The 57,671-nt window shown below is 46.0% G+C and carries 37 protein-coding genes and 1 tRNA gene (1 of these 38 running past the window's edge); 13 read left to right on the top strand and 25 right to left on the bottom strand.

The window, feature by feature from the left end; all coding sequences use genetic code 11:
- The 6 genes from C7475_RS29000 to C7475_RS28975 all read right to left on the bottom strand — a co-directional run.
- Positions 1 to 2: a 2-nt sliver of a TonB-dependent receptor gene (locus C7475_RS29000; protein ID WP_110056934.1), read on the bottom strand. The gene continues 3,223 nt to the left of window position 1, outside the view; just 2 of its 3,225 coding nucleotides fall inside the window; only part of the start codon is in view: it crosses the left edge, with 2 bases visible at positions 1 to 2; its stop codon lies off the left edge, out of view.
- An 821-nt stretch (positions 3 to 823) separates the two neighbouring features.
- Positions 824 to 2,842, bottom strand: coding sequence for a glycoside hydrolase family 127 protein (locus C7475_RS28995; protein ID WP_110056933.1), 2,019 nt, complete (start codon positions 2,840 to 2,842; stop codon positions 824 to 826).
- A gap of 85 nt (positions 2,843 to 2,927) precedes the next feature.
- Entirely contained in the window at positions 2,928 to 5,108 is a 2,181-nt protein-coding gene (locus C7475_RS28990; protein WP_110056932.1) for an alpha-L-rhamnosidase C-terminal domain-containing protein, read from the bottom strand.
- Positions 5,105 to 6,982 (bottom strand): right-handed parallel beta-helix repeat-containing protein, encoded by a 1,878-nt coding sequence (locus tag C7475_RS28985; RefSeq protein WP_233260001.1) that lies wholly within the window; start codon positions 6,980 to 6,982, stop codon positions 5,105 to 5,107. Before C7475_RS28985 ends, C7475_RS28990 begins: the two co-directional genes overlap by 4 nt.
- 14 nt (positions 6,983 to 6,996) lie before the next feature.
- Complete coding sequence (locus C7475_RS28980) at positions 6,997 to 8,391, bottom strand: S9 family peptidase (RefSeq protein ID WP_110056930.1); 1,395 nt, start codon at positions 8,389 to 8,391, stop codon at positions 6,997 to 6,999.
- A gap of 61 nt (positions 8,392 to 8,452) precedes the next feature.
- The gene (locus C7475_RS28975) at positions 8,453 to 11,224 is read right to left on the bottom strand and encodes a glycoside hydrolase family 2 TIM barrel-domain containing protein (RefSeq protein ID WP_110057014.1); all 2,772 of its coding nucleotides are present in this window, start codon (positions 11,222 to 11,224) and stop codon (positions 8,453 to 8,455) included.
- A 182-nt stretch (positions 11,225 to 11,406) separates the two neighbouring features.
- Between C7475_RS28975 and C7475_RS28970 the strand changes: the two genes are divergently transcribed.
- From C7475_RS28970 to C7475_RS28960, 3 genes are read left to right on the top strand one after another with little or no spacing between them, the layout of a single operon-like run.
- On the top strand, positions 11,407 to 11,784 hold the full coding sequence (locus tag C7475_RS28970; RefSeq protein WP_146217689.1) for a hypothetical protein: 378 nt from the start codon (positions 11,407 to 11,409) through the stop codon (positions 11,782 to 11,784).
- A gap of 39 nt (positions 11,785 to 11,823) precedes the next feature.
- A complete protein-coding gene (locus C7475_RS28965; protein WP_233260000.1) occupies positions 11,824 to 16,242 on the top strand; it encodes a CusA/CzcA family heavy metal efflux RND transporter in 4,419 nt (1,472 codons plus the stop codon).
- A 12-nt stretch (positions 16,243 to 16,254) separates the two neighbouring features.
- A complete protein-coding gene (locus C7475_RS28960; protein ID WP_110056927.1) occupies positions 16,255 to 17,382 on the top strand; it encodes an efflux RND transporter periplasmic adaptor subunit in 1,128 nt (375 codons plus the stop codon).
- 70 nt (positions 17,383 to 17,452) lie between these two features.
- Here the strand turns inward: C7475_RS28960 and C7475_RS28955 are convergent, their stop codons facing one another.
- Positions 17,453 to 20,950 carry a T9SS type A sorting domain-containing protein gene (locus C7475_RS28955; protein WP_110056926.1) on the bottom strand — a complete coding sequence of 1,166 codons (3,498 nt, stop codon included), beginning with the start codon at positions 20,948 to 20,950 and terminating at the stop codon, positions 17,453 to 17,455.
- Positions 20,951 to 21,047: 97 nt separating this feature from the next.
- Positions 21,048 to 21,719, bottom strand: coding sequence for a uracil-DNA glycosylase (gene ung / locus C7475_RS28950; RefSeq protein ID WP_110056925.1), 672 nt, complete (start codon positions 21,717 to 21,719; stop codon positions 21,048 to 21,050).
- 98 nt (positions 21,720 to 21,817) lie between these two features.
- Between ung and C7475_RS28945 the strand changes: the two genes are divergently transcribed.
- Positions 21,818 to 21,891 (top strand) — tRNA-Arg (locus C7475_RS28945).
- A 71-nt stretch (positions 21,892 to 21,962) separates the two neighbouring features.
- On the opposite strand, the gene C7475_RS28940 is transcribed toward C7475_RS28945, so the two are convergent.
- From C7475_RS28940 to C7475_RS28910, 7 genes are all read right to left on the bottom strand, one after another.
- Positions 21,963 to 23,228, bottom strand: a complete 1,266-nt coding sequence (locus tag C7475_RS28940) for a type II toxin-antitoxin system HipA family toxin (RefSeq protein ID WP_110056924.1) — start codon at positions 23,226 to 23,228, stop codon at positions 21,963 to 21,965.
- The gene (locus tag C7475_RS28935; RefSeq protein ID WP_110056923.1) at positions 23,218 to 23,556 is read right to left on the bottom strand and encodes a helix-turn-helix domain-containing protein; all 339 of its coding nucleotides are present in this window, start codon (positions 23,554 to 23,556) and stop codon (positions 23,218 to 23,220) included. The genes C7475_RS28940 and C7475_RS28935 overlap by 11 nt, the downstream gene beginning before the upstream one ends.
- 407 nt (positions 23,557 to 23,963) lie before the next feature.
- Positions 23,964 to 25,085 (bottom strand): lipopolysaccharide assembly protein LapB, encoded by a 1,122-nt coding sequence (locus C7475_RS28930; protein WP_110056922.1) that lies wholly within the window; start codon positions 25,083 to 25,085, stop codon positions 23,964 to 23,966.
- 63 nt (positions 25,086 to 25,148) lie between these two features.
- Positions 25,149 to 26,585 carry a family 43 glycosylhydrolase gene (locus tag C7475_RS28925; RefSeq protein WP_199236310.1) on the bottom strand — a complete coding sequence of 479 codons (1,437 nt, stop codon included), beginning with the start codon at positions 26,583 to 26,585 and terminating at the stop codon, positions 25,149 to 25,151.
- 370 nt (positions 26,586 to 26,955) lie between these two features.
- Complete coding sequence (locus C7475_RS28920) at positions 26,956 to 27,390, bottom strand: hypothetical protein (protein WP_110056921.1); 435 nt, start codon at positions 27,388 to 27,390, stop codon at positions 26,956 to 26,958.
- 119 nt (positions 27,391 to 27,509) lie between these two features.
- Entirely contained in the window at positions 27,510 to 28,259 is a 750-nt protein-coding gene (locus C7475_RS28915) for an SDR family NAD(P)-dependent oxidoreductase (protein ID WP_110056920.1), read from the bottom strand.
- 94 nt (positions 28,260 to 28,353) lie between these two features.
- On the bottom strand, positions 28,354 to 29,391 hold the full coding sequence (locus C7475_RS28910; RefSeq protein ID WP_233259999.1) for an NADP-dependent oxidoreductase: 1,038 nt from the start codon (positions 29,389 to 29,391) through the stop codon (positions 28,354 to 28,356).
- A 92-nt stretch (positions 29,392 to 29,483) separates the two neighbouring features.
- Between C7475_RS28910 and C7475_RS28905 the strand changes: the two genes are divergently transcribed.
- The 3 genes from C7475_RS28905 to C7475_RS28895 all read left to right on the top strand — a co-directional run bounded on the left by C7475_RS28905 (position 29,484) and on the right by C7475_RS28895 (position 30,771).
- On the top strand, positions 29,484 to 29,834 hold the full coding sequence (locus tag C7475_RS28905) for a helix-turn-helix domain-containing protein (protein WP_110056919.1): 351 nt from the start codon (positions 29,484 to 29,486) through the stop codon (positions 29,832 to 29,834).
- Positions 29,835 to 29,895: 61 nt separating this feature from the next.
- Entirely contained in the window at positions 29,896 to 30,426 is a 531-nt protein-coding gene (locus C7475_RS28900; protein WP_110056918.1) for an NAD(P)H-dependent oxidoreductase, read from the top strand.
- Between the two features lie 108 nt (positions 30,427 to 30,534).
- Entirely contained in the window at positions 30,535 to 30,771 is a 237-nt protein-coding gene (locus C7475_RS28895) for a hypothetical protein (protein WP_110056917.1), read from the top strand.
- A 181-nt stretch (positions 30,772 to 30,952) separates the two neighbouring features.
- Here the strand turns inward: C7475_RS28895 and C7475_RS28890 are convergent, their stop codons facing one another.
- Together C7475_RS28890 and C7475_RS28885 are read right to left on the bottom strand one after the other, a co-directional pair.
- Positions 30,953 to 31,405, bottom strand: coding sequence for a hypothetical protein (locus tag C7475_RS28890; protein ID WP_110056916.1), 453 nt, complete (start codon positions 31,403 to 31,405; stop codon positions 30,953 to 30,955).
- A gap of 2 nt (positions 31,406 to 31,407) precedes the next feature.
- The gene (locus C7475_RS28885; protein WP_110056915.1) at positions 31,408 to 33,933 is read right to left on the bottom strand and encodes a DUF4157 domain-containing protein; all 2,526 of its coding nucleotides are present in this window, start codon (positions 33,931 to 33,933) and stop codon (positions 31,408 to 31,410) included.
- 237 nt (positions 33,934 to 34,170) lie between these two features.
- On the opposite strand from C7475_RS28885, the gene C7475_RS33360 reads away from it, so the two are divergent.
- The 5 genes from C7475_RS33360 to C7475_RS28860 all read left to right on the top strand — a co-directional run bounded on the left by C7475_RS33360 (position 34,171) and on the right by C7475_RS28860 (position 37,674).
- Positions 34,171 to 34,536 (top strand): hypothetical protein, encoded by a 366-nt coding sequence (locus C7475_RS33360; protein ID WP_110056914.1) that lies wholly within the window; start codon positions 34,171 to 34,173, stop codon positions 34,534 to 34,536.
- 107 nt (positions 34,537 to 34,643) lie between these two features.
- The gene (locus C7475_RS28875; protein WP_110056913.1) at positions 34,644 to 35,291 is read left to right on the top strand and encodes an SEC-C domain-containing protein; all 648 of its coding nucleotides are present in this window, start codon (positions 34,644 to 34,646) and stop codon (positions 35,289 to 35,291) included.
- Between the two features lie 206 nt (positions 35,292 to 35,497).
- On the top strand, positions 35,498 to 35,896 hold the full coding sequence (locus C7475_RS28870; RefSeq protein ID WP_110056912.1) for a hypothetical protein: 399 nt from the start codon (positions 35,498 to 35,500) through the stop codon (positions 35,894 to 35,896).
- A gap of 192 nt (positions 35,897 to 36,088) precedes the next feature.
- Complete coding sequence (locus C7475_RS28865) at positions 36,089 to 37,336, top strand: M57 family metalloprotease (RefSeq protein ID WP_110056911.1); 1,248 nt, start codon at positions 36,089 to 36,091, stop codon at positions 37,334 to 37,336.
- A 35-nt stretch (positions 37,337 to 37,371) separates the two neighbouring features.
- Positions 37,372 to 37,674 (top strand): hypothetical protein, encoded by a 303-nt coding sequence (locus C7475_RS28860; RefSeq protein WP_110056910.1) that lies wholly within the window; start codon positions 37,372 to 37,374, stop codon positions 37,672 to 37,674.
- A 92-nt stretch (positions 37,675 to 37,766) separates the two neighbouring features.
- Here the strand turns inward: C7475_RS28860 and C7475_RS28855 are convergent, their stop codons facing one another.
- From C7475_RS28855 to C7475_RS28845, 3 genes are all read right to left on the bottom strand, one after another.
- Entirely contained in the window at positions 37,767 to 38,522 is a 756-nt protein-coding gene (locus C7475_RS28855) for a hypothetical protein (RefSeq protein ID WP_110056909.1), read from the bottom strand.
- A 199-nt stretch (positions 38,523 to 38,721) separates the two neighbouring features.
- The gene (locus tag C7475_RS28850; protein WP_110056908.1) at positions 38,722 to 39,315 is read right to left on the bottom strand and encodes a Crp/Fnr family transcriptional regulator; all 594 of its coding nucleotides are present in this window, start codon (positions 39,313 to 39,315) and stop codon (positions 38,722 to 38,724) included.
- A gap of 85 nt (positions 39,316 to 39,400) precedes the next feature.
- The gene (locus C7475_RS28845; protein ID WP_110056907.1) at positions 39,401 to 40,168 is read right to left on the bottom strand and encodes an SDR family NAD(P)-dependent oxidoreductase; all 768 of its coding nucleotides are present in this window, start codon (positions 40,166 to 40,168) and stop codon (positions 39,401 to 39,403) included.
- A gap of 158 nt (positions 40,169 to 40,326) precedes the next feature.
- On the opposite strand from C7475_RS28845, the gene C7475_RS28840 reads away from it, so the two are divergent.
- The gene (locus C7475_RS28840; protein WP_110056906.1) at positions 40,327 to 41,286 is read left to right on the top strand and encodes a glycoside hydrolase family 43 protein; all 960 of its coding nucleotides are present in this window, start codon (positions 40,327 to 40,329) and stop codon (positions 41,284 to 41,286) included.
- Here C7475_RS28840 and C7475_RS28835 read toward each other — a convergent pair whose 3' ends face one another.
- The 5 genes from C7475_RS28835 to C7475_RS28810 are packed head-to-tail and all read right to left on the bottom strand — an operon-like array spanning position 41,287 to position 57,658.
- Positions 41,287 to 41,607 carry a hypothetical protein gene (locus C7475_RS28835; protein ID WP_110056905.1) on the bottom strand — a complete coding sequence of 107 codons (321 nt, stop codon included), beginning with the start codon at positions 41,605 to 41,607 and terminating at the stop codon, positions 41,287 to 41,289.
- A 16-nt stretch (positions 41,608 to 41,623) separates the two neighbouring features.
- Positions 41,624 to 42,550, bottom strand: coding sequence for a hypothetical protein (locus C7475_RS28830; RefSeq protein ID WP_158286646.1), 927 nt, complete (start codon positions 42,548 to 42,550; stop codon positions 41,624 to 41,626).
- Positions 42,551 to 42,569: 19 nt separating this feature from the next.
- Positions 42,570 to 44,171 carry an MBL fold metallo-hydrolase gene (locus tag C7475_RS28820; protein ID WP_110056902.1) on the bottom strand — a complete coding sequence of 534 codons (1,602 nt, stop codon included), beginning with the start codon at positions 44,169 to 44,171 and terminating at the stop codon, positions 42,570 to 42,572.
- A 6-nt stretch (positions 44,172 to 44,177) separates the two neighbouring features.
- Positions 44,178 to 45,800, bottom strand: coding sequence for a cyclic peptide export ABC transporter (locus C7475_RS28815; RefSeq protein WP_110056901.1), 1,623 nt, complete (start codon positions 45,798 to 45,800; stop codon positions 44,178 to 44,180).
- Positions 45,797 to 57,658, bottom strand: a complete 11,862-nt coding sequence (locus tag C7475_RS28810) for a non-ribosomal peptide synthetase (protein WP_110056900.1) — start codon at positions 57,656 to 57,658, stop codon at positions 45,797 to 45,799. Before C7475_RS28810 ends, C7475_RS28815 begins: the two co-directional genes overlap by 4 nt.
- Between the last annotated feature and the right edge of the window lie 13 nt (positions 57,659 to 57,671).

The following is a 57,671-nucleotide window of genomic DNA, read 5'->3' as shown; positions in this document are numbered from 1 at the left end:
ATCTTTTATAAATTGGGTAAGTAATTGCTACAATCTCTGAATGCTTTTAATCCCCAACAACACCATACAATTTACTCAAAATTCTGCGTATTTCATGGGGTTATGCTGCAGAAATTTTACTGGAGTTCATGTGAAAATAACATATATGGGGATTTGTAACGTGTAACTTTAAGTGGGATTGGCGGAAAGGGTGTTTGGGCTACCCTGAGGTTATATTGCGGGTGGATTGGTGTGTTTTTTCGCGGATGGGGGCTTACAGTGATTCGAGCATTGACCTTCTAGCTCGCAGTTCGGATGGAATCACTGGCTGCAGTTCTTTGAAGTTCCTTGCTATTGAGCGTTTTTAGGCGGATGGGCTTTAGGTAGGCTATTAAACCCCTGTGCATCTCGTCAGCCCACTTCAAATAACTGAAGGCCAGTGATTTCCATCCGAATGCTCGCCGCGGCCGGTCGCCCAAATAATATTCAGGTCCCTTTGCGATTGTTATGCGTTAAAAGAGCTTAATTTCACCCAAAAAGGCAAATTAGTCTTCTACTTCTTGTGAATCATTTGAGCGCCTTAATGAGGCTTAAAATGCCGCTTTCTGAGATTGCGGGTTGCTACCTTAACCCATGGTTACTCTTTTTTGTATTGATATTTAATTAAAACAGGACTATACAAGGTTTATACAAGCTTTATCTTACGTTCATCCTACGTCTTTGAACGTAAGATGAACGTAAGATAAAGCTTGTATAAAGCTTGTCTCGTCCTGTTTTAGTCCTGTTTTGGTCCTGTTTTAGTCCTGTTTTAGTAACTGTTTTAGTCACTGTTTTGGTTGACAGCTTAACGGCTTACGGGAAGCCATACGCTCATGTCGCTGGGGCCACGGTTGGCCCAGGCGTAATAAGGTATAAGTTTGATCGTAACAGGCTTTGAGGTGGTGTTCAGGGGTTTATATAATGTATTGTTCCAGTTGTTATGTTGCAGGAGCCGGGCCTCTCCTTCCAGGGCTGTTATCTTGCCGTTCTCCACTTGCATGGCTTTGGGTTGCAGATGAATAGATGCCGGTATGATGATGTCGGATAATGACTGGCCTTCCTTTAGGTCGGTCGATTCGATGCAGTATGCTATTGGGCCACGTTTTACGGCTACCTGGTTACGGGTTTCCTCGACCAGGGGATTGGATTCTACCAATGTGGCCGGCATGTCAAGTTTCAGCGAGAGCTGATCTCCTGCTTTCCAACGGCGCTTTATTTTCAGGTAGGTACCACTTTGAGGGGTTTCCTGTATCGGCTTGCCGTTTATTGTTACTGTTGCTTCTCGACACCAGCCCGGGATGCGCAGGAATAAGGCCATTTCTTTTGATGGTGCTTCCTTTAATGTGATAGCTATATTTCCATCCCAGGGATAGTCTGTTTGTTGTTCCAGTCTGATGGTGCCGTCATCCTTTAGTTTTGTGTGGAGGGTATTGCCTCCGTACATGTCTACGTATATTCCTTCGTCGTTTAAACTGTACATGTAATTGCTGACTTCTGCTATGGTGCGTACCGTATTGGGAGGGCAACAATTGGATAATGCGATATACGGCTGCCGTCCTCCCATCCAGCGTAACTGATAAGGGTAATCCTTTGATGCGGCCAGTGGGTTGGTGTAAAAGAATTTGCTGCCATCCATGCTTACGCCGCTCAAAATGCTGTTGTATAATGCCAGTTCAACAATGTCTGCATAACGTGCGTCGCCGGTGAGCTCCAGCATTCTGCGGTTCCAAAGTACGTTGCCGATATTTGCACAGGTTTCATTGTGCGCTGACAGATTGGGTAGCTGGTAATTCCTGCCGTATGCCTGATGTACCTTCTGGACAGTGTCAGGATTGTATGAAATTCCATCTACTGATACGCCGTCGTACAAGGAGCCGCATCCGCCGGTGATGTACATCTTTTTATTGATCACGTCATCCCACATTATGTTGAGGGTGTGAAGCAAACTTTCGTCACCCGTTTCAGCGTATACGTCTGCTACACCGGCAAACAGGTAGTTCGCTCTTACTGCATGGCCTACTACACGTTTCATATCTCTGAATGGTACGCGGTCAGAGTTATCGTCTGTGCCTTCTGTCATTCCCCTGATGTCGATCAGCTTCTTCGCGAGCGCCAGGTATTTCTTGTCGTTGGTTGTCCTGTATAGTTCGATTATGCCCATGTAATGTGAAGGACAAATGGCATTACGCGCCTGTTCAGGAGTGGCGTTATTGTAAAATGTTATCAGGAAGTCCGTTGCCTTCTTTGCAACGTTCAGTAAGGTCGTTTTACCTGTTGCCCTGTAATGGATGCAGGCGGCCGTCATCAGGTGGCCAAAGTTGTAGGCTTCGAAACTGAGCTTGTCGTCAAAGACGTTCTGCTTGCCTGTCTGCTTTTGTTCGATGATGGATTTGGTGTATACATAGCCGTCTTTACGTTGTGCTTTGGCTATTACACGGATAGCATCGTCCATCATACGGTCCAGGGCTGTATCTTTTGTTACAGCGTACATGCCGGCTACTGCTTCCAATGTCTTATAGAAATCACCGTCATGGAAAGACGGTCCGATGAAAGATCCCGTGTCAAGTCCGGCGGCTATTTCGAAGTTTTTAAACGAATGACATAGGTGCTCATCGTGGTAGGTGTTCCAGAGCTGCGGCACCATTGTATTTTTACATACTTCGAAACGCTCCGCCCAGAAACCTTTTGTCCACTGTACGCTTCCCATGTCCACACTTTGCAAACGGGCGTACGGACTGGCGTTCGTGTTGACTAATCCCTTCTGAGCGAATGCCAGCGCATTTGACAATACAAGGATCAACAGTATTATTCTAACTCTTTGCATCTTTTAATCTTTTTCCTGCAGATAACTTATTGAACTTACTGGTTCGGTTTACTGTTTTAACCTACTGTTTTAACTTAGCGTCAACCTATTTCACCTGCTGATAACTGACAACATAGTTTTTTCCAGGTTGCATAGTCATCTCGTACCAATCGCCTTCCTTGCTTTCAATACTTGCTGTTTTACATACCGGCTTTGTCTGACTGCGGAACCTTAGTGTACCTACGCCTTCCGCTGTTGTGATCTTCATCTCCTTTAAACTGCATCGCACTGCTATATCTCCTTTAGGTGTCGGCACACGTCCTTCCATCCATTCCAGTCCGCCCAATACCGGTTGTACCATGTAAGTGGCATAACCGGGTGACGTAGGTTTTACACCCAGGTAATATTTCCCTAAGAGATATATTGGACTGGCACCCCAGGCATGACAAAGGCTCTTTCCGAATTCTCTTCCATACATGGCGTAGTGCTCTGCTCCTTTCTTTGAAGGATTGTACTCTTCCCAGAAACTCGTCGCTCCCAGTTTTAACATGCCACCCCAATAGTCTTTCATTTCCTTCAGTACATATGGCTGTTCTCCCAGCGCACATAATGCTTCCAGTTCATAGAAGCGCATATATGGTGTGGTGATCTGCTGGATGTTGTTATTCAGTAGTACGGACTTCTTAACTGCTTCCTTTTGTTGTTGGTTGAAGTAGTCGTAGAAGATGGCGAACATATTTGCGTAACGGGTAACATTTGTTGTTTGCTTCCCTTCTACCCTGCTGTGCACAAGCGCCTGTTTCTCCTGGTTCCAGTAAAGGCCGAAGAGTTTCTTTTTTAGTTCAGTTGCGTATTGTTTGTATTTAGTGGCGTCCTTCTTTTCATTTGCGATATCCGCGCAGAGCGCCATTGTTTCCAGGCTACGGCAAAGTAATAACTGTTCAAAGCTTACCTCTCCTTTTTTACTCAATCCATCTGCCCAGTCGATGAATATCCAGTCGCCCGGCATTCCTTCCATCAAACCGTCTTTATTTCTACGGCCCAGACAGTATTCCATCATCGTTTGCATACGTGGATAGAACTGTTTGATGAATGTCTGATCGCCGGTATACAGGTAATAGTCATAAATACCCAGGAACCAGTAGAAAGTATAGTCCATGATGGTATTGATATGACTTGTTACCGGGTCCTTCCCTCTCAATGCCAGCATTGTTCTTGATACCGTATTGTTATCGAAGTACAGGTAATAGTTCATCAGATAACTCTGATAAGCATCTCCACTCCATACCCAGCGGTCACGTTTGATACCGTCAATGAAGAACTCTCTTGTATTCAGTTCAAAGGTATATTTTGCGATATCATAGATCCTGTTGATCTCCTCATCTGAACAACGGAAGCTACCTTTCTCCTTTACATCTGCATGTTCGTATAACATAGAGACTGAATCTACCTGTATGTTTCCATCCGTTACCATGTTGACATAGCGGAATGCTTTTGACAGCGGCATGATAGAATCTCTCTTTGCAGATAACTGAAAAGAGAGCCTGTCTAATGTGATGGCGCCTTTTTCACTTAGCGCTTCTTCTTTACTTTCACCATAGTATAGTGCGATGTTGCCATTACCTTTTATGCCATGCAGGTGAATAAAGCCGAACGTTTCCTTACCAAAATCCACCAGGGTAGCGGTGTTGCTTTTTGCTACACTGGCAGGACTTTTCGGTGTTACCGGCAGTTTACATTCAGAGGGCCGGGTGTTGATGTTGTTAAAATTCCAGCTACCTGCGTTGAGCCATTTTGTGGCAGAGATATCGGAGGTTTTACCTGTTTCGTCTATCCATTCTTTATCCTCGAAGGTTACGAGCCAGCTGGCATCAGAAGCGATCGTCCTACCGGCTACATAGATAGCGGGTACACTTGCCTGATTGAACACTTTTATATTGATCCGGTGTTTACCAGCGGGTACGGTTATCTTAGCCGGCATACCTTCCAGTGGCTGTCCGTCGAGCTTTACGTTATAGATCCCTTCTGTATAAATGCTCACTTCTTCAGGTGTTGTCAGTGAAAAGTCTTTATGAAAATCGATCAGCGGATAATGACTATCGAACTTCCAGAATACGGGAAAGAAGGTACCTCTGTCAGTACGGCGGTTCTGCATCTGGTTACTCAACCATATTTCAAAATCGCCGGGATACCAGATCCAGGAGGGTTTTGATTGCGCCAGTGCATACTGACACAGAGAGAGTAAAGTGAAAAATAACAGGCTGACTTTTATAACAATGTTTTTCATGATCCGTGTCCGTTGGTGATATATTGATTGATAGGTTGTGTATGATGTGCAGGTGCTTTCTCTTTTAACAGCTGCTTGTATGGCGCTTCCAATCCGGCGGACTGTTTGATACTGTCCGTTACCTGCGGACCGTTATTCTGCCATATATTATTTGGCCCGTTGGCATTTTGCAGGAACTTCTCTGCAGGGCACCAGTTATCTTTTACGGTATAATAGGCAGTTCCTTCATCTGTATACAGATAGAACCAGTGTGTTGGAATGTGGGCATAGGGAGCTTTATAGATACTGTCTATATAATTCCCGATGATCTCAGAACCCGGTTGTGCAGATAACGTATAGATACCGGCTACGTCGTACATATGGCGTGCATAGTGATGTATCTTATTGCTGATGATCCGGTTATTGCTCATCACGTTGATGGTCTTGGTCCAACCCCAACCTACACTGATGCCTGTATAGGACACTTCATTTATTTCGTTGTGCGCTATTGTGACATCTTTCACGTAACCTGCGCTGATACCGAGTGTGCCCCAGTCTTCGTTGGTAACATCTGTGATGAGATTATTTGAGACGAGGATATTACTGCATACAGGCCGTGTATCCACAGGATGATAAGGCAGGTGTGTTTCGGTAGCTTCGTCTGAATATAAGCCAAGTTGAATACCGGTGCCGCCGATGTCTTTGAACAGGTTGCCGTTGATAGTATCGTAGCGGTTACCTGTTTCATAGTCTAAGCCGGTAGAAGCCAGGTGCTCAAAACGGCAGGCAGTGAAAGTGGTATGTTGTGCATAAGATACTTCCACGGCGGCTGGCGGACGGCCTATCCATGCCTGGTTTTCCAATCCCTTTTTATCGGGCGTGCCGGGTATTTCCAGTTTATAGGCATCCAGCATATACAACCCTGCCTGCAAGGGTACATGTCCCATTTTAGAAGGACGCAGCCAGGTGGTATGTTGAAAGCCGATGTCTTTGAAATGTATGTAAGATACGGGATGATCAATAGTCCCTGTGATGGTTACCAATGATTCCAGTACCGGAGCGATGACGGTGGCTGTTGACAGGTTTTCGTTGTTACGCGGCCAGTAGTATACTTTTCGTGCTTTTACATCGAGGTACCACTCGCCTGGTCCATCGAGTAAGGGCAATGCGTTGGTGAGCCAGAAGGCGGAATTGCCGGACTCTTTGGAGATCCAGGGAGCAGGCCAGGGATGTTCTGACTGGATCTTACTTTCCGGTTGATGAAATGTTAGCCGGGTACTGTCGCCATGAACATCCATTGTCTTAATACGCAGATTGGCGATAGCCCACCATTGATGGATGAACATTTCAAGTCCTGTTGTGTTTTCAAGTCCGCGGATAACGGGTGTGGGAATCCAACAGCTACCGGCTTTGTGATCCCATGAGAGGATGCGGCGCATGCTGTCTCCGTTCGTATCTTTAGCGCGGATAGCTTTTACATTATTTACCCAGAGCTGTCTGAAGTTCAGGGGTTCGGCAATCATATCCGGCACTTCTGCCACCCATATATTTCCCTTGAACCGTCTCCATTGCTTTAGCTGGATACCTCCGCTGAAAACAGGTCTTTCGCCGGGCGCCGCTTCAATGATGGTAGGATTTCCGGCAGTGCCTGCATCTTCAGGACGGATGAAGATGGGTTCATAGAGAAAATAAGTACCTCCTTTGATGATGATGTGAATGCCACCTTTGATAGCGGGATCATTTAAGCGTCTCCATTCTCTTGCCTGTCTTAATGCAGCGGCCAGTGTAGCTTTCGGCTGAAGGGCAGTACCGGCTTGCAGATCATCCCCCGAAACAGCTACGTAAATGTCTGCAGCATTAGCATACTGCATACACAGGAAAAGGCATGTTATCATACACCACACTTTCCTCATTCTGCTGCGTTTATAGCTGTTTTCCATACCTGTTCCAGTTGTGCGAAACCATGAATAGCACCGGAAGGCAGACGTTCGCCTTTGTCGCCGAACACATAAAGAGCAGGTGCTTCTTCGATGGTTATTTTTGATTCGTCGGCAGCATTGATATTCAGTCCGAGATTTTTAGCCATAAAATCATAGATGGCCTTCCGTTTATTGATACCGAAGTCGTGTCCTTCTGTTGGCAGATGCACGTTGGTGACGTTATCTTTTTTATTGTAGTAGTTATATATCTTCTGCAGGTATGGGAAGTCGTGCTCGGGCATTTTATCTGTCCAGTCGCCTCCATCACTGATCAGGAGTTGTGGATGAGGAGCTGCCATAGCAGCTATTTCCACATTATCTGTTCTGTTGCCACAAGCATGAACAGGCATACCACTTTCACAAGGGCAACCACCATAGAAATAAGAACTGATGGCTACTACGGGAGCACTGGCTCTAATACGATCATCTAGCGCTGCCATCAGTACGGTATGACTACCACCGCCGGAACCGCCTGTAATAGCGACTCTGGCAGTATCTGCATCTTTAAGCGCCAGCAGGTAATCGAGGATGCGGATAGCACCGAGGGCCTGGATGGTCATGGCCAGACTCCGGCGATGATCGGCATCTTCAAACTGTAAGAGCGATTCTCCCCAGGCGAAGAGATCATAGCTGAAAGCCATGGCGCCCATGCGGGCCAGCGCAGCGCAACGGTACTGGCAATCGGGCCTGTAACGTTGCTGCTGCCAGTGCCCATCCGGGTTGAGGATAACAGGTATTTTTCCTTTATATTTTGCTGGTTTATATAATGAGCCGTTGATGTATAATCCAGGTAATATTTCTATAGCGATGTTCCGGACAGTATAACCATCAAACTTTCTTTCTGCCGTGATGATAGCCTGGGAAGCAGGAGCAGCCGGCAAATGCGTCAGTTGCAAAGCTTCACGGATGCAGGGTTTCAGCTCTGCCTTACGTTGTTCCCATTCAGATTGATTGGTATACTGTGCAGCGATACGGTCCAGTTCAGCCCAGCCTTCTGGTACGGACCAGCGGTAGTATTCGTATTCACCCAGTTTATAGGTGTCTTTATCTTTTTTTATTTTCAGGTCGAGGGGCGTCAGGATATTATCCAACGTAGCTTCCAGGGTAGGCCTGTAACGCCAGTCTGCATAAGGAACGAATTTGCCTGCAACCTGTTTGTCGGTATATTTTATGCGGATGTTAAACCGTTTTTCAATGTCAGTCAATACGGCTTTCAGCGGCCGCTTATATGCGCTGTCTGATGTTTGCTGTGCATACAACTGTGGGCCGTTCAACAATAGCAGGTACCCTAATAAGGGAACGAGGAATCGGATCGTTCTTTTCATAACATGGCATTAAACGAATGGGAATCTAAAACAAAATCACAGGGTGATCATCCTATGCTGTCTACTTCCCTGAAAAATCAAAATAAAGCACTATTTGCAGGGCCCTTTCAGGCTCCTTTTCATAGTCGTAAAAGATATTCTTCATGCCCATCGGGCCGGTAGTTTCATTCCTTTGTGTCTTCGTGCCGATACTGCTGATACCTTGCATGAAGGACAAATCTCCTGTCGGGAAGATGGGCTCATAATTATGCCACTGGTCAGTTTTCCAGGCGGGCGTAAACAAGCGCAGGAAGAGGCTTTCATTCTCTGTGTATACTGTGAATGGTTGTGAAGCAGTGATAAACTTACACCAGTACATGTTGGCATGGTAGCCTTTAAACTCAGGATACTTCCAGCTCTCCCCTGTTTCAGTGTCGTTGTATTCTTTCTTCCAGATGCCGAAGGTGGTACCCTTTAAGCGGTTCTTCCATACGCGGTAAGGGCCGCTACCCATGTATTCTATTGCACGCATTTCTTTTTCAGGGAATGAAAAGTTCACGCCGGCCAGGGAAGTGAAATAAGCGGCGGGGAAATATTGTACAGACATCTTAACTACACCTGATGGATAGATCGTCCACTGCAGTGTATTATAACTGTTCTTTCTATCGAAGGAGGAAGTGATGATAAGATTACTTCCCTGGTAGTGATGTGAAAAATCTGCAAAGTTATTTTCTCCTTCCTGGAGTATGGGGCCGTGGTTAAAAGGGATGACGGTATTCCCATGTTTTACTTCCTGTAACAGGCCGTTCTTTTTATTGAATGCAATATGTATATCAGCGGCTGATACCAGCCATAACGAATCATGTTCACGGATGCTTACTTTGCCTGTACCGATAGTGTCAATCTTCTTTGCTGTTAATGCTACCGGACTTGTAATAGGAAAGCTCCAGGTAAACAGTTCCTTTCCGTGGGGATCTTTAGCTGACAAGTACAGCACATCGTATGTGTTCCAGTTGGGAGGAAGAGTCAGTTGCAAGATACCTTTTTCCAAAGGCTTCAGATGGGGAGCAGGAGCTGTGCCATTGTATACTGCCGATGTTTCGAGTTGCTTTAACTGCCAGGTAAAATGGCACTGGTCAATATTTGTGAAAGCGTAGCGGTTCTCTATGTTCAGTGTACCATCGAAGGCAGGTGTTATTTCCCGGCGTTCAATGAATACCGGGCTCCATACTTCTTTGATGGTAAAGAAGCTGCCTTCTTTTTCGTGATGCGGGCCTACGATACCATCTGCACCTCTGTGGTGATCGGTATCAAGTGAATCGTGTTTATCTTTCCTTACAACGCCCTGGTCGGAGAAGTCCCAGAGGAAGCCGCCTGCGCTTAATGGATTCTGCCACATATGTGCCCAATAGTCTTCCAGTCCGGCGCCATGGCCTCCATCGAACTGACCGTGCAGGAATTCGGTCGGCATGACGATCTCTTTTCCATTATCGTAGTTACCGATGCCATAGTTATACTCGCGGTAATGCTGTGTTTCAATACCGTTGAATAATTGCCAGGGATGTACAACGGGGCGTTGTTGCGGATCAAGTTCCGGGAAGAGGTGGTCCAGTTCTTTATTATGCCCGCCTTCATTACCATTGGCCCAGAGTACAATAGATGGGTGGTTTACATCATGTTCCAGCATTTCCTTTACGAGACGGGTGCCTGTTTCTGTGTTGTAATGACCATGCCATCCGGCTAATTCATCCATTACATATAATCCAAGTGAATCGCAGACATCGAGGAAGTGTGCATCGGGCGGATAGTGTGACATGCGCACGGCGTTCATGTTCATGTCTTTGATCAATTGTACATCTTCTATGCTGATCGTTTTACTTGTGGTTCTGCCTGTTTCCGGGCGAAAAGAATGGCGGTTCACACCTTTGAATTTCATCTTAACACCGTTGACGTAAATACCGTCGCGCTGTTTCAATTCGACAGTCCGGAAACCGATCCGCTGATGGAGGATATGGAGTACTTTCCCTTTATCGAGCAGAGATATTTCGGCATCATAGAGATTGGGAAATTCAGCTGACCAGGGGCGTATACCGGCATAGACTGTATCGATATGAATTTCAGATGTATTGAGTGTCTTTATAATTTGTCCGCCTACTTTCTGATGATCTTTGTCATACAGTTGCAGCGACAGCTGTTTCCCTTGCTGGGCATTTACTTTTACCACGGCGTGCAAAGCACCATTTGCATTTGCATTCACTGCGAGGGCGGCAATATGTTGAGCAGGAAGGGCTTCCAGGAATACCGGGCGGAAGATGCCGCCGAAGATCCAGAAGTCAGCTTTACGTTCAGCATCATTCACAGAAGCATTCGCGGAATGTTTAGCGACGGTGACCTCCAACAGGTTGGCTGTGCCATATTTTAATAATCCGGAGATATCATATTTAAAAGCATAAAAGGCGCCCTGGTGTATGGGGCCGGCAGATTTTCCATTGATCTTTACGGTAGCGTCGGTCATAACACCCTCGAAAACAATGTTCACCTTTTTGCCTTTCCAGTGGGCAGGCGCCTGGAAGGTATATTTATACAGGCCACTTTCCTTACCCCGGAGACTGTCTTTCGCGAACCCGTAGTCATATTTACCGAAGCCCTGCAGTTCCCAGCAGGAAGGAACGGGAATAGACGTCCATTTACCGGCATTGCTGCCAGCGGTGCAATAGAACTGCCAGTTTACGGTGTGATCGCTACCGGTACCGGAGAGATAACTGATTTCAGTAGACTGTGCAACAGCGTTATGTATGCAGGCTATTAAAACCAGCAATGTGGTAAGAGATCTTAGTGGAATTCGTTTCATCATCACGGGCGCACTTTTGGATGCCAAGCGGGGGTAAGTTAGTAAATGTATCCTGATATTTAAAACTCTTTTCTTTACCATAAAGGAAATCAGACACAATAAATGTTTACCAGACACATATCTATCGGTTATATTTTTTTATAAGCGGTGTTGCTTAAACCAGCATATCCCTTATTTTTGCCCCCGTGAGAAAAGTATGCCTCTACATACTGGTGTTTTTTATGGCGATGGAGAGTACCTCATTCGATCAGTTGCTGAAACTGCCTGTGCTATTCGAGCACTTCAAGGAGCATCAGCAGAGAGATAAGAATGTGGACTTACTGGAATTCCTGTCTATGCACTACTGGGGGACGGACCTTGACGACAATGATAATGACAGGGACATGCAGCTGCCGTTTAAGAAGGTGAATATCAACACACACCAGGTACTTTTCGCACGATTCACCAAAGCGCCTCAGATCATTGCTACCGAGCAGACTGTATTAAACACTTTTACCATCTATAAGGACCAATATCATCCTGAGTCCGATCTTACCTCCCCTTTCCGGCCTCCCTGTGCCTGAGTTGCATTTCAATTTTATTTATTGATCTATGATTGACGTATGCAGCGGCAAAGCGGTGTATGCCTGTCATTCTGCAGATCCATCCAGCAATTCATTCAACAGCAAGTAATGCTTGATAAGATCATTCAATTCTCAGTTAAAAATAAACTGGTGATTGGCCTCTTCATGCTGCTATGGGTTATCTATGGCATCTTTGAAGTAAGCCGGTTACCTATAGATGCCGTGCCTGACATTACCAACAACCAGGTACAGATCATTACCACTGCACCGGCTTTAAGTGCGCAGGATGTGGAACGGCTGATCACTTTTCCTATTGAACAGGCGATGAGCAATATTCCTCATCTGAAGGAGAGCCGCAGCATGTCAAGGTTCGGGTTGTCACTCATCACCATTGTGTTTGAAGATGATGCCGATGTGTATTGGGCACGCCAGCAGGTGAGCGAGCGGCTGCAACAGGTAGAAGTAAGCGAGAGTGCCAGTAAACCGGAATTAGCTCCTGTTACTACGGGTTTGGGAGAAATATACCAGTATGTACTGAAGCCGAAGCGGGGTTATGAGGGCAAATACAACCTGGCGGACCTGCGTACGATACAGGACTGGATAGTGCGGCGGCAGCTTTTAGGCACGCAGGGCGTGGCGGACGTTTCCACGTTTGGCGGGGAGCTGAAGCAGTATGAGGTGGCCATCAATCCGTACCAGTTAAAGTCTTTGGGACTGACCATTAGTGACGTCTTCACTGCTTTACAGAACAATAACCAGAATACAGGCGGAGCTTATATAGAAAAGGGACCGACTGTTATGTACATCCGCAGTGAAGGGTTGGCGGGCAGCATAACGGACATCGAAAATATCGTTGTAAAAAATACCACGGGAGGTGTTCCTGTGCTGATCAGGAATGTAGCTGAAGTACGAATGGGCGCAGCTACGCGTTATGGCGCGTTGAGCTACAATAATACAGGTGAGGTAGCCGGTGCAATTGTGCTGATGCTGAAAGGCGAAAATTCATCCGAAGTAATAAAGAATGTTAAACAGCGTGTTGCGGAGATCCAAAAGACCTTACCGGAAGGATTGCTGATAGAGCCTTTCCTTGACCGTACCAAGATGGTGAACAATGCAATAGGCACGGTGGAGCATAACCTGCTGGAAGGAGCGCTTATTGTTGTTTTAGTATTGGTGATCTTCCTGGGCAACCTGCGTGCGGGGCTGATCGTAGCGTCTGTTATTCCGCTGTCGATGCTCTTTGCTATTATCATGATGAATACTTTCGGGGTAAGCGGTAACCTGATGAGCCTCGGTGCACTGGACTTCGGGCTGATCGTGGATGGAGCGGTGATTATTGTGGAAGCTATACTTCATCATTTACATTTCTCAAAGAAGTATCAACATGTTGATCTGTTGTCGCAGGACGATATGAACGCTGAAGTAGCGGGTTCCTCTTCCCGGATGATGAATGCGGCGGTGTTCGGGCAGATCATTATCCTGATCGTTTACCTGCCTATCCTTTCACTACAGGGTATTGAAGGTAAGATGTTCAAGCCGATGGCGCAGACGGTGGCCTTTGCCATTCTGGGTGCATTCATTCTCTCTCTTACTTATGTACCAATGGTGAGCTCTTTATTCATCAGCAAAAAGATCTCTCACAAACCGAATTTGTCTGATCGTGTGATGGATAAGATCGAGGGTGTTTATCAAAGAGCGCTTAGTCGCGCGTTAAAGATCAGAAAGGGAGTTGTTGCCATGGCATTCGCCTTGTTTGCCATTGCGGTGTTCATATTCAGCAGGATGGGCGGAGAATTCATCCCACAGCTGGAGGAGGGCGATTTTGCGGTGGAAACGCGGTTGCTGGTGGGAACAAATCTGAATACAACCATTGCCACCTTTAAACAGATATGTGGTCTTTTGAAAGATAAGTTCCCTGAAGTGGACAGGATCGTTTCCCGTATCGGAACAGCAGAACTGCCGACTGATCCGATGCCTATTGAAGGCGGTGATATGATCATTGTATTGAAGGATAAGTCTGAATGGACGAGTGCAGAAAGCTTTGAGGAGCTGGCCACGAAGATGTCGGATGTTGTACAGCAGGCGATACCGGGTGTGACCTTAAGTTTCCAGTTCCCTGTGCAGATGCGTTTCAACGAACTGATGACCGGCGCCAAGCAGGACGTGGTGTGTAAGATATTTGGCGAAGACCTTGATCTGCTGGCGAAATATGCAGAGCAGATCGGGGCTGTGAGCAAAACAGTACGTGGTACAGCTGATCTGTATGTGGAAAAGGTGACCGGGATGCCGCAGGTGGTGATCCGGTATAACAGGAGCGAGATCGCGAAGTACGGGCTCAATATTGCGGAGATCAACCGTACGGTCAATGCCGCATTTGCCGGAGCAGCAGCGGGAAAGGTGTATGAAGGAGAGAAACGTTTTGACCTGGTGGTCAGAGTGGGTAATGAAGGCCGGCGGAATATCGAGGACGTGCGTAACCTGATGATCGCCACAGGCACCGGCAGTCAGATACCGTTATACCAGGTAGCCGCCATTGATGAAATTGAAGGCCCTAACCAGATACAGCGTGAAGACGCCAAACGGCGGATCACTGTCGGCTTCAATGTAAGAGGGCGTGATGTGCAGTCGATCGTTGAGGAATTGCAGCAAAAGATCAACCGGAAAATAAAACTCGAACCGGGGTATACAATTACTTACGGAGGCGCATTTGAGAACCTGCAACAGGCGAAGAAGCGATTGAGCATCGCTGTGCCGGTAGCTTTACTGCTTATTTTCGTGATGTTATATTTCGCGTTCTCTTCCGTGAAGGAAGGGGCGCTCATTTATACGGCGATACCGCTATCGGCCATAGGCGGTGTGTTTGCACTGGCCTTACGTGGAATGCCTTTCAGTATCTCCGCCGGAGTAGGGTTCATTGCATTGTTCGGTGTAGCGGTATTGAATGGCATTGTACTTATTTCTGAATTCAACCGGATCAAAAAAGAAGGAAAAGTGACTGATAGTTTACAACTGGTGATGCAGGGCACCCGTAACCGTTTGCGGCCGGTATTGATGACCGCCGCCGTGGCGTCTTTAGGTTTCCTGCCGATGGCTTTGAGCAATGGTGCAGGCGCGGAGGTACAACGTCCGCTGGCGACTGTGGTGATCGGCGGATTACTGACCGCTACCCTGCTGACTTTATTTGTACTCCCTGCGTTGTATCTTTTATTCGAAGGAAAAGCCAAAATAAGGCTAAATAAGGCCGTAATGATAGGAGGATTGGTATTGTTTGCTATTCCATCTGTTAAGGCCCAGAACAGCCCTTTAAATCTCAACCAGGCTATTAATATTGCGTTGAGCCATAACCTGCAGGCTACAAGTGCCCGATTGCATGAGCAGGCGGAGAACTTACGGCAAAAAACAGGGGTCGATATTCCGAAGACACAGATCAGTGCAGACTATGGGCAGATCAATAGTATTCAGAAGGATAACCGTTTTGGCGTTACACAGGCGCTGAACTTCCCTTCTGTGTATAGTAATCAGAAGAAGGCATTACGCGAGAATTACCTTGCGGCGCAGGCCAAAACCCAGGTGATGGAACAGGACATCAGGAGCAGTGTAAGGCGGCTTTATTATGACTGGATCTGGTTGCATGAGAAACAGGTACTGTTACAGTATGCTGACAGCATTTACCGCTTATTCGAAGAGAAGACTAATCTCCGGTTCAAGACAGGGGAAACCAATATACTGGAGAAGACCACGGCGGAGTCTCACCGGCAGCAGATCTCCAATCAGCTGGAGATGCTTTCTGCGGACATGCGGATCACGCTGAAGCAGTTCAATGTTCTGCTGGGAGATAGCGTGGTCCATCAGCCGCAGGCAGATAGTATCAAACTATCTCTTTCCCTGCCGGATACAGCGCAAAGCCAACTGCCACAGATAAAGTCACTGGAACATGAATCGGCCGCTGCTCACTGGCGCTGGCGTACGGAGAAGTCGAAGCTGCTGCCTGATTTCTTTATCGGGTATAACAACCAGAGTATTTCAGGAACGCAGGTAGTAGACGGACGGGAGACTTATTTCAACAACAGCAAACGGTTCAACTATGTGAATGCGGGCATCAGCATTCCACTGTTCTTTGGCGCACAACGTTCCAGGGCAGCAGCTGCGCAGGTAGACTGGCAACTCTCCCGGCAGCAGCTGGATTATGCACAGTTACAGGTGCGTACGGAATGGCAGAACGCCCTGACACAGCTGCAGAAGTATGCGGGCAGTTTACAATACTACCAGGGCAAAGGGCTGGAAAATGCGGCGGCCATCATCTTCACTGCCGACAAACAATTCGTAGGCGGGGATATCGACTATCTGCAATGGGTCATCCTGGTGGATCAGGCTATAGGTATCAGGAACGAATATCTTGATATGCTGAACAATTATAATCAGGCCGCCATCCAGGTACTGAAATTGCAAAATCTTTAATTCAATCAAGACATGCGACAATATCTTTTCTTATATCTTCTGTTCGTTGCCTGTAACAGCCATAAGACCACCGAGGAACCGGCTGCAGAAGCATCTGTCGATAGCAGTGTGGTTACGCTTACCGGTGAACAGATAAAAAATGCCGGCATTGAAACCGGTTATCCCTCAACTATGGCCGTTAGCGGTACCCTGCGCCTGCAGGGTACAATCGACGTACCTCCTCAGAGTACCGTAAGCGTGAGTTTTCCCTTAGGCGGATATCTGAAAAGGACAGACCTGCTGCCGGGTGCACACGTCAGTAAAGGACAGGTGTTAGGCGTGCTGGAAGATATGCAGTTCATCCAGCTGCAACAGGATTACCTCCTCGCTAAAGAGAAATTCACCTTTGCAGATACGGAGTTCAAGCGTCAGCAGGAACTGAACGCCAGTAAAGCCAGCAGCGATAAAGTGCTTCAACAGAGTAAGGCAGAGATGGAGAGTCAGCGGATCACCATGCAGGCATTGGCCAGGAAACTGGAGCTGATCGGGATCAATCCGCAGCACCTGAATGCCGCGAACATCTCCAAGAGCGTTAATATCCTTTCGCCTATCAGCGGGTTTGTATCCAAGGTGAATGTCAATATCGGCAAGTACACGGCTCCTACGGATGTACTATTTGAATTAGTAAATCCCAATGACATTCACCTGGCCTTAAGTGTGTTCGAGAAAGACGTGAACCAGCTTTCCGTAGGGCAAAAGGTGGTTGCATACAATAATGAGCATCCGGATAAAAAGTATACCGCCGAGATCCTGCTGATCAGCAAAAACCTTGACGAGGACCGGATGGCTACCGTTCATTGTCATTTCCACCAGTTTGACGCCTCCCTCCTGCCAGGGATGTTCATGAATGCGGAAGTGGCGGTAAACAATGCCACGGCCTTAACTGTTAGTGAAGCGGCGATCGTTCGCTGGCAGAATAACTTTTATGTATTTGCTGATAAGGGGCAGCACACTTTTGAGATGGTACAGGTTACTCCGGGGAATATCCATGAGGGTCAGGAACAGTTCTCCGCCCCTGGGGTTGATACCAGTACCAGGGTTGTGACCAGGAATGCTTATGCGTTGCTGATGAAGATGAAAAATAGTGGTGACGAAGAATAACTCCTAGCTATACCAGATCGTAAACAGAAAAAGGGCTGACCGGTTGGTCAGCCCTTAAACTTATATGTTATTACAATTTCATAAATCTGATTGTTTCCGGTGATCCTCCTTTTCGCTTCAGCACTGCCAGATAATAACCTTTATTGAGACGGCTGATATCTACATTGATTTCAGTCTTTCCGGCTATGTCGTAAGTTAACAACACCTGGCCACCAGCCAACGGAATGACGTCCAGTGTTTCCCAGTTTTCGGAAAGACTGATATCTTCGAGTGTGAATACGTTTGTGGCAGGGTTAGGATACAGGTGATTAACCATATCTGCAGCTGGAGCTGCAGACTGAGATAAGATGAATGGTTCGGAGGTTTTACTGCAATCACCAGCAGAAGCAATTACCCTGTAAGTACCGTCAGCCGCAGGTCTGAAAACTGTACCGGTACCAACATCTCTCCATGTATTATCACTTTGTTTTACCTGCCATTTATAACTTGCTGAGCCGTCGATACCTGAGACTATCAAATCCAGATTATATCTGCCAATTCGGGGAGTAGTGAGATTGGCAACTTCTACGATGGTGCTGTCCGTCCTTGAACATTTCCCATTATTTACTGAAACATAGTACATGGTAGTAGCCGGAGGTCTTACGCCTGGTCTGGCTGCGGAAGATACAAGTCCTGCAGGTAAAGATGTCCAGGAGTATGTATATGTATCAGTATTGTTGCCTCCCAGTGTTACGCTGTCGCTGGCACATATACTAAAGCTGCGACCAGCTGTTGCAACCGGCCTGTCCAATACCTTTACAAGCATTGTATCGCTTGCCTTACAGCCATCGGGATAGGTAACTGTCAATACGTAACTGTAGTCACTATATGGGTTTGCAACAGGCTGCGCGATATCAGGGTTGCTCAAGCCATAGGACGGGCTCCAGCTATATAAATTAAGGTTATCACCGATCAGACCGATCTTCGTACCACTATCACGGCACATTACAGTATCAGGGCCGGCATCAGCAATATGTGTGTTACAATACACCATTTCATTTCTGAGCGCATAAATGACGAAATTGTCGGTAAGGGTAGCGCCAGCCAGTAATAACCGTCCGTCCTTTTCTATTGCCAGTGAGCTGGTGGCGATAAAGTTATCAGGGGGAGTTTCCAGGGTAAGAAGGCCTTTTTCATACCCCCATGTTATGTCGGGAGTACCATCGGATATAAGCCTGAGTATCTGCGGGTATGACTTATCGAATACCGGTGAGCTCTCTTCTATTCTGCGACCCATTGCCAGTATTCTACCATCCGGCTGCAGGACAATATTGTTGGCAACATCTGAATAAGATGCTACGACATGTTTTCCATTGTTGCCAAAAGAAGCATCATAATTTCCATCTGCCAGATATCTCGTAACGCATATTTGTGTAAGATCTGCTAATCCGCCGGCTAATATTTTGCCGTCGGGTTGTACGGCGACAGACGAAATCCTAGCACGACCGCCACCCAGGTCAAATTCCGCCATCAGGCGTCCGCCATTGAAAGTTGTATCGGGTGTACCATTCTTTGTATATCTTCCCAGGGCGTATTTGCTTATGAGATCATTTTCCAGACTACCAGTTAAGATTACTTTATCATCCGGCTGAATTGCAAGTCTTGCAGACTGATTCCCCTGGTGCATATTTCCGGTTTCTTTGAGCCGCATTTCCCTGTAAATACCATTGACGCCATATGTACTGTCAATAGTTCCATTGGTATTCAGGCGTATGAGCGCTTCATACGTTATATTATCAAGATCTCCGTGATATGCGACTCCGCTTGCTACATCAACAGCTATTACAGGCTTTCCATCAGATTGTAGTACGAGGCCAAGGGGATGCTCACTTTTTCGCTCCTGAATATTTATCTCTCTTCTTCCGTAGTTACCGAATTCGGGGTCAGGTTTTCCATCCGGTGTAAACTTAAAAAGCATCACTTCAGACTCGCCTGTGAACCTGTTGATAGAGCCCGCCGGTATGTAAATATTCCCACTCTTATCTGTAACCATCGCCATTGTAATGCCGAGCGATTCAAACTCCAGTCTTGATGAGAGGCTCATATCATTAACGCTTTCATAAGTATATCCGTTATTGCCGAATTGGTTGTCAGTAGTGCCATCGGCGTTAAACCTGGTAAGCACGATACTAAAGCCCGGGCCATTCCGGGCATATCCTGCCGCCAGTATTTTACCATCATCCAATGGTTTTACGCATTGTGCAACGCTATTGTGCAAAATACCGGTACCTACTGCTACGGATGCGACGCCATTTGTACCCATACTAAGGTCGGGAGCTCCATCGGGAAGAAACCGGGTCATTACCACTGAGAAACGTCCGTTTACGAAGCCATATCCAACAACCACTATTTTTTTATCTGGCTGAGATAACGCCAGAGCAGCTTCGTTCATAAACGGAAGCTGTAAGGGTATAGCTGTTCCTCCGGCGCCGAAAGCGGCATCTATAGTTCCATCTTCATTTAACCGTCGTACAGCGGATTGTGTGGGGCCTTTTTGTCCGGGTATAGTAGCGGCCAGGAGAATTTTATTATCCTGCAGGGAACTTTTCACATAGTTATGATACCATATGTTGTTAGTAATTCTCTCAAAGTTTTTGCTGCCGTTATCGCCAAAAGTAAGGTCTTTCTGACCATCGGCGGTAAATCTCATTATCGCTATCGTATCAGTGTCATCTTCACCAATAACTTTGACTGCAGTTAATACAAACCGGCCCTCATTATCCATATGTACCAATGCACTGCCGTATGTCGCAGCAGAGATGTTTCCGGTTGCCACCCCCTTGTTTGCAAAGCTGGTGTCAATGATACCTTTGCTATCAAGTCTTATAATAAATGCTTCATATGAACTGGCAAGGTGCCTTATGCCACTGGCGATTATCTTTCCATCTGCCTGCAGGAACAGCGCGTTAGTTTCATATGCATGTTTGCCATAAGAATCAGGTATTGTTCCGAGAAATTCCGACGGAGAATCTTCATAGCCATTGGGTTTAAGTCTGTGGACCCTGAAAGACCCATCGTTGCCGCTAAAAAGTATTTTACCGTCAGCCTGTATCTTAATATCCGGTTGCGAACCGACATCTGCGGTTCCAACATACGTTCTGCCGTTCTCACCAAAACTGTTATCGGCAGTACCATCTGCATGATATTTACAGATGCTTCCAGCATGTACATCGGAGAAACCTGCGGTGAAGATACTGCCATCAGGTAATGAAATAACTGTTTTTACTCCATCATCGTCGAAGATATCAGTATAGACTATACCACCATTTCCGAATGAGTTATCAAGTTGTCCGTTCGGTAGAAAGCGTATCAGCAGATTATCTAAAGATTCGTTCAACACGCTGCCGGCAACTATGATTTTCCCGTCCTGCTGTATACATCCGGCGTTGATACTAAAATAAGGGAATCCGAAGTTGGCGGTTATTTTACCATTTTGACCGAATGAAGAATCGATAGTACCTGCCTGGGAGAAGCATTTAAAAATACTTATACAAATGAAGAATGGGATCAGAATGCTTCGTTTATGCATAGAATATAGGATAAGGCGCGAAGATATTGCAAATATCCTATATACAAGAAGGCATAGGTGAGGTAACGGCCACCCCACAGGTGGCCGTTATTTTCCTTTACAGGCTCCAGTCGACCGGTTCAATGCCGGCTTTTGACAGTATTTCGTTCGTTTTAGAAAAGTGTTTACAGCCAAAGAAGCCCTTGTCCGCACTAAACGGTGACGGGTGGGCTGCTTTCAGTATATGATGTCTGGTTGCGTCTATCAGGACCTGTTTGTCCTGGGCAAAACGTCCCCAGAGGATAAAAACGACATCTTTCTTCAGGTCAGATACCTTTTTGATCACAGAATTGGTAAAGTCCTCCCACCCTATTTTGCTATGGGAAGCAGGTTCATTGGCTCTTACCGTGAGCATAGCGTTGAGCATCAGTACCCCATGTTCCGCCCATTTTGTCAGGTTTCCACCTGGAGGGATGGGTAATCCCAGGTCGTCCTTCATTTCCTTGTAGATGTTTACCAGGGAGGGCGGCGGTTTAACTCCATCCTGTACGGAAAAGCACAATCCGTGGGCCTGTCCGGGGTTATGGTACGGGTCCTGGCCTAATAAAACTACCTTTACCTTGTCGAACGGGGTTTTCTCAAAAGCGTTGAATATCAGGTTCCCGGGAGGATAAACGGTATGTCCGGCAGCTTTTTCGTGTTTGAGGGCGACTACGACCTTTTCGAAATAGGCTTTATGAAACTCATCTTTCAGGACTTCCTTCCAGCTAGGCTCGATTTTAACCTCCATAGAATCTATTTTTAGAATTATTTTGAATTATTAAGGGAATTTTCCATAGATTTGCACTCCCAAATTAAACGATAAATATAGGGAAATTTGGAGAATCCGGACCGGTAGCTCAGCTGGATAGAGCAGCTGCCTTCTAAGCAGCAGGTCATTGGTTCGAATCCAATCCGGTTCACGAAAGAGGACAAAACCCGCCATAGTGGCGGGTTTTCTTTTTATACATCGTTTTACTAAGCTCTTATTAGATTATATGTGATCTGTAAAAGCTCTTTCCATTAAATCTTGTTCCCGTTTAGGCAGACCCATTTGTAGCGCGACTGTTCTCCAATTTTTGACTGCGGTTAATACTTGTTTGATGATCGATTCAGCTTGCTGAGCAGATATCCGAAAATATGGACACACTGACCGCACTAAATCCAGATCTAACGAATTATCCTCTTCGGAAATATTTAGTGTAAGCCCTGTTCCATCAGGAAATGGATTAACATCATATACAGGAGAAAGTGTCCAACCCCGGTCCGTTAATAGAAATCCATGATTGCGTAAATGATCATCTGTATTTTTTATACATACATTTAGAACAATTCTGCGAAAAAGTTCTTCCAGATCGTTGTTTACATTCGCTCCATTTTTTATAAGGAATTCTGCCAATTCCAAATAGCTTACACCTGTAGTATAATCAGCACCGTCAGTATAGCCAAGCATGGTCATGGCTGATGCAAAATGAATTCTTCCTCCATTAGTATTGCGATCAAAGCGTCTACTTAAAAAAGTATGATGCTTATTAGAAAATTTCTGAGCTTTAAATGGCGCTACCTTTACCCCTGCATTTGTAGCTATTTCCATAGCGACTGCTTCCCATGCTCCAATATCAACAATGTCATTTCCGCTGGGAAATTTGGCAATCCACAAATGACCGTTCGGGTCTTTTACACTTGCTTTAGGTCGGGCACCACCCAGGGATGATCCTGGCGCCATCAACATGTTTAACCATTTTAGCGCCTCGTCATCATCGAAATCATCTTGTTCTAATTGAAGACTGGCTTGTTCAAGCTCCCGAAGTGATGTCCAGGGGGGCGCTGCAAATTCCTGCTCCCAGCTTACAAAATTGTCTGTCGGATCTAATTTAAATCGCGATGCACCAATGCGATGTTCATCGTATACGCCTAATAAATAATCGGATTCGAACAATGTAGTCTGTTTACGATTTTCTTTCCTTGCAACGATAGCTTCCCTCCTTTTCATTAATACCCGGCCCCATCTATCGGGTGAAGAATCGAGAAACAGACCAAAGTTTAATTTATCGCCTCCACTATACTGACGACCTTCGTAAAATTGAAGATCCGGGTCTAATATTTGGCCATTGCCAGATGCAAGCCAGGCTTCTGTATATTCAAAGGAAAAAATCTCTTTACCCTTGCTATGCACGCTATTTAGCATGCCCATTAATAGAGGTGCTCCAGTAAGCCCCTCCCAATCTGCATATACATATATGGTCTTATCACTCTGCATCTTCTCCAGTTTGTTTTGTACCTCGCTTCGGTGCTCGTTTTTTGGTCACTAATCCTGCATCTTGCAGTTTACGACCAAGTTTATCATCCTCTGCCAGTTTTAAGAAGTCTTTTTCTAATCCTAGTACCAGTAATACCATAAAATAATTGCCTATGGCAACAGAAGGTGCTCCTTTTTCGATTTGCCAAAGAGTAGCCCGGCTTATGCCAGCTCTATCAGCCACTTGCTGAACACTTATTTTTCGCCTTCTTCTGGCTAGATGGATGTTTTCCCCCATTTGTTGCAGCACTTTGCGAGCCCTGGGTAATATAGTAACAGACTCTTTCATAATGTTCAATACTATTGACAAATATACCGAAATGTTCATTAAAATAAACATTATTACAATAGAAGACCTCGTACTGTCTGTTATCAATACATAAACAACTACTTATGTGTCTGAATCGTACGTTCAACCATCAACTGGGGAAAGGGGCGCCTTTACATCCTGAAGTGATGCGCTTTACCTACACTAGCTTTTCTTTAACGGCGAGGTATATTTCAGCCTCGCAGACTTACTTATATCCTATGAAAAAATTACTGGTATTAACAGTTATGATAGCCCTATCATCTACAGGAATATCACAAAATCACATCACTCAATTTCAGGAGAACGGAGAATATGGGTATAAAAATGAGAGCAGTGGCATCGGGTTCCCTCCTTGCCAGTTGGCTGGTAAGGATAGAATTGATGAATTAAGATGCTGCACCTGCGGCGGCGTCAACTTTCTTCTTAAACACAGGATAGTTCCCGTACAAAATATCAAGGACCTCTGTATTGGCCTTTTTACTTTTTCTGTATTGTAACGTGAGCGGCACTGCATTGTCCCATTGTTCGTCTTCTAAATAGGCAAAGATGAGCTCCAATGTACCGGCGTCAAAAGCGGGCAGGTTTTTATGCAATCTTTCCAGATAAACCAGCTTTTGAGCCTTGTCCATATTTTCTTTGGCGATCAATGCACGGTAGTAATCCAGGAAGGCGTCTTTATTGATAAGAGAGTCCAGGCTATTAACAGATCTCATTGCGCCGTCGAAATCTTTCTTCAGGAAATAGGCGTCGATCATAAGCAGGTACATATTGGGCGCATCCGGATATTCCTGCTGAAGCTTGTTCAATGCAGAAAGGTATTTGTCACTACTCAGGCCACTGGCAATTTGGATATACATGATCTTATAGAGTTTCTGCTCCGTAAGTATCGGGGGCAGTGTCTTAAACAGACTATCAGCAACTTCAAAGTTATTTGTATTGACATGTTTTTTTATCAGCTGCACCCTGGGGAGGATATCTTTAGGTACGTCGGATGCATCTGCCTGTTCATTTATATATCGCAGTGATTCTGCTATTGTGGTGGTTAAGTTTTCTCCTGTAGTATAAATAAAAATGTCTGCTATTCTGACCTTATCCCCTTTTTTTATAAGCAATAGATCGTGGTAGTTCAGCTGGTCATTATACAGGCGGAAAATCAAGTGCTGATGGTTGTCCTTTTCGTATTGTTTTACCAGCTCGTAAGACCCTTTGTTGCCGATGTTCCGTACGATTTCTTTACCGTATTCACCAGATCTCAGCGTTTTCATACCCCGTGTCACCATTTGCCGGTCGACCTTTTTACCAGCCTGGTCCAAGATCCTTTCTTCAATGGCGTCCACATCCAGCAGCTCGTTAAACCGGCTGTCGCTATGACGCGCAACGGCTTGTGCCAGCGAAGCAGCGACTTTAGCAGCTTCTTCCTTTGTGACTGGCTTTTCCGGCTCAGAACAGGATACAGCAAATAAAATAAAGGACAGAAAGATATACCGTACGGAGATATTATAGTTCATGGTCAGGCGATAGATATGCCATAAAAGTAATAAAAGGATCGGATATTCCCTGCAGCATTTGTTCTATTCAATTATGTAACTATACCTGACACCAGGTGCGCTGTTACTATCATAGCCCGCCACCTGCTTCGCATAACCGAAACAGCCAGTGGTTGATTCAGTACGAAGAACAAACTGGTACGATCTGTTTTTCTTTATTTCAATGCCTGGATTGAGAACTACGTTCTTAGCGGACCATCCGATCGCATCTGTCGAAATCTGATATGATTTTAGAAAAAGGTGCTGACCGCCTTCAATATCATAGAAATCGACTATTAACCCGGCATCTGGATACCCACTTTTCAGGACTGTCAAATTGAAGCGGTTTATTTTTCCAGTGCGATCTGCTGTAAAGGATTGTACTTTTTTGTCCTGGCCTTTGATCTCACAAACCGCCTTGAATATTTTTGAGCTGTCTTCATTTCGAGCCGTATTCTTATTCGTTACCCTGAAAAATTTCAAACATTCCATCGGCTTAATAGATCCATCTGGATCAAATGACAGGGGCGCCCAGTAAAAATTAGCGAGCGCCTCGTTTTTAGCCGCGTTATTCCACAAGTCACTTCCATAGAGGAAAATAGTATCCTCACGTAGTTTTATAGTTGATACAAATGAGGGTTGGCCACCGCAGGAGTTGTCACTTATCTTTCTTGCAGGCGACCAGGGCCCAGCGACCGATGAAGCAGACTTGTATGAGGTGCCTGTTCCTGAACAATAGCCACAATTCGGATCAGAATAGGTGACGTAGTAAGTTCCATTTCGTTTAAACAGCGCCGGGGCCTCCGTCTGACCGTCTGTAATTACAGCTGTTATTTTGCCGGTGCCAGTTAAATAATCGTCTTTTAGCTGTTCTATAACGATTGACCCTTTGGCCCTCCAGTCTGTAAGGGCCAGATATGCGGTGCCATCGTCATCTACGAACAGATCGTGGTCGCCATTATTTAAACCGGCTGCAGGCATGTTGTTGTTAGTGGCCAGTTCAGGTTCCGCCACCTCTACAAACGGCCCTAGCGGCGATTTGCCAGTGAACACACGATAGCCAATAACATTATCGTAAACATTGATCCAAAGTACGTACTGTCCGTATTTTCGATTGTAGACCACATGCGGTCTGAAGCAACCATAAGTTTTACCATCGCACCTTGTTTGCCAAACCGGGTTCTGTGCATCGAACAGGAACCCCTCATCCTTCCAACTGGCTAAATCTTTTGAAGAATATACTTTGAACCCACAAAATGGCGCTATTTTATTATTCCATTCAAAGCCGCAATCGTAGCTGGTCCCATACAAATAATAAGTACCATTGAAATAAGCTATCATTCCATCATGTGCGTCCACTGCATTTCCCGCATGATCGAATTTCGTGATCTGCTGTCCCGAAGCGGAAAAATTCTTCACCTGCCCGATCGCAGACAGGAATATTAAAATTGCTATAATAGAAAGAGTGATAGATTTAATCACGAACAAGGAATTTATGGATTTCCAACAATGTAAGATATTTATTTGTAAACCGACCGTCAGACAAAGTAAAGATTAGGGGTGGATATGAATACAGATTTAAGTTTACTCTAAAGAAAACGTGCAATTCTAAAGGTTGCTGACGTTAAGTGGATATTCTTTTTTTGCCGCAATTGCTTTTTTCAGATCTATTGAGAGTGTAACAAATTTCCTTTCCTGATTAGTAGAATCAAGTAAATTACCTGTCCTGGGCTCGATAATCCAGCCTGTACCTCCCCATTCAAAATAATTATCTCCGTGTCCGGATCGGTTGGAACTTAAGCAATATGCTCCTGATACAATTGCTGAAGTTCTTCCACAAAGTAGCCACTGTTCAATAGATGACTTTCCTGTAGCTCTTGGGCATAATAATATATCTACATTCTCCTTTCCGTAGTGACGGGATTTTTAAATGAGGTTCCTCTGGAAATAGTGCTTTTGTATGTATTCTCTGATGTCCTTTCCCTTTTTGGAATATATAGGCTGTATTATAGAATTTTCTGCCTGCAAGTTCAGGAGCAGAATAAATAACATATTTTACTTCAAGTTTTTCTACTTCCTTTATCCAAAGCTGATGTTCCTGCACACTTCTCTTCTGTATTTTCTCTGATACCTGCTTATTGTTGACAAACCAAGTATAAAAAGGCATTTCAGGTAAAAGTAACAGATCAGTTTTATTATTTGCGAGGTAGCCCCGAAGCTGTTGCCAATCTTTTGCAAATTGATTTCTATCATTACTAAGTTCACATACTGTAACTTTTATTTTCAATTCTTTTTATTTTGCTGAATTTTTAAAGTGTCCGAAATTCAATGACAATAAGACAAAGCTTTGAGTAAACTTTGTCCTATTGGGCGCTGTAATATAACCGAAGTTAAATTCAATCGCAATCAGGCAGTAATTCCACCGTCTATTTTAAAACTGCTTCCTGTGATATATCCTGCTTCGTCTCCTGCCAGGAAGTTAACCAGTCCCGCTATTTCCTCAGGGAGCCCAAAGCGTTTCAGTGGTATAGAATTCATAAGGTGCTGGCGAATAGCCTTATCAGCGTTGATCAGCATATCTGTCTCGGTAGCTCCCGGTTCCACACTGTTCACCGTTATTTTTCTCGGGGCAAGATCCCATGCCAGACCTCTGGTATAAGCCGAAACCGCAGCTTTAGTCGCAATGTAATCTGACATACCCGCTCCCCCAATTCTGATCCCTCCAACGGAAGCAATATTTATAATGCGGCCTCCATCGGGCATATACTTTTGTGCTGTCCTTACTGCTTCTGCAACTGAACGAATGTTTACATCTATTTGGGCATTATATGCTTCGGTTCGTTCATTAGCCGTTTCAATGGGACCGTTCACAGATACTGCCGCATTATTTACTAATATATCAATCTTTTCAAATGTAGCTGTTGCCTCTTCAATTGCATTCGCTACAGCACCTTTAATTGCTCCGTCGGCTTTTATAGCTAACGCTTTTCCCCCCGCCTGAACAATTTCAGATACAATTTTCCGGGCGCTGTCATTTGAGTTTACATACGTGAAAGCTACCATTGCACCTTCTTTCGCCAGGCGTTCTACAATTGCTTTCCCCATTCCACGGGTTCCTCCGGTAACGAAGGCTACTTTTCCTTTTAATGTTGACATTTTAATTAATTTTTTATGCTGTATTTTATAGTTTATTTCAGATAATTATGTAAGACAAATGAGGTTGTTATGTCGACAACCTATTGTTTTTAAATCAGGCAGGATTGACAATAATTTTACCAGCGGTATGATTTTTTTCGATTTCCATGTGAGCCAAAGCCATTTCTTCGAGTTTAAATGTTTTCGAGATATGAGGCTTAAGTTCTCCATCCTTTAGTAGACCGGCAATGGCCATCATATCTTTTCCACTTGATACAACAGCATTATAAAAGGCATGTATATCAAGTTCTTTAGCTTGTTTTTCCCACTTACTTCCTTCAATGTGGGACCATAGGCTCAACAATGTGCCCCCCTTTTTTACAATGCGAAGAGTTTTCTCTATATGTTCATCCCGCAGTCCCTCAATAACATAATCTACCGGTTCTATTACATCCAAAAAGCTGGTCTTTTGGTAGTCAACGAATTCATTTGCACCAAGACTCATTACCAACTCTTTTTTTGATCCAGATGCCAAAGCAATAACATAAGCACCAAAATGCCTGGCAAACTGTATTGCAAAATGCCCTACTCCACCACCTGCTGCGGTCACCAGAACACGGTCGCCGGGCTTTATCGGTTTTCTACTCAACGGCTGCCAGGTAGTTAATGCAGCCATTCCTGCAGCTGCGGCTTCATTATGAGAAACATTTTCTGGTTTTAGTACAATGTCAGCTTTATTAGCTACTACATATTCTGCATATGCTTTGGCATGGCCAGGGGTGGTATGTGTTGGAAAGTTCAGCAGTCCGAATACTGCGTCACCAATATAAAAGTCGGTAACCTGATCTCCTAAAGCTACTATGACACCGGAAACATCCCAACCTAATATTTTTGGATCTTCATTGTTAAAAATATAGTTCAATGCAGGATTTTGTCTGGCGTAAATATCTGTAGGATTTATGCTAATAGCATTAACTTTGATCAGTACTTCATTTTCCCCCGGTTCAGGAACAGGCAGTTCTATCATCGATAGCTGGTCTACACCCCCTTGTCCTTTTAATATGATTGCTTTCATTGTTATTGTTATATCTTCTATATAAGCTTCTTGTACAAAGTTATCATCAAATTGGTATAACTTTGTAACCAGTATCATAGCTGATACCTAACCTGACAACACGTTAAATCAGAATATCAGTTTGCTGGTATAACTTTCTAACTTCACTAATAAGTAATTCATCAGAGAATATGCAAGACCATGTTAAAATTCACATAGACGAAGCAGACGTGAAGGCCTTACAGGATACCATCTATGTGATCGGAGGTAAATGGAAATTACCCATTATTCATTCAATATGTAACGGGAACAAGCGTTTCACGGATATTGAACAAAGTATTCCATTCATTACAAAACGAATGTTATCTCTAAATTTAAAAGAGTTAGAGGCAAACAAACTAATCACACGTAAGGTTGATGTAGATGCATCTACCAATATTGAGTATGAATTCACAGAATATGCAAAGGAATATGGAACGTTAATCACGTACATGATCGAATGGGGTAAAAAGCATAAAAGAGTAATTGTTGAAAACAGTTAGATCAGGTTTCCATATATCCCAGGTACCAGGGTAAGGATATGCTGCAGAAAATTGTAATCAGATGAAAACATTGGTAGTCGTTATACATCCGGATATTAAAAGTTCGGCGGTTAATAAAAGATGGATTGAAGCACTCAATAAGTATCCTGAGAAATATGCAGTTCATCAGCTTTATGAAGTTTATCCTGATGAAAGAATTGACGTCCAGGCTGAACAGCAACTGATTGAACAATATGACAAAATTGTATTTCAGTTTCCTTTTTACTGGTTCAATTGTCCGCCGTTATTCAAGAAATGGTTAGATGAGGTGCTTACTTATGGCTGGGCATATGGAAGCAAAAGCGATTATAAAGTTTCGGGGAAGAAAGTCGCGCTGGCTATATCTGCAGGCATTGATGAGCATGAATACAGGCCATCGGAACGGTACAAGTATACCCTGGAAGATCTGACGCGCCCCTTCGAACTTAGTTTTGAATATGTCAAGGCGGATTACCGGCCCCTGTTTGCGTATTATGGGATTGAACTGAACACTTCAGCCGACTGGATTGAAAAGAGCGTGCCGCAATATCTGGATTTCCTGGATACTTTATAAGACCTGGCATGATTGGTTTGGTATCATCTTTGAATGATGAGAAACAATTAGCATAACGGTAAATAGCGTTACCAAGCTGATGTTTCGTGAACCCTTAAAATTATTAGTATGGCAACTTTCATTAAATCATCAACAGAGCAGACATCCGGAAGAATTGTTAACCTTGATCTGGTAACACATATTAATGCCGGAAACGGCGAGACCGGCGATTTTCAGATACGCTTTTACTTTACCAAAGAGCATTACGAAATCTGGTCATACGAAGATATAGCAACCCGGGACCGGGAATATGAAAGTGTGCTTTCCAGGGAGGTGAAGACATTAAGCGGCGGGCTTGACATATAGAAGCTGTGACGATAATTTCAGAAGGCGTACGCTTCCACGTACGCCTTCTGAAATTATACCGCTATCTTCAGCGTCAGGTCTTTATCACTCGCCATGCTTTTTTCTAAAGCTTACCAACTTTACGAAAGTGACAAAATTATTTAGCTGTAAGGTCTAGCCTCTCTAATTGCGTATGCTACTCTTAACCTGGGAGCCTGATCGCTTCCAGCATACTATCTATCGGCGCCTTTTCTTCAACTGTATCTTTCAACTGTTCCAACAGGCTTACAAAACGCTCTCCACAATTCTGCAAGGCCCCGATTAAATCCTGGGCATCATAGGTAACAGTATTTATGCCCTTTCCCGCAACTGATATATGTTCTCCCTGTTTTGAAAAATCAATCTGTCCGAAATAACTATGAAAGTGATATGCCGCATGATCCTGATGTTGCAGATCACGACTAACGGAAAAGCACAGGTTTCTGATCAAGGCAGGAAGCTCGTCTTCGATCTCATTGGTAAGTATACCGTTGTCAAAAATCCTTAAAACGCCTTCTAATGCTACAGCACCATCAAACAGTTGAGCAGGCAGCGGGGTCGTGTCATCCCAGGTTTCGCCACCGGCGAGGTAAATATGAAATGTTATATTGATCATCGTTATGGTAATAATAGTTTTTTAAAGGCACGCATTTCATCTCTGGTAAAATCAATAATACCTTTAGAGGCGTCAGGTACCGGGAAGAACTGTCCTACCGCATTGGCGTTATTAGCACCGATCTGTACGCGTGTACCGTCGGACAAAGTAACAATTAACGGTGGATTTGAAAAGGGTATTATTCTTGTTGGCGGCGTAGTCGCATCCAGGATCGCTAAAGCTTCTTCTACTTTTACGGCTACATCGGTACCGCGAGGCCAGAGCGTATTGGATGCCTTGATAGGATTGTTTTCGATAACGCCTGCAAAATCAAAGAATTCGTAAGTATGCCTTGCCTGGAAATGCCGGAGGTTAAGTGCACTATATCCGTGCAGTGCAGCAGGTGTGCCACCCGGAGCGGTAGCCAGTCCGAAGTGACCTAGTGCATTTGTCAGTTCGGTAAATTTATTTGCGCTACCACCGGCAATGATCAGCAGATCTTCTGCCCGTGCTACATCTCCGAACGCATGTGCCTTTTGTAAAATGTTCAGTAAAGGGGCCCCTTGTCCGTGGCCACCAGCCAATGCGAAATAGTCTTTCAGTGTCGGGATATCAGGCACAAGGTTCAGCAGGCTACGGAGTTGCGTAACATCATCTGTCAGTGCCAGCAAGTCTTTCAGGTCTGCTACGGTCATGCCGGCACGGGCCAGCAATTCCTGTAAGATCTCCGGTGTGATACCCGGTCGTGCCAACAGGTTCCTGAGATCAGTGAGGGTCATGCCCGGTCTGGTCAGCAGGTCTGTCAACAGATCGGTTGTCATGCCGGTGCGGCGGAGCAGTGCTCTCAATTCTGCGATCGTCATACCATCAACGGCCAACAGATCTGCAAGTTTGCTCATTGTCATTCCGTTGGCAGACAGCAACTCTCTCAGACTGCTGACGGTCATGCCTGGCCTTCCTAACATAGCAAGCAAGGAATCGGCAGTGGCGCCGGGTTTACTCAACAGCTCTTTTAATATTGCAACGGTCATGGTTTTGACACTCAGCAATTGCCGGAGTTTGGTCATGCTCATCTCTGCCAGTAAACTTCTCAGGTCGGGTACCGTCATGCCGGGATGACGGAGTACTTCAAGCAAGGTGTCGACCGTAACAGCGGGTCGACCGAGCAATTCTTTCAGTATGTTAACGGTCATGTGTTCCGAACCAAGCAGTGCTCTCAGTTTATCGAGCGTCATACCGGGGGTACGAGCCAATGTTCTGAGGTCGGGCAAGGTCATTCCGGCAAAGCGCATAAATTCTACGATATCATCTGCAGTTACGCCGGGCACACGGAGAAGGTCCAGCAAGACATCTACACCGCCTGCACCTCTTGCCAATGCCATCAGGCTGGAGACCTTATTGACATCTTTGATCATAGTGAGCAGATCGAGTGTTTTCTGTATGTCCCCTATTTCTGTTAAGAGCTCCAATACTTTGGCGGTTTCACCGAAACGAAGCAGGTTCCTTACGAACCGGAGTTTCTGGAGTAACCCCACTCCTTCCGTCAACCTTGCTATCTGTGAAAATACCTGTACGAAACGAAGCGCTTCTGCAATACTGAAAGCCATCAAGGCAGCTTCCACAATGGCCTTACCCAGGTACTTCCCTCTTTCATATGCGGTAAGTCCCGGTCTGAACATCATATACAGGAAGTAGGACATCGATATAAAGCCCATGGCTATACCGAGACCTATCAATACGGGAATGACCACTTCCGGGAAAACAATTGCCAGTATAATAACGATGATGATACCGGCAACAGCAAGCAGCGCTCCTATATTACCTTCAAAAGCCTGTCCTACGAGGTTGGCAATGCCGGAAAAGAGATCGCCGAACCATTCAAGGATACCGGCGCCTATTCCCTTTATAAATTCCCAGCCTGCTGACAGGTATTCTTTTACGTCATCAAGGATACTGCGTTGTATTTTGGGTGATTTAGCTTCTGTAACGGCTTCCTGTTTTGCGGAAGTAGCACCACCCTGTTGCACAACATGTGTAAGTTCATGCGCCAGTAAATGTTTACCTTCCTGACTGCCTGTGTCGTACTGACCTTCATTAAAATAGATATCGCTGCCATGAGTGAAGGCTTTTGCATTCAGATCTTTATTCATCTGCACTGCGTCACTATCTGTATGGATCTTTACAGCGCTGAAGTCAGCGCCAAAAGCACTATCCATGTCACCTTTGACTGATTCCGGCAATGGCGTACCACCATTTTTTGAATTGTTGATGCGGCTCTCAACTGCTGAAGATGCAGCATCATTATCTTCCGGATGGTCGCTACCTCCTGCAGCCATGGTTTGCAGTTGCAGTTTTTCCTTCTTGTCTGGCAAGGTGTCTTCTTCCTTCATCTGTAACAACGGCTCTTTCACCGCCGGTGTAAAAAAAGGCGTATTATCAGATTCAGCCTGTGTATGCTGACCGTTTTCTTTAGAAAAGAAAGGCGCTGAATTACTTGTTTGAGGAGGTCGGGTTTGGGTTCGGGATGGATTCCGAGAAACAAATTTCATGGTAAATTGAGCATTATCGATTTTTCATGCCTGAGTATCAGGCCGGATGTTGGGGTTTGGGGTTATTGTTTACTACTGTGGTTTCGCCAAAGATAATGATTCTTTGAATACGAAATACGGGAAGATCATTTAAGAGGTTTCTGTAGTTTTATCGGATAAATTATTTGATGTCTGTGACCGGCCATTCACTAAAATGCCGATACCGGCCATGACGATCAATTTTATTAACGAGCGCACATGTACAGAACAGCGAGAAGACGGAAAATACGTAAGGCAATCATAACGACACTTGTAGCTGGACCTGTCATTATTTTTGTAATTGCCGGCATCTGTAAGGAATTTTCCCTGCGAAACAATCATCAGATAACTACAGGTCTTATAACTGCCTATAAATATTCGGACTATGGAGAACGCAAGCTAAGTTTCCATTTCAATTACGAGGTTGATAGAAAAAAATATGAAAGCGTCTCTGGTCGCACAGGTGTACATATAGCCTTTGTAGATTCTTTTATAGGCAAACGGTTTCCTTTGCATATAGGAAAAGTGAGCCATCATTTTGCAGCATACTTATCACGAGGCGGGACTTTGATCAATTCTGGATGAACTTTCCCGACAGCTTAAAGTGGGTACGCAAGTATGAGCTGAATTAATACCGATGGTTAGCCGAATGTTAGTATACCATTTTACCTATTGTGTTGTATTTTTGCATCATGATAAGTCCAATTGAGATTACAACACCTGTTCAGCAACTTATTGACCGTATAGGGTCAGCGTATGAGCATGAAATTATACCTGTGCAGCCGGTGCCCGGGGCCAAGATCGGAAAATCCTACAGCAACGTAAGGGATAAAGTTGCTAAAGATGGAGGGAATCTTGTTTACGGCTGGGCCATATGGCTGGGAGATTTTATCTGTGAGGGCGAGCATTATGCTGTATGGGAAGACAATAACGGGAATCTGATTGACATCACACCACCACGTGTTGCTTTAGATAAAATAATGTTTATCCCTGACGACAGATACACATCTGAAGATAAACAGGTGCGTAACATCAGGGTGAATATTACCAGTAATCCTTTAGTTGAACATGCTATCATGATCTCGGAAATGAAAGAGTACCTGTTGAAATATGGTACCGAAGTTGAGGGCGATAACATTAATTTCAATACCTACACGGGGAACATGTATAATCATTACGATACCTTATCCAATAACGTAATGCTCTTTCTGACCGAAGGCGGGAAGTTCGGTTCTCCATGTTACTGTAAGAGCTCAAAGCCTTATAGTCAGTGTCATGGTAAGAATCTTGCAGCTGCGATAGCGGTAGATAAGAAAAATGCTGCAAAAGTCAACGAGTAATATTATTTGACAGATACTATTCAAATATGAGTAAACAGTGAAGCCTGCAACGTTTGCAGGCTTCACTGTTTATATCTGGCGTCCATTCACTTACAAGCTGATATTCTTTATTATCACGTTAGCCAATCTTTAGCAATTACAGCAACGCGAAAAACACTTATATTCGTCAGGACATTTTTTAACCCTTACGTAAATAACCACTAGCTATGAAAAAGTTGTTTCCCATTTCACTGCTGCTATGCCTTTTATTCTCCTTGTCCAGCTTCGCTCCTCTCCATCCAAATGTTCCTGTGATCAAAAAGAGCGTGCGTACGTATTCTTTTCCGATCACCGGTACCACTTTCGGTACACCGGGAGCGGGTCAACCAGCTGGTACCATTGCTTATTCGATAAGCGGCAGCGGAACGAGCCCGTATGCTATTACATTCAGTACGCTGAGCGGGACTTCGTTAGGGACTTATCCGTTTAGTTTAAGCTCTCCCGGAAATTATCTTGCGGGCGGGCTGGCGATGAAAGCTCAGACATCCATTGCGGGTGTCTATTTCCATATCAGCACGGCTTGTTCTTCCGGTTATTGCCTGGAGTTCATCGGCGGCGTTCTTTAACTATTGCGTTCTATTGTGAACTATCATCAGGCATCTCTGTCTAAAGGCGGAGATGCCTATATTCAGACCATTTTATAAGAACACCAATTTATCTTTAACTGTAGCGTTACGATTTGATTATCCCGTTTAAGAGCACACCCATATAATTCAACCTGAACTATTTTTCATAACCCTAATCTCCAAATTACCACGATGAAACACATGTTAAAAACCCTTTTATGCATTTTCACATGCACACTCCTTCTCATTTCCTGTACGAAAGAAAGTAAACCCGATATTGAGCAACAAGCCGGCATTCCAACGGAAATCCTTTCCCGGATTAAAAGCGAGGGACTGAGCACCTACGACATTAAGAAGTTAAAAGATGGCTATGTTGTAGAGGGAGACATCTTCCTGCCGGACGAATGGTTTAAACAAAAGGGGGATGTTAAAAAACTACGGATCGCAGAAGCGGAACAGTACAAGACATACAACTTAATTGCTGTTAATGGCAACAGGCAGATCACCGTTTCCGTTGAGGGCCTTCCTCCATTGTTTGTACAGGCTGTAGACGAAGCTATAGCCCGGTATAATGCGCTGGCTATGAACCTCACATTCAGCCGTGTTGGCGCCAATGGCGAAATAAGGATCATTAACGAATGGCTGGATGGTTGGCTGGGTATAGCCGGATTCCCAACAGCTGATGGAAATCCGTTTAATCTTATCAGAATAAGTGTAGATGCCATCGGCAATTTCGCCCCTCAGGGATATATAGCCGCTATTGTCGCCCATGAAATGGGGCATTGTATAGGGCTGCGTCACACAGACTACTTCAACAGGAATACCAGTTGCAATCCGGTATCCCAACCCAATGAAGGAGAAAACGCTGAAGGCGCTATTAACATTCCGGGTACACCTACAGCTGCAGATCTGAACAGCTTCATGCTGGCTTGCTTTGTCCAAAACGTCGACCGTCCTTTTACCGCAAATGACATCGTTGCACTCCGCTACCTCTATGGCGGCGTACAGCCAATACCTAACGGGGTTTACAGCATCACTGCGATGCATAGCGGCAAGGTACTCGATGTTTATGATGCTTCTCTGAGCCAGGGTGCAGCTGTGATCCAGTATCCATGGATCGGCGATAATAACCAGCGCTGGCAGTTTACATTCCTGGGTAACGGCTACTATCGGATAGATGCGCTGCATAGCGGACTGTCAATGTCGTATTTCCGGATCAGCCCTTTCTTATCTCCACAGGTAATGCAGCTCAACTGGTCAGGTAGTACCGTACAACAATGGAAAGTGACGAGCGTACAACCAGGTCAGTTTGCGATAGAATGCCGGGCTAACGGCCTGGTATTGGATGTATATGATGCATCCACTGATGATGGGGTTAAGGTCATCACATTCCCCTGGAACGGAGATGGCAACCAGCGATGGGTATTTAACGCACAGTAGCAGGTTCCTTGACTAAGGGCTTAAAATCATCTTTCATGAGCCAACAGGTTGACAAAAAACGCGGTTCAGGCCGCGCTTTTTGCATGCAGGGAATTGAAGTGTTAGTTCCGGGAGCAGGTTGGGTTCCTGTGACATTCAAGGGATGTGGTGGGATCATGCAGCCGGGATACCTGCCGTGCAGGGGGCGTAGACATGGCGTATACATGGAGCGTCACCGGAGGAGAGGCGGACTTGATCAGGACCGGGGTCCCGGCGTTATAATTACTGTAAAACAGGAAAAGAAGATGTATTTGGATGGGGCCGGGCAATGGCAGGGCGGCTACAGGACTATGCTGTAGCTATAAGGCGGGGATCCAGTATCTGAAGAAATGTATGGGGTATGTTCAAAGGACCGTTACTCATCAAAATATCGCTTTCCGGCAAGGATGACTTATTCCCGTTGGGTCATGGGCTGATAAGTATACATATTTAGACAGTTTAAGGCGATTTCCGGCCCTGATATGACCTGCTGAAGGTAAGTATGCTTTTTAGAGACTTTCGGGATTTGCGGCTCCTGTACGGCGATAATATCGGCTGCCAGGTATTGCCTGTTACCGGAGGGGCCATCCTGCTGCATGCCTCTCACCTGCAAGGTTATGATAAGTGTTCCCTTACCGGTTATATCCAGGGGGATTTTAGTTCCCTGGAAAGGCTTACCGGGGTCTATCGTCAATGTAAAGGTATCCGTACCGGTAACATACCCGGTGCCGAAGTCGATACACGCTGCGATCACTTTTACTTCCAGGCTGGTGATGTTTTTGTGTAGCACGATGGTTTGCGGGGGAATGTACAGGGTACCGTCCCTGAAAAGCCTGGGGGCTACCGTAAAGAAACGATCTGTTCCTGCGTACTGATTGAACCGGAAGCCTTTCATTGCTGCATTATTGCCAGCGGCCGCGATAAGCATTTTGTTCAGGCGATTGATATGACCGCTGTCACAATGGATATCCAGGTCATCGTAAAAGGTGTTGCGGATCAGCGCTCCCTTCCTGCTGGCCACGCCAAAGCGTCTTGCTGCCCGGCGGGTAGCTGCGGTTTGCCTTACAACTTCGGGCATGCTGCGGAGGAAGTATTTACCATTACGCTGATAACCGATCAGGTTACCAAGCTTCCCGGTAAAGGGGATAAGCGAATTTTGTTTTGCCATCTGCGATTATTTTGAGTTACATAAAGTTAACATAATTCAATGGGTATCAATGGATAAATAGTCAGATATTATCCACAGACAATGAGGATTGATGTGGAAAAAAACATGCCTGATCCCATAAAAAAAGGAGGCCAGAAGCCTCCTTTTTTATCAGTTTCTAATTTCATATAGGCTCAACCCGAGGTCGCGCCTGTTTTCCTTAAGAATTGTTTCCATGCTTCCTGGCATTCTGTTGCCTCACCCGGCTAAGTGTTTCCCTGGACAAACCCAGGAAAGAAGCCACCATGTGCAAGGGCACACGATCGAATATTGCAGGATACGTTTTTATGAAGTTCTCATATTTCTCTTCTGCCGTTTCACTGATATTACTAAGGATCCTGCTTTGGTGCGCTTCGTAGTTTCTGGCGGCCAGCTTGTCGACCATTCGCTTAAAATCAGGGACCGTTTCCATCAACAGATCGTAATTCTTCTTATCGATCATCAACAACTCACTATCTTCCAGTGCATCGATGTTATATTTAGAAGGAAGACCGGAGTGAAAACTTTCGTAGTCACTCATCCACCAGTTTTCAACGCCAAACCTCATGATATGCTCCTGACCATCTTTACTAACCAGATACAGGCGCAGGCATCCTTTAACAATGAAGCTGATGTAGTTGCTCACATTTCCCTCCTGCAACAAATACTGTCGCTTGCGCAGTCTCTTAGGTACTGTCAGGTCACCTATCAGTTTCAGCTCGTCATTGGTCAGGCCGCCTTTTTCGACAAGGTAGGCAGCTAAAGAATCAAACATTTTTGAACAACTTTTGCCAAAGTTATCCAAAAATACGGCTATATCAACCGGCTTGCTTGTGAAGGTGCTTTGCTTTACAGATGTTCTATTTCATCAGGCTGATATTTGTCAGACCGCCGTCCGCCAGAATTTCACTGCCTAGTATGAAGGATGAATCATCCGATGCCAGGAATGCTGCTGCTTTTCCGATGTCGGCCGGGCTGCCTTGTCGTCCTGCAGGTGTCAGATCTTTCCATATCTGCTTTACCTGCTCAACCTGTTCCTTTGGTACCACTTTAGCAAATACCGGAGTATCAACCGAACCTGGAGATAGTGCATTTACCCTGATCTTTCTTTCCAGCAGATCGAGGGACAGGCCTTTAGCTAATGATACTACAGCTGCTTTGGCCGCACTGTATACCGTCATACCCGGAGCTGCACGATGCGCGGCGCTAGAAGCGATCAATATCACAGAGGCTCCATTGTTCATATATGGAAGCGCTTTCTGCACTGTAAAGTAAGTGCTCTTGAGATTCAGGTCCATGTACTGGTCAAAATTCTTTTCTGTCACGTCGGTAATGCCGGCAAATGGCACACCATCTACGATGCCACCGGCATTCACCACCAGGGTATCAATTTTTCCAAACTGGTCAAATGTTTTCTTAAATACCTGTTCCAGATCATCAAGACTGGTTACATCTCCTTTGATGCCAATGAAGCCAGCACCTAATTCTTTGACAGAACTGTCGATCGTTGCCTGATTCCTGCCTGTTATACTACCTACTGCGCCTTCGCTTTTAAGCGCTTCTGCAATGCCGAACCCTATGCCGCTGTTACCACCGGTAACTACTGCTACTTTGCCTTTTAGTTTCATGTCTGTAAGTTTTACTAAGGCAAAGTTGCGTCAATCAGGGGCCTGGATACAAGGATATATGACACAAAATACCTGTGACAAATGTCACGGGTAGGCCAACAAGCAATCACGCTATTTATTGCTGAAAGTATGCGACTGCTATATTATCTTTAATGACTATGAAAAATCTGAAGAGAACTTTTTGCATTGCATTGTTCGCTGGCGGCATGACATCCGTAAGCATGGCGCAGCAGCTACCCGTATTCCTTGCTGATCCGACGGTATTTAAGGACAAGGGGAAGTATTACTTATATGGAACGGGGAGTAACCAGGGATTTCCTGTCCTGGAATCTGAAGACCTTGAAACCTGGAAGCCTGCAACAAAAAGCGCCGGCGGGTTAGCACTGACTAAGGGTGAGTCTTTTGGTACCAGTGGTTTTTGGGCGCCGCAGATCATTTCGTATAAAGGCGCTTATTACATGGCATATACCGCGAACGAGCAAATAGCGATTGCCAAAGCGCCTGATCCTGCGGGACCGTTCAGGCAGGAGAAGCCCGTTGCACTCAGCGGTAGCGGCAAACAGATCGATCCGTTCCTGTTTTTTGATAAAGGTGGAAAAGTGTATCTCTATCATGTCAAGTTGCAACAAGGCAACCGGATCTTTGTAACGGAAATGAAACCTGACCTGTCGGATGTAATTACAGGAACAGAAAAGGAATGCATTGCAGGTATGGAACCGTGGGAAAATACTGCCAATTCGGACTGGCCTGTAACGGAAGGGCCTACAGTGTTAAAGCACAAGAACACTTATTACCTGATCTATTCTGCGAATGATTTCCGCAATAAGGATTATGCGGTGGGATATGCTACAGCTTCTTCCCCACTCGGCCCCTGGGAGAAATATGAGAGCAATCCTATCATCAGCCGGAAAAACATCGGATATAATGGAACAGGTCATGGTGATGTATTCACTGATAAAAAAGGCGGCATGCACTATGTCATGCATACTCATCGCTCGGAAGAGCAGGTTTCACCGCGTATGACGGGCATACTAAAACTGGCGTTCAAACCAATGAAAGGAGGGCCGGACGTGCTGGTAGCAGATACGGCCTCGTTCAGGCTGTTGCAGACAAAGTAGTTAATGCCCGACCGACAACTTATCAAGATTCTTCCATCCTGCATCTCCGGAGATAAGAACGATATCTCCTGTGAGTATGCCTTGCCGGACAAGTTCTACTACAGCTGCCAGTAATCCGCCGGTTTGAGGGCCGCAAAAGATACCGGCCTCTTTCAGGTCTTTTGTTCCAAGCGCAGCAGCATCCTTGCTAGTTTTGACGACATGATCAAAGATCCTGTCGTCAAATCCTTTCCGGATAAAGGGTGTGATGTAATCGCCGTCATCAAATGCTCCCATGCCCGGAATTACTGTTCCGGATGCAGCTGTAGGAAACACTTTCATATGCGGGTTAATGGTATTAACGGGTTTCAAATAAACGGATGCTCCATTCGAGCAGTGCGACGTCATCGACAATACTCCAGGAATGCGGGTGTCTGCTTCCGTCTTTTCTATAGCCTTTGTTGTCTGTCGCTATTAATTCTGCATTTTTATTGCCGAGTAATCTCAGCTGGTTAATAAAAGCGGCGATATCCAATACATTAATGTCGTAAAAATCTTTCCCACGGTTATTGATCCACCAGTTGATATCGGGTTCGGAATACATTCTCACGTGCATATCCTTAAGGACAGCGGCGTTCCCTCCGTGTTCCTTTGTATGGCTGAACGGGGATACCCGTTCATATGCATTCCTGTTCTCCCCGGGTGAACCTTTCAGTTTACTTTTAAATAATGCCATCAGTTGTTTGCCTTCAGTAACGGCATCGTCATTATAGTTCCTGAGAACAGAACTTTCCGATTCATTGTAGAGCCGCTCATAGTCTAAGGGAGGGTCGGCGGCAAATACTGCCACGGGCATGATCTTAAAAGCGCTTTCATTGCGCGCACAATACTCTGCGAACCGGACTGCTGTAGCGCCTGCAGCCGACATACCGCCTATGACTATTTTACCGGCGGGGATCTGGTACTTTATGGCTGCTTCATTGATCATTGAATCCAGTCTTTTCAGTAACAGGTCATCCATCAGAAAGTCGAGATCATTATCTGTAAGCACTGCTGTCATTAAGAGGACCCCTTTTTCGTAGGCGGCTTTCTTCGCGGCTTCAGACAGCCCTGTACTAATCAGGACAATAGCTCCTTTTACCTTATCTGCCGGCTGACGCACCGTATAAAAATTCTGAAGGCTGTCTTTAGCATTCCTGTAAATGTATACCGGCCGTTGTTGTGACCAGGATGCGAGATACATCAGCATAAGAACAATCAGTGCAATGCTTCTTTTACAATTCATACTAACTATCTTTAATTATTCAATTCTTTTCGTAGAAGAGTTCTTTCTCTCCATACAAACGTTCCGATATAATGTCCTTTTCTTTACAAAGATCTATTAGTTTCTGTGATTGAATAATAGGATTTGACTCATCAGTGTATTTAATACTGCTGATAAATTCAAGCCAGGGCTCCTGTCCCATTGCATAAACATACAACTCCTTCGGCTTAAAGATCTCCACCAGGGACATTCCTTTGGCACAGTCTGATCCTGACAGGCGTCTGCTGCCATCCTGTTCTCTCTGGATCTTCTTTGTCAGCAAAGGTCCGTATAACCATGACAATGGCGCCCCATCGCATTCCATGCCGAGGAACAGTACGTCAATGGGTCCGGTGATCTTACTCACATGCTCATACAATGCCGGCTCAACAACGCGGGAATCGGCCATGAAGAGCAGCTTGAACCCGTCTATCTGTACCTTGAAGCAGGCTTTGGTGGCTATGTTCAGATCACTGTGCTCACCTGTAAAAGGAAGGCCGGTAATAGTGGCATCCGCAAAGCGGATGTTTTCCATTTCGCCGATCTCCGTTACGTTATTGAACCCGATGCTATTGAACATGAGTTTCAGACTCGGGTCTTCCAGCTTCCCACCTGAAGTGCGGGGTACTATTATATTTTTTATACGGTGCCTGAGCGGCAAAAGCGTTTCGAATAAGATATGATCCTGATGGTTATGGGTGATGAGGACATAGTCTATCGTGTCGGGCAGGTCAATATCTGAATAGTGAGCTACGTCTGACTGATACCCATAATAGCTGATCAAGGGATCTACCAGGATGCTGATGTCTTTTGTTTCGATCAGGATACAGGCATGTCCAAAATACCGCATGCGGATCTTATCGCCCTGGTAGCGACTATATTCCGGCAAGGCTTCAGTTGTAAAAAAGCTGTGGAACAGGTCCATCTTAGCGGCAGGTATTTTTAAAAGATCTGCGATGTATTCAATCGTCTGCGGTGTTTTCTTCATCCGGGCCAGTTCATCGATGGCCGGGTCTGCGAGGGGAAGATCCAGCAGCAATACATCTTTTTCTTCCAGGCGCGGTGTGCTGAGACAAAAGGGCCTGTGATCGTTGTCGGTTACCCATAAGGCGATACTTTGCGCGCTCTTGTCGTAGAATTCACTTTCGTACAGCAATGCTTCAAAGAAGCGGAAGTCAGGATTGTTATTACGGTCATAGAATAACTCTACATATCCTTTCAGGATATCGGGTACTTTTTTATACAGCTGTTCCAGCGCGAACCCTTTGGCTTCATTGCGCAGCAGGTCGTCCAGTTCCTTAACCGCCTGTGCGAAACGCACCATATTATGACGTTTAGCCAGTGTACTGTCTTTCAGCGCAGCTACTTCTTCTGCCCTGTTCCCGGCCAGGTCCATAAAAGGACCGCCTTTCATCTGCGGGTTCAGTACGGCTTCTGCGTGGATCTCGGGGGCCATAACATATGACTCCATAATTGACAGGTGCCGGCCTACGATATTCATCGCAGCTGTTGCAGGAGAGATCAAATGACTCCATGCATACCATCTGTCTACCATCGGTTCAATTACTACATTAGGCTTAAGGTAATATTTCTCAGGGCTCATATTCTTTTATTTTTTTTGCAGGATCTCGTGGCTTAATCTTCCTTCCTCCATTTTGTAGATCCGGTCAGCACAGGAATAATATTTATCGTCGTGGGTAATTGCCACTATTGTAATTCCCTCTTCTTTTAATGCTGGAAGGATCTGTGTATAAAATTTCTTTCTGAAAAATGGGTCCTGGTCGGCGGCCCATTCATCCAGCAAAAGGATCTGCCTGCCTTCCATTAACGCCGCAATAATAGCCAGTCGCTTACGCTGTCCTGTGGACAGGTTCGTAGCAGAGTACTTGTTTTTCTGGAAGCTGACTTTCGATTCCATTTGAAACAGGTGCAGGTAGCGTGACAATTTTTCTTCATCCAGGTCATTGATGCCGTAGAATTCATCGAACAAATAGAAATCGCTGAATACGACGGCGTATAAACGCAGGAAACTTTCGTATTCATCGTCTTTTAAACATTGTCCGTTAACGGATGTGGTACCGGCCGATCTGCCCAATAGTCCCAGCAGCAGGAACATCAGTGTTGTCTTACCGCTGCCATTGCCGCCGTAGATGAAAATGATATCGCCTTTGTTCACATCGAGGTTTACGGGACCTACCTTAAAACCTCCATTATAAGAGAATTCCACTCCCCGTAGTGAGAGGCTTTCAAATTCCATTACAGCGGCATCCGGATCAGCAGGTAAATTCCGGGCATACAGGGGGGCGAGGTCATTCTTCAGTTGCATGACCCGTTCAGCAGCCACCTTACCCTGTACAATTGCCGGAAAGCTGCTCATGATATTTTCGATCTCCACACGCAGGAATAAAAGTACAACGAGGTAGTTCACCACAGCTGTAGAAGGAAGTTTAAAGATAACTGCAACCAGCAGCAAGATGATACCTATAAGGCAATACAACAAGGTGCGTCCTATGATCTGGTTATTGAGATATCCGTTAAGGGCGATGGTATTTTGTTCGGTGGCCAGTTCTGCGACCGGAACGATCTTACGGTCATAAATATCCTTCCCTTTGGCCCTGTTAATGAGTATTTCCTTGTGACCTCCCATCATCATATTGAAATAGGATACAAACTCGTTCTCCCGTTGCCTGGCCAGCTTCAGCAATGCGCTGTAGTATTTGTTACGGGACAGGTAGATCATTGCTCCAGCTACTATTACGCAAATGGTGATAGCAAATAAGATCCAGGATATACCGGCAAGATAGATCAGACAGAATACGGTAACCACCAAGGAACTTGAGAAATAGATCAGGGTGACGGAGGCGGCGGAGAGCACATTCACATCACCTACCAAAGCGGCCGTTATTTTGTCTTTCTGTGTACTCATCTCTCCATACTTCGCATTTGCGATGAGCTGCAGTATTTCCTTTCTCAGGGACCAGAAGAAATGCTGAGAGAAGCGGATGATCTGTAACGACAATGCTCTACGGGAAAGCAGGAAGACAGCAATAATTACAACAAAAGCACCTATATAGGTGAAGTTGATCTCCCGCATTTCTCCCAACACTGTCCGGTTCATCAGGAAGTTAATAAAGGAAAGGAATGCGAAGTTCACTCCTCCTACCAAAATATTCAGCAGGAGGAAGCGAAGGTAATCGCGCATCTTAAGGATCTTGAACAAATCGCCTGTCATATACCTGTTGTTTGTGTTATTTCATTCAGCGCCATTTCAAATTCCTGTAAGCAGGTGTAATCTTTGGCTTGTTGGAACGGATCATCAGCAACGGCTGCGATCATTTTTTCGAAGTAAGTGATGAAAAGTGACACCAGTTCCGGTTTCACTGTCGTTTTGTATTTGAATTTGATAAAAATGGTGCGGGATGAGAAAATAATGAGTGAAAGCGGATAGCGGTTCACTTCGAAGAGTTCTGTGGACCGTACTTCCATATGCAGGTCCTCTCCTTCTTTCCGGATCTTTTCTTCTACCAGGTCCTGCACCGGATAGTTCTCAAACACAAAAAGATTATCCACCAACGGCTGGTTATAGCCGCATTGCTTTTCGAGTTTATCGAGGTCGACATGATGATACCGGGTAGCTGCTATATTATTCCTGTGCACTTTTTTCATGAAGGCGGACAGCGGAGACTGATCATAGCTTATCCTTACAGGAATAGTATTGATAAAAGCTCCCAGCATTGTTTCTATACCTTCCAGGCTATCGGGACGGCCTGATACAATGGCGCCAAACACGATATCGTCCGTACCACGCAGTTTTGTGAGCAAGAGGCCCCAGATAGTTTGCAGCATTACATTTTCCGTTATCCCTAACTCTGCACATCTTTCCTTCACCTTCTGTGCAAGGTCTGTACTTGTAAGAAGGTGGGCTTCCTGCTCTTCGTATGCTCCGGGAGCGTCTGTTATTTTCCAGCGGCCTTTAACCGGGTTCCGGTATCCATTGATATAATCTGTCCAGTAAGAGATCTCTGCGGCTTCATCTCTTTCGGACAACCATTTGAGATATCCGGAATAGAGGTGTTGCTTTCCGGGCAACAGCTGCTGTCCTTTTGTCAACCTGGCATAGGCATTGTAAAACTCTTTTACCAGGATACTTCCGCACCATCCGTCTATAATGATGTGATGTTTACTCCATACAAAGTGGTATGCGTCTTCTCCTGTCCGGAAGATATTGAGGCGAACGGGCGAGCTGTTTTTAATATCGATCCCGGCGTTCCGGTCTTTCTTCAAAAAGTCTTCCAGCACGAAATCGTCATTATCTCTTACATCCTCATAGTGGAAACCGCCGGGTATAGATCTATGCACTACCTGCAGGGGCACTCCGAAATCGTCTGTGAATGTTGTACGCAGATTGGCATTTCCGGCTACAACGTAATGATAGCTTTGTTGCAGCAGCTCTTTGTCCAGATTACCCCTGATGTCATAATTGAGTTGCAGGAAGTATACTTCGGGCGCCGTCTTATTCTTCCACAACTGGAAAAGGTCGTGCTGGAATGGCGTCAACTGGTAGACGTCCTCTATTTCAGAACGACTTGTGAGGGCAGACAACTCATCTATCCGGAGGCCGGTGTAAGTAAGATCGACCGGCGTAAGTTGCTTTTGAGCTTGTGTAAGCACCGGTATGAGATCCTGCAATACCTGTCGGTAAGTATTGAGCAGCTTGTCAACGGTAGGCTTAAGATACTGTTTACTGCTATATGAAACGGAGATCCGCAGCTCGCCGTTAACGATAATACCACTTACAGCGAGAAGGGTATCTCTATGTTGCTGGTCGCTGACAGCGCTGCCATGTGCTTCTCCGGAAAGTTTGAATCTCGGGTCAGCCTTATCTGTACGGCTGCCTGTTCCGCTGTTAAAGTCGCCGAGGTAGTTGAACGTTATTGCCGGTGCTACGCTATAGGTAAGACCACCGTGCAGCGACGCGGGGCTAAGATGCCGCAGAATGCCGAAGCCGATCCCTTTGTTAGGGATACGATGCAGGCGTTCTTTGGTTTCTATGAGGTGACGCACGGCAGTGTGTTGCGCTGAGTAATCCATTAGTACCGGATATACGCTGGTGAACCATCCCACGGTACGTGTAACGTCTATATCGGCGCCTATATGCTCACGGCCATGGCCTTCGAGCTGCACCAGGAAGCGGTCTGTTCCCAGCGATTGTTTCACTGCCAGTCCCAGTACGGTGAGCAGGATATCGTTTATTTCGGTATTATAAGCCTGATAACAGCGTGTTTGCAACATGGTGGTATCTTCCTTACCCAGCACAAAGGACACGGTATTTTCGTCTGAAAAGCTGTTGCTACCGGTAGCATCATCTACCGGGAAGGAAGGCAAAGCCTGGCCGGTTATTGCTTTCCAATACGGCACTTCTGCCAGCAGGGCGGGTGATGAAGCGTACCGGTGCTGTTGTTCCATCCAGTATTGCAGTGAGTCGGTCTTTTGCGGCAGTTTCATTGGCTGACCGGCAATGCCTTGTTCATACAAGGTACCCAGGTCTTCAAGCAGGATACGCCAGGATACTCCGTCCACTACCAGGTGGTGTGCAACGAGCAGGAGCCTGTCTTCATCAGGGCATTGGAACACGCATGCATGGAACAAGGGGCCATCGGACAATGAGATGCCGGATTGTACAGCTACGCAATGCTGTTCCATCTGCGCGCGCCAATCGGCCTGCTGGCGGAGGTCTCTGACGGTCATACCATATCTCTGATCAAGTCCCAGGTTATGCTGGCCCCATTTATTTTCATTGTAGCGGAATACCATCCGCAATGCATCATGGTGGCTGACAATAATGGCAAAGATGGCCTGGAGGATCTCTACGTCGAGCCGTTCGCTGCTACGCAGCAGTACCGCCTGATTGTAGTAATGCTTATCAGGTTGGTCACTTAGCAGATAGGCCAGCTGGATAGGGCCGGGCAACACATCTCCTGTTACCGGTCCCTGGGGAATAGCACGAACGCCTTTTTTGATCTTCCTGGACATCTCTTCCAGTAAAGGATAGTCCAGCACATCTCCCACCTGCAGGTGATAACCCTGCTGCCGCATGCGGGATACGAGCTGAATTGATTTTATAGAGTCGCCTCCGAGGGCGAAAAAGTCGTCGAGCATGCCTATACCACTATGTCGCAGGATATCTTCACAAGTTTCCACCAGCAAACGTTCCTGTTCTGTGCGGGGAGGTACATACGCTGTCTGACCGGCGGTATCTCCTTCCTGTGGTTCCGGTAAGCCCTTACGGTCTATCTTTCCATTCGGGGTGAGTGGGAAACTATCGAGTACAGAGAACGCTGCGGGCACCATATAAACGGGCAGCTTACCTGACAGGTAGTCGCGGAGCGCCTGTACAGATACACGTTTCTCCGTTGGCGGGTTTACAACATAAGCAGCGAGGTATTTGTCTCCTTCCGGCTGTTCTTTTAGTACGACGAGGGCATCGGTAATGTTCTCGTATGCGCATAATACTTTTTCTATCTCCCCTAATTCGATACGCTGACCACGGAGTTTCACCTGATCGTCTTTCCGGCCGATGAACTCTATGTTTCCGTCTTCCTTCCGGCGGCCCAGGTCACCGGTACGGTATAAACGTTTTCCGGACCTGTAAGGATGCGAAATAAATTTCTCTGCTGTGAGACCGGGCTTGTTGAGGTATCCTCTTGATACGCCTGTACCACCGATACATATCTCACCAATAACTCCTACCGGCACAAGTTCCAGGGCATCATCGAGCAACAGCATCTCTGCGTTACCAAATGCTTTACCGATAGGGATAATGTCCAGATCTTCCGTAATGGCTTCGGCGGGCATATAGTGCATAGAGACTGCAATACTTCCTTCAGTAGGACCATAACCGTTGAAGAAGCGGCCGAACTGGCTGAAGCGTTGCGCTACACTCTTCACGGCAGCCTCTCCCATGCTGATCAATTTCCTTAAGCCGTCTTCCTCTGCGATGTCCATCACCTTCAGGTAAACGGGCGGCAGGGATGCTAAAGAGACCTGATGCCGCCTGATATAATCCCGGAGCTTTAAAGGATCGCTCTTCACCTCTTCATCTATCACATGCAGGGTTGCACCTGACAGCAGCACCATGAAGATCTCTGCAATGGAGGAGTCGAAAGAAAGCGAAGAGAATTCAAGTCCTTTGTCTTCTTCGGTCACGCCTACGATGTCACGTATATTGTACAGGGTGTTGATCACTGTACCATGTTCCAGCATGACGCCTTTAGGCATGCCGGTAGAACCGGAGGTATAAAGGATATAGGCGAGATCCGCAGCCGTTGACGGTACCTCATTTTTCCGGGCATCAGGGTTGGCAGCAGACCAGTTCCTGAACTGGCTGATGAATGTTTCATCCAATATAACGCGGCAGGCACTGTCATCTTCCATGTAGGCGATCCTGTCGGCTGGGTAAGCCACATCGATCGGGACGTATACACAGCCTGCTTTCATTATACCCAGTATTGATACAACGGCCCACTCGCTTCTTTTCAGTTTCATGCCTGCTACATCTCCCGGCCGGAGCCCACAATATGATGAGAGATAACAAGCCAGATGATCCGACAGACGATCCAATTCTGCATATGTGAGCGTATGGTCGCGGAATACTACCGCAGGATGATCTGCTCTTCTTACTGCCTGTTCTGTGAACAGCTGCGGTAAGGTTTTATTGACCGGATAGGTAATTTCGGGGCCATTGGAATCGTTCCACAGTTGCCGTCTTTCGGCAAGCGGAATATAGCTGAGCCCTGACACCTTCTGCAGCGGATCGGCGATCATGTTGCCGACCAATTCCAGGAAGTGCCCGCACAGCCGTTCAATGGAAGTATCTGTATATTTGCCCGCATCATACATAAACCTCACTTCTACCTGTTGTCCGGGTAAGATCACGATACTGAACGGATAATTATTTTCTGCAAATACCTCAGTCGATAAAATATTGATGGATGTTCCCTGTTCCTTTCCGGCGGCTTCCACCATCTCTTCGACAGGATAGTTCTCAAAAATGAAAACGTGATCAAACAGTGCTGCACCTAATTCGTGACGGGATTGGATCTGCGCCAGCTGAATGTAGTGATGGCCCATTCCCTCGATATTAGCCGCCTGCATGTCTTTCAGCAATACGGAAACCGGCGTATCAGCTTCATATTTTAGTCGCAGGGGCACCGTATTGATGAACAAACCTACGATCCTTTCCACGCCTTCCAGTTCTGCAGGCCGGCCTGATACTACACCACCGAATACAACATCACGTGTATTATTGTATCTGCCTAACAAGATGCCCCAGGCAGTCTGGAAGAAAGAGTTTTCCGTAATTCCCATTTCGCTGCAGAGCGTTCTTATCCTGCTTACATCTGACGGGCTTAATATGGTGCTCTTGTTCTTCATTTCCCTGCCTGTCACTGACTTTCCTGTTTTTGCAGCAGGTACTGATGCAACGGAAGAATAACCAGACAAATAGTTATTCCAGTAATTCAGCGACACATCGGGGTTTACGCGCGACAACCAGCGAACATAAGATGCATATGGATATACTTTGTCAAGAACGGGTGTTTTACCGCTGGAGAAATAGTTATATACCTGATAGAACTCGTTAATAATAATACCGCTGCACCATCCGTCCATCACGATATGATGATTACACCAGCTGAAATTGTATTCACCTGCGCCTGTTTTTATCACCGTAAGCCGCATCTGGGAATGGCCATTGAGATCGAAGCCTGCCATCCTATCGGCTGATACAAAAGCGGCTACTGAAAATCCTTTTTCGGCACTTACATCCCGGTATACGAAGCCTGTGTGCACGTTTTTCCTTACGACCTGTAAAGGCACTCCATAATCGTATGTAAAGCCTGTGCGGAGAATAGCATGACGTGCGATAATGAAATAATATGCATCTTCCAATGCCTTTACATCCAGTTCACCTTTGATCTGGTACGCTATCTGTTCAAAATAGGCGCTTGATGAAGGGGAAGACAACCAGTGATAGTACATGCCCTGTTGCAGGGGTGTAAGCTCGTACACATCTTCTATTGCACCCGAACGCTCCAGTTCAGACAGCTCTGCTATAGTCAGTCCCTTGTAGGTGAGGTCTACCGGTGTTTTATAACGGCCTTCCTCTTTCGACAAACGGTCAATAACTGCTTCCAGATGACCGCCATAGCTCTCCAGCAAGCGTTGGATGGTTGATCTATCGTACTGTAAACCGCTATAAGATACTGTGATCCGTAAACGGCCTCCTGTTACTATACCTTGTACGCTCAATAATTCCGACCGTTCTTCCTGATCATTGATTGTATTGCCACCACCTTGTGCTGCATATGTGAAGTAACGTTCTCCCTCTTTGTCCTCTATACCTACTCCGAAATCGCCCAGGTAATTAAATGTCACTTCCGGCTCATGGTGATAAGATTGCTCCCCACGTACATCTGCGGGGCTTATATAACGCAGGATACCATAACCAACACCTTTATTCGGTACACGATGTAATTGTTCTTTGACCCTGACAAGACTGGTCAATACATCCTGTTCGTGGCCTTCTCCCATTTCAAGCAGGACAGGGTATACACTTGTAAACCATCCGACGGTACGGGTTACATCCACTTCTGATGCGCCTAACTGTTCGCGGCCGTGCCCCTCCTGTCTTATCAGCAGGTCGCGCACCCCGAATACGTCTTTAAAGCTGAGTCCCAATGCACATAACAACAGGTCGTTAATATCGGTATTATATACCTGGTGACAACTGCCCTGCAATTGTTGTGTTAATGTTTCACTCAATACATAGTGCTCACTGCGTTCATCGCGGTAAAGATTACTACTACCAGGATGATCAACAGGAATGGCATCTATGGAACGCTGCTCAAGCAAAGACCAGTAAGCATGCTCCTGCTTCAACTCTTCACTGTTGCTGTAATGACGAACCTGTTCCTGCCAGTATTGGAAAGAATCGCTTTTGCGTGGCAACTGCAATGCTTCTCCACGTTGATGCTGTCCCATCAGAATTGACAGGTCTTCAAAAAGGATCCGCCACGATACACCATCTATGACAAGGTGATGGGCGGCCAGTAAGATCCGGCTTACATCTTCGAAGATGAACAAGCCCACCTGCAACAAGGGACCTGTTTGCAGGTCTATGCCGGACTGGATCTGATTACATGCGGCCAGCATCTGTTTATCCCAATCGGCTACGCCGCGCAGATCATACACATGCAGGCCATATTCCTGTTCAAGCCCCAGGTTGTGCTGCTGCCAGTTACCGTCTGCATCCATACGGTACACCATGCGCAGGGCATCGTGATGAGCGATGATACGAGATAGTAAGGCACGCAGTGTTGACTCATCTAATGGTTGCAGGCTTTCCAGCAGGACGGCCTGGTTATAGTGACCCGGATGTTTGTAGCCGTGCTCAAAAAACGCGTGCTGGATGGCGCCCAGCTGCACAGGTCCTTCTACCACACCCTGGCTCACTTCACGCTCACTACGGCGGATGCGTTCACTGAGCTGTTTCAGCTGCGGGTACATCAGCACGTCTTTCACTGACAGGTAATATCCATGCTGACGGAGGCGGGACACTACCTGGATCGATTTGATGGAATCTCCACCCAATGCAAAGAAGTCGTCCAGCATACCGATAGGACGGCGGCGCAATACTTCCTCACAGATGTTTATCAAGACCTGTTCACGGTCTTCTACCGGAGCTATATATTCCTGGCCATACCAATCCTCATCGGAAGGTTGCGGCAGGGCCGAATAGTCCAGTTTTCCGTTTCCGGTAACAGGGAAGCTTTCCAGGTGTACGAAGTAAGCTGGGATCATATAGGAAGGCAGGCTGCGGCTTAATTCGTTCCGCAAGGACATGCCGCTTAATGTTTCATCACCTATCCAATAGGCGACCAGCTCCTGTTCACCGAAGTCATATTTACGGACTATCACTTTTGCTTCTTCCACTTCTTTAATGCTGCGCATTGCTTCTTCCACTTCTCCAAGCTCCACGCGATACCCGCGGATCTTCACCTGATCATCCATACGACCCAGGAACATGATCGTACCGTCTTCCAGGCGACGTCCAAGATCGCCGGTACAATAGATCCGTTGTCCGGGCTTCCATGCATCCTCTCTGAACTTTGCAGCGGTCAGTTCCAGCCGGTGCAGGTAACCTGATGACACACCTTCCCCTCCTATGCAGATCTCTCCTACAGCTCCGGTCGGGAGCATCTGGTAGTTTTTATCAAGGATATAAACATAGTTATTGGCCAGGGGCTTTCCGACAACAGGGCGAGCCAAGAAACCAGCCAGATTATCATCTGTAATTTCATGCACACACGCTCCGATCGTCGTTTCTGTAGGTCCGTAATGGTTGAATAAACGGATATGCGGGTAACGGCGGACCAGCTTAATGTTAGATGGCAGCGGAGGCTCTCCGCCCAGGAAAATCAGCCGGATGGACGATGTTCCCAGCAGTTCGGCAATGTCGCTATAGTTAGCCAATATGTTGAACAAAGTAGGTGTCATCTTCAGGAATGTTACACCTTCCTTTATGATATAATTGGCCAGCTGTACCGGCGTCTTAACAACATCTTCCGGAATGAGGTGGATAGCACCCCCATTGAATATTGTACTGAACAAGCTGGTGTAAATGAGATCAAATGCGTAGCTGGAAGTGATCACCGAGCTATCGTTCATACCTATACCGCTTACGCCAACGATACCTTCCAGGTAATTTAACACCGCACGATGATGGATCATCACTCCCTTCGGCTTTCCTGTAGTACCCGATGTGTAAATAACATAACAGATATCGGCTCCTGTTACAGGCAGTTCCCGGTTCTCTACCGGATACACTTCCAGATCATTTTCAAATGCTGTTATCAGCGCAGGATTAATGATCACCTTACAGCCAGCATCTTCTACAATGGCATTGAAACGTGCATTGTCTTCATCACCATCCAGCGGTAAAAATGCTGCGGCAGATTTCAGTATTGCCAGCATAGCCACAATCAGCCACTTATCTGCGCGATCCAGTTTGATGCCGATGACATCACCATTCTTAACGCCCTGTTGTTGTATGAGATAAGCAGATAACTGATTTGCAAGGTTATTCAGTTCATCATATGTCAGGGTACCGTTTCCGGCTATAACTGCCCGGTTACCCGGAACCTGTTTAACAATATTTTCAAACCGGCTCACTACATTCAGTGCCTCTCCTTTATATGCTGCGTGTTCGAAAGACAGCAGTTCATTATGCTCACTGTCATTCAAATAGCGGGCATCTGAGATCAGTTCATTGCTATGGTTTAGCATCCAGGACAATGTTTCGCAGAGATTAGCTGCAAGGTGCTCCATGAACGGATCTGAGTATAAACCTGTATCGTATTTCAGCTGGATCTTCATGATGGCATCTGATACGATCAGTACTGTCAGATCGTAGCTGTTGCTGCCAAAGAAATCCGTATTCTTTATTTTCAGTTCGAAACGCTCTTCCATTTCTTTCCGTACCATATCCTGCACGGGGTAATTCTCAAATACAAGGATATGGTCGATCAGATTACGTCCCAGATCGCTCTGTGACTGAATTTCCGCCAGCTGTACATGGTGATGGGACAACCCGTTTATACTATCGAGTTGAACCTGCCGCAGCAGTCCGGAAACTGAAGTATCGTCGTCGTATTTAATTCTTACAGGAATGGTGTTAATAAACAGACCAACCATGTCTTCCACTCCTGCCAATTCGCCGGGGCGGCCTGATACTACGGCTCCGTACACTACATCTTTTGTGTTGTTATACTTACTGAGTAAAACGCCCCATGCGGCCTGTATAAAGGTATTCTCCGTAATAGCCAGTTCAGCACATAAGCTGCGAAGCTGTTTCAAAAGAGCTGCATCTATAACGATGTCCTTTTCTTTATACCATTTCTCTTTCGCTGTTGTCCGGGAGACAGGATTTGCAGGAAAGCGGGCGGCCGTATTATAATCGTTGAGAAGATGCTTCCAGTAATCCAGTGAATTCCGGTGATCTGTATTCTGCAGCCAGCGTATGTATTGACTGTAGGGTGCTACAGTTGGCAATACCGGCATGCGGCCCTGCCGGTGACCATAATAGAGCTGGTAAAATTCTCTTATGATGATCCCAGTACACCATCCGTCCATCAGGATATGGTGATGGCTCCACAAGAATGTATATTCTCTTTCACCGGTTTGCAGTACTGCTAACCGCATCTGGCTTCCTTCCTCGAGATTGAAGCCCTTGCTGCGATCCTGCGCGGCGAATGCTTTCAGGTCGAAGTTGCTGTCTGTTCTCAGATCAAGGAATGTAAAAGCAGGTGTAGCTTCCTTGCGCACTATCTGCAACGCTACATTTCCATACAGGTCTGTAAAGCTCGTGCGCAATATTGCATGCCGCGCTACTATCTGCTTATATCCATATTCGAGTGAGGCACGATCAAGTTCTCCTTCTATCCGGTAGATGATCTGTTCAAAATAGGCGGTTGATGAAGGGGAAGACAACCAGTGATAGTACATGCCCTGTTGCAGGGGCGTAAGCTCGTACACATCTTCTATTACGCCGGAGCGTTCCAGCTCAGACAATTCTGCTATGGTCAGTCCCTTGTAAGTGAGGTCTACCGGTGTTTTATAACGGCCCTCCTCTTTCGATAATCGGTCAATAACCGCTTCCAGATGACGGCTGTAGCTCTCCAGCAAGCGCCGGATGGTTGATGTATCGTATTGTAAACCGCTATAAGATACTGTGATCCGTAAACGGCCTCCTGCTACTATGCCTTGTACACTCAATAATTCTTCCCGCTCTTCTTCCTCATTGACGGCATTGCCACTATTGCGCCCTGAATATGTAAAGTAACGTTCTCCTTCTTTGTCCTCTACACCTACTCCAAAATCGCCCAGGTAATTAAATGTCACTTCCGGTTCATGGCGGTAAGATTGCTCATCTCGCACTTCAGCGGGGCTTATATAACGCAGGATGCCATAACCAACGCCTTTATTTGGTACACGATGCAACTGTTCTTTGACCCTTACGAGGCTGGCCAATACATCCTGTTCGCTGCCTTCTCCCATGTTAAGCAAAACAGGGTATACGCTTGTAAACCATCCGACAGTACGGGTTACATCCACTTCAGATGTACCTAACTGTTCGCGGCCATGACCTTCCTGTCTTATCAGCAAGTTACGCACCCCGAATACGTCTTTAAAGCTGAGTCCCAATGCACATAACAACAGGTCGTTGATATCGGTGCCATATACCTGGTGACAACCGCCCTGCAATTGTTGTGTTAATGTTTCGCTCAATACATAATGCTCACTGCGTTCATCGCGGTAAAGGTTACTACCGCCAGGATGATCTACAGGAATAGCATCTATGGAACGCTGCTCGAGCGAAGACCAGTAAGCATGCTCTTGCTTCAACTCTTCACTGTTGCTGTAGTGACGAACCTGTTCCTGCCAGTATTGGAAAGAATCGCTTTTGCGTGGCAACTGCAATGCTTCTCCACGTTGATGCTGTCCCATCAGAATCGACAGGTCTTCAAAAAGGATCCGCCACGATACACCATCTATGACAAGGTGATGGGCGGCCAGCAAGATCCGGCTTACATCTTCAAAGATGAACAAGCCCACCTGCAACAAGGGACCTGTTTGCAGGTCTATGCCGGACTGGATCTGATTACATGCGACCAGCATCTGTTTATCCCAATCGGCTACGCCGCGCAGATCATACACATGCAGGCCATATTCCTGTTCAAGCCCCAGGTTGTGCTGCTGCCAGTTACCGTCTGCATCCATACGGTACACCATGCGCAGGGCATCGTGATGAGCGATGATACGAGATAGTAAGGCACGCAGTGTCGACTCCTCTAACGGTTGCAAACTTTCCAGCAGGACGGCCTGGTTATAGTGACCCGGATGTTTGTAGCCGTGTTCAAAAAACGCGTGCTGGATAGCGCCCAGCTGCACAGGTCCTTCTACCAAGCCCTGGCTCACTTCACGCTCACTACGGCGGATGCGTTCACTGAGCTGTTTCAGCTGCGGGTACATCAGCACGTCTTTT

This window comes from Chitinophaga sp. S165 (genome assembly GCF_003182155.1).
Taxonomy (GTDB): domain Bacteria; phylum Bacteroidota; class Bacteroidia; order Chitinophagales; family Chitinophagaceae; genus Chitinophaga.
The sequence above is the reverse complement of the archived record's forward strand: the minus strand, read 5'-3'. Positions and strand labels throughout refer to the sequence as shown.

What these genes read in the sequence shown, in the direction of transcription:
- C7475_RS28995 (WP_110056933.1), bottom strand. Translation starts at nt 2,842, where the DNA reads ATGCAAAGAGTTAGAATAATACTGTTGATCCTTGTATTGTCAAATGCG.
- C7475_RS28990 (WP_110056932.1), bottom strand. Translation starts at nt 5,108, where the DNA reads ATGAAAAACATTGTTATAAAAGTCAGCCTGTTATTTTTCACTTTACTC.
- C7475_RS28985 (WP_233260001.1), bottom strand. Translation starts at nt 6,982, where the DNA reads ATGATAACATGCCTTTTCCTGTGTATGCAGTATGCTAATGCTGCAGAC.
- C7475_RS28980 (WP_110056930.1), bottom strand. Translation starts at nt 8,391, where the DNA reads ATGAAAAGAACGATCCGATTCCTCGTTCCCTTATTAGGGTACCTGCTA.
- C7475_RS28975 (WP_110057014.1), bottom strand. Translation starts at nt 11,224, where the DNA reads ATGATGAAACGAATTCCACTAAGATCTCTTACCACATTGCTGGTTTTA.
- C7475_RS28965 (WP_233260000.1), top strand. Translation starts at nt 11,824, where the DNA reads ATGCAGCGGCAAAGCGGTGTATGCCTGTCATTCTGCAGATCCATCCAG.
- C7475_RS28960 (WP_110056927.1), top strand. Translation starts at nt 16,255, where the DNA reads ATGCGACAATATCTTTTCTTATATCTTCTGTTCGTTGCCTGTAACAGC.
- C7475_RS28955 (WP_110056926.1), bottom strand. Translation starts at nt 20,950, where the DNA reads ATGCATAAACGAAGCATTCTGATCCCATTCTTCATTTGTATAAGTATT.
- ung (WP_110056925.1), bottom strand. Translation starts at nt 21,719, where the DNA reads ATGGAGGTTAAAATCGAGCCTAGCTGGAAGGAAGTCCTGAAAGATGAG.
- C7475_RS28940 (WP_110056924.1), bottom strand. Translation starts at nt 23,228, where the DNA reads ATGCAGAGTGATAAGACCATATATGTATATGCAGATTGGGAGGGGCTT.
- C7475_RS28935 (WP_110056923.1), bottom strand. Translation starts at nt 23,556, where the DNA reads ATGAAAGAGTCTGTTACTATATTACCCAGGGCTCGCAAAGTGCTGCAA.
- C7475_RS28930 (WP_110056922.1), bottom strand. Translation starts at nt 25,085, where the DNA reads ATGAACTATAATATCTCCGTACGGTATATCTTTCTGTCCTTTATTTTA.
- C7475_RS28915 (WP_110056920.1), bottom strand. Translation starts at nt 28,259, where the DNA reads ATGTCAACATTAAAAGGAAAAGTAGCCTTCGTTACCGGAGGAACCCGT.
- C7475_RS28910 (WP_233259999.1), bottom strand. Translation starts at nt 29,391, where the DNA reads ATGATACTGGTTACAAAGTTATACCAATTTGATGATAACTTTGTACAA.
- C7475_RS28905 (WP_110056919.1), top strand. Translation starts at nt 29,484, where the DNA reads ATGCAAGACCATGTTAAAATTCACATAGACGAAGCAGACGTGAAGGCC.
- C7475_RS28900 (WP_110056918.1), top strand. Translation starts at nt 29,896, where the DNA reads ATGAAAACATTGGTAGTCGTTATACATCCGGATATTAAAAGTTCGGCG.
- C7475_RS28895 (WP_110056917.1), top strand. Translation starts at nt 30,535, where the DNA reads ATGGCAACTTTCATTAAATCATCAACAGAGCAGACATCCGGAAGAATT.
- C7475_RS28890 (WP_110056916.1), bottom strand. Translation starts at nt 31,405, where the DNA reads ATGATCAATATAACATTTCATATTTACCTCGCCGGTGGCGAAACCTGG.
- C7475_RS28885 (WP_110056915.1), bottom strand. Translation starts at nt 33,933, where the DNA reads ATGAAATTTGTTTCTCGGAATCCATCCCGAACCCAAACCCGACCTCCT.
- C7475_RS33360 (WP_110056914.1), top strand. Translation starts at nt 34,171, where the DNA reads ATGTACAGAACAGCGAGAAGACGGAAAATACGTAAGGCAATCATAACG.
- C7475_RS28875 (WP_110056913.1), top strand. Translation starts at nt 34,644, where the DNA reads ATGATAAGTCCAATTGAGATTACAACACCTGTTCAGCAACTTATTGAC.
- C7475_RS28870 (WP_110056912.1), top strand. Translation starts at nt 35,498, where the DNA reads ATGAAAAAGTTGTTTCCCATTTCACTGCTGCTATGCCTTTTATTCTCC.
- C7475_RS28865 (WP_110056911.1), top strand. Translation starts at nt 36,089, where the DNA reads ATGAAACACATGTTAAAAACCCTTTTATGCATTTTCACATGCACACTC.
- C7475_RS28860 (WP_110056910.1), top strand. Translation starts at nt 37,372, where the DNA reads ATGAGCCAACAGGTTGACAAAAAACGCGGTTCAGGCCGCGCTTTTTGC.
- C7475_RS28855 (WP_110056909.1), bottom strand. Translation starts at nt 38,522, where the DNA reads ATGGCAAAACAAAATTCGCTTATCCCCTTTACCGGGAAGCTTGGTAAC.
- C7475_RS28850 (WP_110056908.1), bottom strand. Translation starts at nt 39,315, where the DNA reads ATGTTTGATTCTTTAGCTGCCTACCTTGTCGAAAAAGGCGGCCTGACC.
- C7475_RS28845 (WP_110056907.1), bottom strand. Translation starts at nt 40,168, where the DNA reads ATGAAACTAAAAGGCAAAGTAGCAGTAGTTACCGGTGGTAACAGCGGC.
- C7475_RS28840 (WP_110056906.1), top strand. Translation starts at nt 40,327, where the DNA reads ATGAAAAATCTGAAGAGAACTTTTTGCATTGCATTGTTCGCTGGCGGC.
- C7475_RS28835 (WP_110056905.1), bottom strand. Translation starts at nt 41,607, where the DNA reads ATGAAAGTGTTTCCTACAGCTGCATCCGGAACAGTAATTCCGGGCATG.
- C7475_RS28830 (WP_158286646.1), bottom strand. Translation starts at nt 42,550, where the DNA reads ATGAATTGTAAAAGAAGCATTGCACTGATTGTTCTTATGCTGATGTAT.
- C7475_RS28820 (WP_110056902.1), bottom strand. Translation starts at nt 44,171, where the DNA reads ATGAGCCCTGAGAAATATTACCTTAAGCCTAATGTAGTAATTGAACCG.
- C7475_RS28815 (WP_110056901.1), bottom strand. Translation starts at nt 45,800, where the DNA reads ATGACAGGCGATTTGTTCAAGATCCTTAAGATGCGCGATTACCTTCGC.
- C7475_RS28810 (WP_110056900.1), bottom strand. Translation starts at nt 57,658, where the DNA reads ATGTACCCGCAGCTGAAACAGCTCAGTGAACGCATCCGCCGTAGTGAG.